Raw genomic sequence first — 56,042 nt, forward strand, 5'->3', positions numbered from 1 at the left:
TTGTGTGCCGCCGCGGGCGCGGCCGTGGCGAGCACGGCCGCACCAGCGAACAGGAACGCGATCAGAGCGCGCTTCATGCCTTGCGCCTCGAACGCAGGATGGCGCCGACACCGAAGCCCAGGCCGAGCGCGCCGATGGCGAGACCGGCGCCGCCGAGGTAGCGGGCGGTGTTGTCCGTGCCGGCCGACGCCTCGTGCGTGTCGGTCGAGTTGGCGGCCGGGGTCGTGCCGTGACCGCCGTGGCCGTCGTCGCCGGCCTTCTTCGGGGCGAGCTTCAGCGCGGGCGCCGGGTGCTCCGGCTCCTTGCCGTCGGCGCCGGGCGCCTGCGACCAGTCGACGACCTCGCCGTTCTCGTAGGTCTGCTTGGTCGGGAGCAGCAGGGTGTCCTTGCCCTCCGGCAGCGTGCCGAGCGCGACGTAGAACTCCTGGTACTCGTTGACGCCGATCTTCGTGGTGCCCTCGGCGGTCCAGGTGATCGAGGTGAACGCCTCGGTCACCTCCTTGCCGGCGACGGTCACGGGCTTGGCGAGCTTGCCCTTCACGACCTCGGCCTTCCAGCCGGGCAGCGGCTTGGTGCGCACCGAGGTGAGCGGCGTGTCCTGCGGCAGCGTCACCTCGATCTTGGTGGTGCCGGCGTTGTCGCGCTCGTTCGGGACGCGGAACGCGAACGTGGCGCGGCCGCCCTGCGTGAACTCCGCGGGCTGGGCGCTGACGTGGGCCGACGCGATGGTCGGCGTGCCGAGGACGGCGATTCCGGCAACGGCGAGAACGGCGAGCGTGCGCACGCCAAATCGATTTGTCGACATGAAGTTGTGGCTCCTGATGCCAAAAGGGGGCTTGTGAGGGGATACGGATGTCAGGAGTCACAGGGCGGGCCGCGCCGCCGATTCGCCCGCTGGAGGTCCAGGACGTGCGCGTTCCGGACGTACGGCGTGCTGGTGAACGTCCGCGCCGGCGTGGTGACCGGCAGCGGCGTGAGCCTGCGGGGGATCAGGCGGGTGACGGCGGCGAACAGCCTGAACAGGGCGTTCTCGGCGTGGAACAGCAGGATGCCGGTCAGCGTCGCGGCGACGAGGTGCGCCACGAACATCTGCCCGGTCAGCGTGCCGGTGTGCTCGTGGCTCACCCAGGTCAGCAGCAGGTGCTGCGCGAGCTGGGCGGTGCCGAGCCCGGCGATGATCGAGAGCTTCCCGGTCCGCCGGTCCGCCAGGGAGGCCGCCGCGAACGCGATCAGCACCACCAGCGGTAAGGCGTGGATGAACTCGGAGATCTCGCCGCCGCCCAGCCCGTGGGCGGTGATCGTGAGCGCGGACGACGTCAACGCGAGCGCGAAACCCCGCAGGGTGCGCAACTCACTCGGCCGTGTACTCACGAGGATTGAGGGTAATCGGAGGAGTTTGAACTGGTCTACCTGCGGGTAATCACGGCCGCATGACCGTTCAATGCGACAAGCCGGGCCGTACCGACCGGGTCGTGTTCGGCGTTGCCGCAGGTCTCACGCTTGCGTTCGTGACCTGGGGAATCGTCGGGACAGACTCGTTGGCCTCTGCTTCGAAGGCCGCGCTCGGCTGGATCATCCAGCATCTGGGCTGGGCTTTTGTGCTCTCCGCCACGGGCTTCGTGGTCTTCGCGCTGTGGCTCGCGTTCAGCCGCTACGGCAAGATCCCGCTCGGCCAGGACGACGAGAAACCCGAGTTCAAGACCGTGTCCTGGGTGGCGATGATGTTCAGCGCCGGCATGGGCATCGGGCTGATGTTCTACGGCGTCAACGAGCCGCTGACCCACTTCGTGAAGCCGCCGCCCGGCACCGACGGGGACCCGTTGGAGACGGCGATGGCCACCACGCTCTTCCACTGGACGCTGCACCCGTGGGCGATCTACGCCATCGTCGGCATCGCCATCGCGTACAGCAGCTTCCGCCGCGGCCGTTCGTCGCTGATCAGCTCCGCCTTCGCGCCGCTGCTCGGAAAGCGGGCGGCATCGGGCTGGGGTCGCGCCATCGACGTGATGGCGATCTTCGCGACCCTCTTCGGCTCGGCCGCCTCCCTCGGTCTCGGCGCCCTGCAGATCGGGAGCGGGCTGGAGGCGGCCGGCTGGGCCGGTGACATCGGCAAGGGAGCCCTGGTCGCGGTCATCGCGATCCTGACCGTCGCGTTCGTCGCGTCCGCGGTCTCGGGCGTCGCCAAGGGCATCCAGTGGCTGTCGAACATCAACATGGTGCTGGCCGTGGTGCTCGCGCTGTTCCTGTTCGTGGTCGGCCCGACGATCTTCATCCTGAACCTGCTGCCGACGGCGCTCGGCGACTACTTCCGCGAGCTGGCGACGATGGCGGGCCGCACCGCCGCGTCCGGTGGCGACGCGACCGAGACCTGGCTGTCCGGTTGGACGATCTTCTACTGGGCCTGGTGGATCTCGTGGACGCCGTTCGTCGGCATGTTCATCGCCCGGATCTCCCGCGGCCGCACGATCAAGCAGTTCGTCGCCGGCGTGATCCTGGTGCCGTCCGCGGTGTCGCTCGTGTGGTTCGCGATCCTCGGTGGCACGGCGATCTTCGAACAGCGGTCCGGCGTCGACCTCGCCGGCCAGTCGACGCCCGAGTCGCAGCTCTTCTCGCTGCTCGACCAGTTCCCGCTCGCCGCGGTCGCCAGCGTCGTGGTGATGATCCTGGTGGCGATCTTCTTCGTGTCCGGCGCGGACGCCGCGTCGATCGTGATGGGAACGCTCTCGCAGGAGGGCACCATCCGGCCGACCAAGCCCGTGGTGATCTTCTGGGGTGTGGTGACGGGTGCCGTCGCGGCGGTGATGCTGCTCGTCGGCGGTTCCGACGCGCTGACCGGCCTGCAGAACCTGACGATCATCGCGGCGCTGCCGTTCATGGTCGTGATGATCGGGCTCTGCGTCTCGCTCGCGAAGGACCTGCGCTCGGACCCGATGATCCGGCGCGAGGAACGCGTGGCCGAGGTGATGGAGGAGGTCACCGCCCACCTCGACCCCGGTCAGGTGGTCGAGGAGGCGGCGGTCAGGGCCGTGGCGGAGGTGACCGGCAAGACGCCGGACGTCACTCCGCGACCCGACGTCAGCGAACGTTCAAACGCCTGAGCAACTCCTGCTCGAGCACGTCCAAGTCCGTCCCGACGGCCCGGTGCGCTGCTTTGCGCCGGGCCGTCGGCATGCGTTCGGACGCGCGCACGGCGGCGAGCAACTGCGCCAGCCGTGTCTCGGTCTTCGAAACCCAATCGGAATCTGCGGCCCGCAATGTCTCGAGCGACTCCGAAAAGCCGACAATTCGAGCGTGCAACCGGGCGCCGTATCCGGAGTACCTGCCGATGTCGGCGACGTCGATGCCGAGCCTGCGCGCCCGGTACCGGTCGTACTGCTCGCTCAAAACCCCTGCTCCGCGAGCGATCACCGGGGCGAGCACCGGAATGAGGGCCGGGGCCACCACCTTCGCGACACCGACCAGGTTCTTCGCTCGGCTGGGCGTGAAGCCGGCCTTCGCTTTGCGCGCCATTCGGGTACTCCTCCTCCGTCCCCTGAAACTTACTGTGCAGGTTGCCGACACATCTCCTCGACGCGCGACATACGCTGCATCCTGTGACTTCCCAGGTGCAGCTAGACGCCGGCGTGGTCACTCGTTGTCGGCGGCGGGTGCACCTCGAAAACGATCCGGAAATGCGCGACGCCCCCAAGGCGGCGCCGGATCCGGCTTCGGAGCAACGGAAAGCGGACGCGACGAACCACCGTCGCGCGGTGGCGGACGCGCTCGGCAGGATCGTCGGCTCGAACCTCTTCGAGGTGCCGAGCGGACCGGACGTGCGCAGCGCGGACCGCGAACGCGTGACGCTCGCCGCGATGGAGATGGGGGCGCCCTACATCTGGGGCGCCGCGCTGCCGCGCGACCCCCGAGGTGGCCGGCGCGGCGGGATCGACCTGCTGGTCAAGGACTCCACGGGCTACGTGCCGGTGCTGGTCGTCCGGCACAAGATCACCGACCCCGGCCAGGGCGCGAAGACCAGTCCGCTGACGATGCCGCTGCCCGACGGCAGCCGCACGGACCCGCACCGCAAGGTCCGCCCGCAGCCCCGTGACCAGCTGCGACTGGCCCACGCGCAACGGCAGCTGCAGGCCGCGGGCTACGCGCGGTCTGGCCGCGCCACCGGTGGCGTGATCGGCATGGACGCCGACGTGGTGCTCTGGCACGACCTCGAAGCGCCGACGTGGCCCGGCGGCCGCACCGCGCTGTCCGAGTACGACGCGCGGTTCAGCGACCGGCTCGCCGTGGCGCTGGCGGCCGCGAACGAGAAGGAACCGCTCGCCCGCCCGTCCCGCATCGTCGACTGCAAGACCTGCCCGTGGTGGCCGACGTGCGACAGCGACCTGAAGCAGGGCAGGGACGTCAGCCTCGTCGTGCGCGGCGAGGACGCGGTGGCGCTGCGCAAGATCGGCCTGTCCACTGTGGACGCACTGGCGGAGCTCGACCCCGCTGCCGAGGGTCCGGTCCAGCTCGTCGGCATGCCGTTCGGCGACGCCGTGGTGCTAGCACGGGCGTGGCTGCGCGACCTGACCCTGGTGCGCCGCGTGCCCGAGATGAACGTGCCGCGCGCCGACGTCGAGGTCGACGTCGACATGGAGAGCTTCGGCGACCTGGGCGCGTACATGTGGGGCTGCCTGCTGTCCGGCAAGGACATCGACGAACCGCAGGGCTACCGCGCGTTCGTCACGTGGGACGCGCTGCCGTGCGACGACGAGGCCCGTTCGTTCGCCGAGTTCTGGACCTGGCTGACCGGCATCCGGTTGCGCGCCAAGGCACGCGGCCTGTCGTTCCGCGCCTACTGCTACAACGAGCTGGCGGAGAACCGCTGGCTGCTGGCGTCGGCGGAGCGGTTCGCGGGCAAGCCCGGCATCCCGACCGTGGCGCAGGTCAAGGAGTTCATCAACTCGGACGCCTGGGTCGACCTGTTCGGCATCGTCCGCGAGCAGTTCCTGTGCGCGCACGGCAAGGGCCTGAAGGTGATCGCGCCGGTCGCCGGGTTCTCGTGGCGCGACCCCGAGGCCGGCGGCGAGAACTCCATGCGCTGGTACCGGTCCGCGGTCGGGATGAACGGCGACGAGCTGGACGTGGCCCAGCGGCAGCGGTTGCTGGAGTACAACGAGGACGACGTCCTGGCCACCCACCGCCTGCGCGAGTGGATGACCTCGGACGCCATGTCCCGTCTGCCGTACGCCGGAGACCTCTAGCGAGGAGCCATCCGGAGGGCGCCGTCCATGCGGACGACCTCGCCGTTCAGGTAGTCGTGCTCGACCAGCGAGACCGCGAGCTGCGCGTACTCGGCCGGCTGCGCCAGACGCTTCGGGAACGGCACGCCGGCGGCGAGGCCCGCGCGGAACTCGTCCGAGACCGTGGCGAGCATCGGGGTGTCGACGATGCCGGGCGCGATGGTGAGCACGCGGATGCCGACGCTCGAGAGGTCGCGGGCGGCCGGGAGGGTCATGCCGACGATGCCGCCCTTGGACGAGGCGTACGCGACCTGGCCGATCTGGCCGTCGAACGCGGCGATGGACGCGGTGTTGATGATGACGCCGCGGGCGCCGTGCTCGAGCTCCTCGGTCTTGCCCATGGCGGCGGCGGCCAGGCGCAGGACGTTGAACGTGCCGATGAGGTTGACCTCGATGACCTTGCGGTAGAGGTCGAGGTCGTGCGGGCCGGACTTGCCGACCGTGCGGGTCGACGGGCCGATGCCCGCGCAGTTCACGGTGATGCGCAGCGGGGCGCCGGAGCCCGCGGCGGTGTCGACGGCGGCCTGGACCTCTTCACCCGAGGTCACGTCGGCGGCCAGGTAGGTGACGTTCTCGACCGCTTCGGCCTTCTCGATGGCACTGGGCAGGTCGAGCGCGAACACCTGCGCTCCTCGCGCCGCCAGCGCACGTGCGGTCGCACCGCCGAGACCGGACGCGCCACCGGTGACGATGGCCGCGGTACCCGAGATCTCCATGCCTTCACCCTCCTCGAAGCGAACTGCTCGCGAGGAGGTTAACGCTCGTTACCTCGAACTCAACGGTCGGTCCAGTGGAGCAGTGCCACCAGCGGCACCGCGGCCACGAGCGCGAGTCCGATGAAGATCGTCGCGACACCAAGAATTCCCATGTCTAGAACTGTGCCGCTCGGCGAGTTTCGAAACATCGCCCGCGCCGGTAGACCTCTGGTAGGACATCTGTCACCGTCCGCTACGACCAAAGTCGTACCGGTCTCAGGGGTTGCTCCGTTCGGGGCTGGGGCATGCGTCACTTGGAGTCATGAAAGATAGTTAGCCTCGCGTACCTTTATGAGCGTGTTCACCACGCGCCCCGAACTCGTCGGCACCTTCGGAATGGTGGGGTCGACCCACTGGCTGGCCTCCGCCTCGGCCATGGCGGTCCTGGAGGACGGCGGCAACGCCTTCGACGCCGCGGTTGCCGCCGGCTTCGTGCTCCAGGTGGTGGAACCGCACCTCAACGGCCCAGGTGGCGAGGTTCCGATCATCTTCTCGGCGGCCGGTGCGGCCCCGCAGGTGCTCTGCGGACAGGGTGTGGCGCCCGCCGGCGCGTCGATCGAGCACTACACCGATCTCGGCCTTTCGCTGATCCCCGGCAGCGGTCTGCTGGCCGCCACGGTGCCGGGTGCGTGGGACGGCTGGCTCACCCTTCTGCGTGACCACGGCACCAAGACTCTGCGTGACGTCCTCGACCGGGCGATCGGCTACGCCCGCGACGGCTTCCCGCTCGTCGAACGGGCCTCGTACACGATCGGGATGGTCGCCGACCTCTTCCGCGACCACTGGCCGACGTCCGCCGCGCAGTGGATGCCCGACGGCGTCCTGCCCGCTCCCGGCGGCCGCTTCCGGAACCCCAAGCTCGCCGACACCTGGGAGTGGCTGCTCGCCGCCGCCGAGGCCGCCGGCGCCGACCGCGAGGCGCAGATCGAGGCCGCGCGCCGGGCGTGGTCGCAGGGGTTCGTGGCCGCGCAGATCGACGAGTTCTGCCGCTCGGAGTTCCGCGACGACTCCGGACGTGACCACGCGGGCGTGCTGACCGGCGCCGACATGGCGTCGTGGGAGGCCTCCTACGAGGACGCGGTCGTCGCGGACTTCGGCGAGTGGTCGCTGGTGAAGGCCGGCGGCTGGACGCAGGGACCCGTTCTGGCGCAACAGCTCCGGCTGCTGGAGGGCTACGAACTGTCCTACGTGGACGGACGGCCGACCGCGGAGACCATCCACCTGGCCGTCGAGGCCGCGAAGCTCGCGTTCGCCGACCGCGAGGCCTGGTACGGCGACGTCCCGGACGTGCCGCTGGAGACGTTGTTGTCGCGCGAGTACGCCGCCGAACGCCGCGCGCTGATCTCCTCCACGGCCTCGCTGGAACTGCGGCCGGGCTCGCCCGACGGCCGGGAACCGTTGCTGCCGAAGCACATCACCAGCGGACCGTCGGCCCTCGTCTCCGACCCGACGGGCGCGATCGGCGAACCGACCGTGGAACGCTCCGGCGTGACGCGCGGCGACACCGTGCACGTGGACGTCGTGGACCGCTGGGGCAACATGGTCTCGGCGACCCCGTCCGGCGGCTGGCTGCAGTCGTCGCCGACGATCCCGTCGCTCGGCTTCTGCCTGGGCAGCCGCGCCCAGATGTTCTGGCTGGACAAGGGACTGCCGAACTCGCTGGCGCCGGGCAAGCGCCCGCGGATCACGCTGTCCCCGTCGATGGCCCTGCGCGACGGCCGCCCGGCGCTGGCGTTCGGCACGCCCGGCGGCGACCAGCAGGACCAGTGGCAGCTCGGCTTCTGGCTCGCGCACCAGGCGGGCCTGAACCTGCAGGAGGCGATCGACTCGCCGATGTGGCACTCGAACGCGTTCCCGAGCTCGTTCTACCCGCGCGCCTGGACCCCGGGCGAACTCGTCATCGAGTCGCGGGTCGGCGCGGACGTGCTGGAGGAGCTGCGCTCGCGGGGCCACCAGGTGGTGGACGCCGGCGAGTGGACGCTGGGCCGGATGTCCGCCGTGGCAAGGGATGCGGCAGACGGACTGCTGCGCGCCGGGGCGAACCCACGAGGCGCACAGGGCTACGCGGCCGGCCGTTAGGGCTGGCTGTCGACGACCTTGCTGCCGTCGTGGATCATCTCCACGTTGGCGCCGCCGAAGTTGTGCAGCGTGCTGACCCCGGCGCTGTCACCGAGATCGCTGACCTTGCCGATCGCGTCGGGCACCGACGGCGCGGCGCTCGCGGTACCGGCCAGCGCGGCGAGCGCACCGGCGGCGATGCCGGCGGAAGCGACGATCTTCTTGATGCCCAAGGCGTTCCGCTCCTCAAAAGTGGAACGGCGCCCGATTCGAGGGGGAGGGAATCGGGCGCCGCCCCGGCCAGGAAAGTCCTGTTGGATCAGATGTCGACGTGCGCGAAACCGCTCGGCGTGCCGTGCGGCTCGTTCAGGCCGAGCAGCGTGGCGGCCGGCAGACCGGTCGCACCCGCGTCGACGTTCTCGACGAGCGCGTCGACGTTGGCCTCTTCGGCGTTGATCGCCTGGATCTTGCCGGCGGCGTCGGAGGTGTCGACGGACGCGAGGTTGCCGACCTGGGCGACCTCACCCAGCTGACCACCGAGGTCGGGCTGCGTGTTGGCGGTGACGTCCGCGTGGTCGGCGGCGTGTGCGGTACCACCCAGGCCGAGCATGACGGCGGTGCTGCCGAGGGCGACAGCGGCCCCCGCGACGGTCTTCCTGAGGTTCATGAGCGCGAACGTGTCGCAGGCGAACCCTCTACATCAAGCTGCGTAACTCAGGCGAGGGAAGTTCTTCATCCTTTAGGGGCTGCCAGCGCACTGTGGTCGTGCAGACGCGGTTCTCGCCCCGCCACACGGAGATCGCGTACAGACCCGGTTTCGTTCCGGCGCGGTTCATGAAGTCGTACGCGCATTCCACCGTGTACCGGCGGCGCCAGTCGTCGCCTTTCCTTATGTACCAACCGTGGTCGACGACCTCTTCGGTGTGCGCGAGTTCCATCGCGCCGTCGGGGAGGCGGCGGTGGTACTCGATGCGGTGGAAGTGGTCCATGAACAGGACGGTCCTCACCGCACTCGGCGAGTGAGAATCTCAAATTCCGGATCTCGCCCTTACCGTTTGGACCGTGGCTGAACCCACGTTCCGGCAGAGACGCCTCGGCGAGGCGTTGAAAGTGCTGCGCGAACGATCGGGGCTGAGTCAGCGGGACGCGGCCGCACGAATCAACTACAACGTTCCGAAGCTGAGCCGGATCGAGAACGGTCAGGTGCCGGACATCCACGCGCTGCGGGCCATGCTCGACATGTACGGCGTCATAGCCGACGAGGAAGCTCCGTACGTCGAGATGTGGGAGCGAGCCAGGGAGAAGGGGTGGTGGAAGCAACACCGTCCCGAGGTGCAGGGCTACCTCAGCCTGGAGCACGACGCGACGAGGGTGAGGGAGTTCCAGCCGAACTACATCCCTGGCATGGTGCAGGCGAAGCAGTACATGCGTGCGGTCTTTGCCGGGTCCGCGTCTCAGCGGTCCAAGAGGTGGACTGAGGAGCAGGTGGCCGTGCGCATCAGGAGGCAGCAGCGACTGGTAGGTGACAACCCCCTCCACTACCACGCGATCCTCACCGAGGCGGCCCTCCGCTATGCAGACCGAGATCAGCTTCTCCACATCAAGAAGGTCGGGCTGCTACCGAACGTCACGATTCAGGTCGTATTGGACAGGACTGGGCTGCACGACGGTCACAACGGCGGCTTCAATCTGCTCGACTTTCCCTATGCGGGCGACCCGCAGGTCCTCTACGTCGAGCACGCCGGTGGATCGGTCCACATCGAGGACCCCGACCGGGTCAAGGCCACTATCCTTACCTTCAAGCACCTCTCGAAGCTGGCGTTGACCCCCGAAGAGTCCGCCGTGTGGATCGAGAGGTTGGCCGCCGAGAGGTAGGGGTCGGACAGTGTCTGTTGTGTGGCGTAAGAGCAGCCGCAGCAACAACGGCGGAGACGGTAGTTGCGTGGAGATTGCGCTGAACGGCTCAGCCGCGCGCGTGCGTGACACGAAAAATCGGGCAAATTCCGAGGTCGCCGCGCCCGAATGGGCAGCGTTCATCAACGCCGTCAAGCGCGGCGACTTCGAGAACTAAGCGATCGCGCCCGGAGGCAACTTCAGCTTGAACGGCAGCGTCGTCACCACGGCCAGATCCGATGCCGTGGCCTTCATCAGCGAAGGAGCGTTGCGCGCGCCGGGTTCAGGCAGGTCGAGCAGCCTGTCCACGGCCTCGATCAACGGGCCCTCGTAGATCCACACGGCCTGGGCCGGACGGGCCGAGTCGCGCACCGCGGGCAGTCGTCCCGCGCGCGCCTCGGTCTCGGACCAGAACAGGATCGAGTCGATGAAGCCTCTGCGCTGCTTGAACGCCATGATCCGGTCGAGCTGCCCGGCGTCGTCCCTCAGGTGGAGGAACTGGAAGCCGCTCTCGCGCAGCTCGATGACCTTGTTCAGTGCGTGGTCCATGGCGCACCTACCCCTGTGAGGTCCCCTTCGGGTGACTGATCAGTCATACGACCCGAAAGGATCGTACGGTAAGTCAACGTTCCGCCGTAAGACGTACTCCGAACGAGTATCTCAATTGGCGGACGCTTGTGGCGCAGGGTAATCGTTGGCCTTCTTGGAAGAGGAAACGGCCAGGAGGACCGCTACGGTTCGCCATAAGAACGCCAAACCGCCCAATGTGACTAATGTCACGGTGATCAACATTCTCGCCTCCGAGTGGCTCCTACACCCGTAGTAGACGTGTAGCACGGGTCGCGGGTTGCACCTTTGCCGACTCGCCGGTATCGCCGAGGTCAGGGCAGTAGAGTTGGGCCGGTGGTGGGCGAAACCGGGGGAGCACTCGGCCTGTTGTGCAGCACCGAGCTGGACGGGCTCGGTGACCAGTTGCCGGTGCGCGTCCTCGAACGGGAGCTCCGCGAGCGCCTCGGCGACTGGCGCATCACACCGCTCGCCCGCATCCCGCACTCGCACCGCGCCGACGGCGGGCTCGCGGCCACGCCGATCAGCACGGTCGGGCCGGACGACTTCCACCTGATCGTCGTCTCGCTGTCCGAGCCGCTCGACATCCCCGAACTGCCCGGCAAGGCCGTCGGGGTCGCGGTGAAGGCCGGGAAGACCGGCATCGAGGTGCTGTCCACGCGCGACGACGTGCCGAACCTCGGCGTGCTGGCCGACCGGCTCGTCGAGCCCGAGGTCCTGACGGCGCGGGTGCAGCACCTGCAGCAGCTCGGCCGGTTGCCCGAGCACCGGTACCTCGTCCTGCACGTCACGGAGTCCACGCCGCTCGCCCGGTTGCGGCCCGCCGTCGCCAAGGCCGCCGAACTGCTCGCCATCGACCACGTCGTGGTGCTGCCGACCGGCACGAAGCCCGACGACCTCGGCTGGCCCTCGCTGCCGCACGACGCGGTGCTGGAGGACCGGCTCGCCGTCCTCGCCAACGCGGCCGCGGTGGTGGCCGCCGACGAGCACGTGGCGGCGGCCGCGCAAGCGTTTGGCCGCACGTGGGTGCTGTTCGACCCGAAGAGCGCCGACAAGCAGGCCGTCGAGCAGTTCGGGAGCGCCGACCAGATCGTCACGGCGCCGAGCCGGCTGGTCACGGCCATGCGGCGGGCGCTCAAGGTCGAACGGTCCGCCAAGGCCGTGCGGTTGCTCGACGAGCACCTCAACGCCGTCGCGCGGCTCGCCGAGGAGACCTACGCCAGGACCGGGGCGGTGGAGTCGCGCATCGCGTTGCTCGCCGCCGAGAACGAGGCGCTGCGCACGGCCCACCGGCAGCTGCACGCGCGGCTGATCGCCGAGCGCGAGGCGATGGTCGAGCACATGCTCAGCCGCAGCGGCGACATCGGACCGGACCTCGCCACCGAACGGCGGCTGCACTCCGAGCTCGCCGACCGGCACCGCGACGTGCTCGCCGCGCTCGAAGCCGAACGGGCCGAGCTCGCGGCGATGCGGTCCACCAAGCTCTACCGGTGGACCCGGCTGCCGCGCGTGGTCTACGGAAAGCTGCGCGGCCGGTGAGCCCCCGCGTCACCTTCGTCCTGGTCACGTACGGCGGCGGCGAGATGGCCGCGCGTTGCCTGGAGGTCCTCGCCGAACACACGCCCGAGCCGTACGAGGTCGTGGTCGTCGACAGCGCCTCGCCCGACGGCACCGGTCAGTGGCTGGAGGAGAACCTCGAGAACGCCACGGTGGTCCGGCTCGACAGCAACCTCGGCTTCGGTGCCGGGTGCAACGTCGGCGTCGAGCACGCGGGCACCGAGTTCGTCTGCTTCCTCAACGCCGACGTCGAGGTGACCGAGGGCTGGCTGCCGCCGCTGCTCGCGTTCCTCGACGGCAAGCCCGAGGCCGCGGCCGTCGCGCCGCTGATGGTTTTCCCCGACGGCCGGGTGCAGGAGGCGGGCAGCCTGCTGGGCGGCGACGCCTACAGCCGGGGCTGGGGCGACGGGCAGTCCGACGTCGAGTCGTTCTACCCGCGCGTCGTCGACTACGCGTCCGCCGCGTGCCTCGTCATGCGGCGCAAGGCGTTCTACCAGGTCGGCGGGTTCTCGCCGGAGTACCACATCGCGTACTACGAGGACACGGACCTGCAGTTCATGCTGCGCCGGCACGGCTGGCAGGTGTGGGTGCAGCCCGCGTCGACGGTCGTGCACGTCCGCCACGGCACAAGCTCCACGGCCACGGCCGAGCGCCTCTCCGACATCAACCGCGAGGTGTTCCGCCGCCGCCACGCCGACGACCTGGCCACCCGGCCGCCGTCGCTCGGCATCCACGAGCACCCCCACCGGCTCTGGTGGCTGCGCGACCGTCCCACGACCGCGCGGGTGCTGGTGGTGGCGGACGAGGAGTTCGACGAGGACCTGCTCACCGAACTCCGGGACCGCGACCCCGAAGCCGCCGTCACCCTCTTCATCACCGAAGAGCCCGAACGGGACTGGCGCGCGGCCGGCGTCGAGGTCGTGGTCGACGAGGACCCGGCCAAGTGGAGCCGCGAACGCGTCGGCCTCTACGACGTCGTCCTCGCGCTCGGCCCCGGCACGGCCGCCGCGGAGATCACCGAGTGGCAGCCGCAGGCCGCTCGGGTGCTGCGCCTGGACGTCCTGCCGCACGTCGCGTGGGAGAAGAAGTACGCGCGCGACCGCAAGCGCGAGGACGCCATAAGAGCAGGTGTCGAACGCACGAAGCTCGCGAACGCCAAGAAGTGGGCGCAGACCGTCGTGCGCGCGGACGCCGTGCTGGACGACGTCCTCGTCGACTGCGGTCTGGCCCCTGCGAGGACTCGCTAACGCTGCGCGCGTCGCAACAACGCGGCCGCGAGCAGCCTCCGCTCGGCACCGGCGGTGTCCGGGCGGTCGCCTTCCAAAGCCATGCGCACCAACGGCCACAGCTTGCGCTCGGCCGTGGTCAGCCGCGAGATCCGCTGGACCGCGTCCGGTGCCATCCGGTCGTGGTTGCGCATCAGCAGCACCGTGGCGAACTGCGCGATCCGGCGCGTCTCGTGCTCGACGATGTGCGCGAGCTCGGGTTCCTTGTGCGTCAACGAGTTCTGGTCGAGCCCGAGCGCGTACCGGGCGAGGCCCTTGAGGCCCGGCAGTCCGTCGGCGAGGCGCGGCACCTGCCAGCCCGTGACGTTCGCGCCGTGCTGGCGGTAGGAGTGCAGCGGCCGGTCGACGAACGCGATCCGGCCGAGCGCCAGCGCAGACGCCGCGAGCCACTGGTCGTGGTACGACGCCGGGGTGCTCGGCGGCAACGGCAGCATCCGCTGCGCCAGCACGTCCGCGCGCACCATGCTCGCCGCGCCGGTGACCGTGTTCAGCAGCAGCAACTGCTCCAGGTCCGCGTTGGTCGGCTTCGCCCGGCCCAGCCACGCGCTGTCGGCGATCACCGTGCCGTGGTCGTCGACCAGGCGCATGTCGGCGTACGCCAACAACACCGCCGGGTCGGCGAACTCGGCCACCAGCGTCTCGACCTTGTCGGCGTCCCACAGGTCGTCCTGGTCGGACAGCGCGACGAACTCCGCGTCCGCCGGCACGAGCTGCAACGCGCGCTCGAAGTTGCCGTAGAAGCCCGCGTTCTCGTCGTGCTCGGCGACGACGAACCTCGGGTCGTCGCCCACCACCTCGCGCAGGGTGGCCCGGCCGGCCTCGTCCGAGTTGTCGTCGCTGATGACGCAGACCCAGTTGTCGTGCGTCTGCTTGCGGATCGTCTCGATCTGCTCGGCGAAGTGGTGCTTCGGCGGGTTGTAGGTGGCGAGGCAGATCGCGACCTTCGGGCCGGTGCCGGGCCAGACCACCTGCGCGCGTTCGGCCGTCGCTTGTGGACGGACGCGCAACGGCGGCAGGTCGCAGCGGAAGACCGTGCCGTCGGCCAGCGTCAGCAGGAGCTCGAGCTCGACCGAACCCGGTGAGGTGCGCGCACGGACCGGCACGCGCAGCCGGATCCCGTTGCCGGGGTGGCCGGTCGTGCCGGGGTAGGTCGTGCCGTCGACGCGGACCGCGACGCCGTGCACCGGCAGGTCCTCGTGCGAGGCGGTGCCTTCGAGCTCGACGACCTGGCCGCGGCCGATCACGACCTCGTCCTCCGGCACCTTGACCTCGTAGCGCATCCGCTCGGCGCGCTGGTGCTTGCTGACCTCGCGGATCCGTCCACCGACCAGTGGTGCGATCGGGCCGAGCCGGCGCAGCACCGCGTCGGTCTCCTCGCCGCCCCGGCCGAGCAGGAGGTCGCGCGTGCCGCGCACCGCGCGGGCGGCGGGCCACACGTAGTCGCGTCCGATGTGGACGACGGACGAGGAGTCGAGCTGGTCGAGGCGCGCCCGCAGCTCCGCGTTCTCCTGGGCGAGCCGCTGGGCCAGCTCGGTCTGCTCGGTGAGGCGCGCGTCGGTGTCGGCGAGCTCCATCAGCGAGTTGCCGACCAGGTCGTCGAGCCGGCCGATCTCGTCGCGCAGTTCCGCGGCGGCCGCGTTGGACTGCTTGTGCAGCAGCTCCAGCTCTTCGGAGCGTTCGTGCAGCTGCTCGGACAGCCGCACGGTCTGCGCGTGCAGTTCCGTCGCCTGCGCCTGCAGCTGGGGCATCGAGGCCGCCAGGTCGTGCAGCTCGGTGAGCGGGGGGCCTTCCCACAGCCGCGGTCTGCCCGGCACGTCGAGCTCACTGCGCAGCGCGGTGAGCACCTCGTCCGCCGGCGTGCCGCTGACCAGCTCCTGCAACGTGGCCTCGGCCGGCAGCAGGTCGTCCCACCTCGGCGCGGGCAGCCCGGCGAGCGCGGTCAGCTCCTCGGTGAGGCGGCGGATCGAGGACTGCGCGGGCCACGGGTGCGCGGCGCCGCTGCGGTGGACCTCGCGGGCGAACTCCAGCAGGGCCCGCACGAGCACGAGCTCGGCGTCCACACCGGACTCGGCCTGCCACTCGAGGTCGATCCGGTGGTAGGTGCCGTGGTCGGCGACGATGAAGTTGCCGGGGTGCACGTCGAGGCAGTCCGGCGGCAGCACCGCGACGCCTTCGCGGCCGGGCAGGAACGGGTGCCGCACGTCCTCGTCGGTCACCGGTCGCGCATCGGCCGTGCAGTAGGTGCGCCACAGCTCCAGCTGCTCGCGCAGCCGGGGGAGGTCGTCGTCCGCCAACGCGTCCAGCAGCAGGCTGTCGAGGGCGACGCCGGGTAAGACCGGGTCGCGTTCGACCAGCACCTGGCGCAGCCAGCCCGCGGCGCTCTCGCGGCCGTCGTCCATCACCAGGTCGAGGTCGGCGGTGAGCGTGCGGGAGCGGCGCCACTGCGGGAGCCGGCCGTTGTTGACCATCCAGGCGAGGCCGGGACGCAGCGTCCGTTCGACGGCCTCCGGCGTGCGGGCCGCGACGACGAGGAACGACGGCGAGACCGCCACGCCGAACCCGTCCGCGACGGCCAGGCGGTGCGGCAACCGGCCGGCGACCGCGCCGACGGTGCCGCCGAACGCGCCCTGCAGCGGGTCGCGCACGAGCTTGTCGATCAGCTCGGGGGCGTCGGGGCGGTCGTGCAGCGACGCGTCCACGACGATCCGGGGGATCTTGTAGTCCGGGTAGGGAGCGAGCCAGCGCTGGGCGGTGAAGCCGGCGGCGGAGAGCAGTTCGCCGAGCTTGCGGCGGTTCCACGTCCGGGCACCGGGGCCGGGGTAGCCGGCGGGACCGACCCACGACTTGCCGCGGTGGTCCTCCGCCCGGCCGAGCAGGTAGCCGAGGCCGAGCTGGTTCTCGATCGCGAGCACCAGCGCGCCGTTCTCGTCCAGCGCGGCGGCGACGTCACCCAGCAGCTGCTCGGGGTCGCAGTACTCCAGCACGCCGCAGACCAGCGCGGTGTCGAAGGTGCCGTGCCGGGCGAGGTCGACGGCGGGGCTGTCGACGATCCGCACGCCCGGCAGGTCGCGGCAGCGTTCGCGGGCGGCAGCGGCGCGGGACGGGACGCCCTCGACGCCGACGACCTCCGCGCCCGCCTCGCCCAGGGCCCGGGACAGCACACCGCTGCCGCAGCCGATGTCGATCACGCGCTGGCCCGGCCGCACGTCCAGAGGGGCGAGCAGGCCGAGCCGTTGCGGGGAGAAGTGGTAGCTGAGCTCCCACGAACCGTTGAGGTCCGTGGCGAGCTCAGCCGAACCGGCGCTGACGTCAGTCGCCGCGCGGAGCCGTTCGAGAACGGCGTCCTCGGCGCCGTCCGCGTAGTCGACGACGTCGTTGCTCATCGTCAGGCGGCCGGGAACTTCTTCGAGACCGCGACGCTGTACTCCTGGAACTTCTGGATCAGCTCGGCGTCCGAGTCGCCGATCGGCTCCGCGACCGTCGCCGCGCGGATGACCTGCTTGCCCGTCGAGTAGATGACCAGGTACGAGCCGCTCTGCTTCGGCTTGATCAGCTGGAGCACCTTGGCCTTCGGGGGCAGCGCGCCGCGGGCGCCGTCGACCATGCCCTGCCGGCCCGCCGCGTCGGCGAGGTCGGCCGCGAGCTTCGTGGCCTTCTCCGGGGTGTCGGTCTCGAACACCTCGGCGTGGTAGGTGAACGCGCCGTCCTTGCCGCCCTTGAACGCGATCTTCTGCACGCCCGCCGTGGTCAGCGCCTCGGCGTCGTCCGCGGTGAGGAAACCGGCCGTGACCAGCTTGTCCGCCGTCGCGTCACCGTTGTTCGGGTCGGCGGTGCCGGGCGCGGCCGGCAGCAGTTCGAGCGCGGTCTTCGGCTTCGTGGTCGTCGTCGTGGTGGACGCCGCCGTGTTCGTGTTCTCGGTGCCGCCACCGGAGGTGTTGCGCAGCCCGAACCACCAGACGGCGCCGCCGATCAGCGCGATCACCAGGATCACGCCGATGATCGCGAACACCTTCTTGCCCTTGCCGCCGCCGGTCTCGTCGAAGACCTCGGGGCCCGAGCGCGACCAGTTGTCGTTCGACTGGGTCAGCCACGGCGGAGCCTGGTCGCCGCCGCCCATCTGCCACGGCGGCGGGGGCGGGCCGGGCTGCTGGAAGCCGTGCGCGGGGGAGGGCGGGCCGTAGTTCGGCTGGCCCATGCCCGCGGCCGGCACCGCCTGCGTGCGGTCGGCGTCGGGCGGCCGCGGCGTTACGACCTGCGTCGCGTCGGGGTTCGGCTTCGGCTGCTCGCCGCCACCGACCGGGGCGATGTACTGCGTCGCCTGCGAACCGGTCTGCGGGCCCGCCGACGGCGGCTGGGCCTGCCAGCGGTTCTGCCCGGACGCCTGTTGGCCGCTCGCGTTGCTGGAGGACAGCACCTGGTCGCGGCGAACCCGGTAGTCGTCAGCCGAGATCCGGCCGCTCGCAAGCTCGTCGTCCAGCTTGCGCAGTTCGTCCTGCCAGTTCACGCTGACAGCCCCTTTCTCCAAGTACGAACCCGGCCACATTGTGCATGCACTGCCTGAGGGGTGACCGGCCAACCGCCAAGTCGTGATGCGGTTACCTGACCTTTGGTCCGGATGCCCTATAGCGCTCGACCTGACTGACCACCCGCAGTATTGCCTTGCGCAGCACCGGCGTGACGCCCTGCCCCACCGCCGGTTCGGCTTGCGGAGCGGCGGGCGCGGCCGGGTGAGAGCGCTTCCGCCAGGTCCGCCACGCGTCCCCGACCTGGTCCTCTATCCATTTCGCTGCCGTTTCGGTGCTGCGCGTGCGGCGCAGGTGCTCCCGCGCGGCCAGCCCCCGTTCGGCTGCTCGTGCGGGATCGTCCGCCACCTCGCGCATCGCCTTCGCGGCCGCGTCGAGATCCGGTTCGGCCCAGCGCGCGTCCTCCGGGTACGGCGCGGCGTCCGGTCCGACCTCAACGATCTCGTACGGCACCGGCCAGCAGTTCACCGGGTCCAGGAACTCGGCGGTGCCGGAGTAGTCGGTGCTGATGACCGGGATGCCCATGGACATCGCCTCGGCCACGGTGAAGCCGAAGCCCTCCGAGCGGTGCAGCGAGACGTAGCAGTCGCTGTTCTCGTACAGCTCGTGCAGCTCCTGCTCGGTGAGGTACTTCTCGATCAACGTGATCCGCTCGTCGCGCGCGACGGCGGCTCGCAGCTGCTCGGCGGCCGGGACGTGCAGCTTCCCGTTGATGACCTTGAGGACCAGCTCGACGTCGTCGCGGTCGGGGAAGGCGCGCTGGAACGCCTCGATGGCGCCGAGGGGGTTCTTGCGCTTGAAGACGCTGTTGAAGTCCATCGCGAACAGGAACCGGGTGCGGCCGGTCAGCTTGCGGTCGACGGCGGCCCGTTCCTTGACCGGGATGGGGAAGACCTTCACGGGCTTGCCGGTGTGCGCGGCGATCGCCTCGCGGCAGAACTCGCTGATCGTCCAGATCTCGTCGAGGTGGTCGTAGGCGTGCATCGACTCGGGGAACTCGTCGAGCTCCCACGACCACACGCCGATCTTGTGCCGGCCCTCGCCCACCTCGGGGTGCGCCTGCAGCACCGCGGGCGTGAGGTCGGCGTTCACGCAGAGGACGCTGACCGGGAACCGCGGCGTGCTGACGTCCTCGGGTGCGTCGATGCCCAGCTCGTTGACCACGAACTCGTCCTCGATGACGGACGCCGTGGGGATCTTCGCGGCGGCGAGCGCGTCGTGCAGCGACCGTCCCAGCTCACCGACGCCGAGCACGGCCGTGAGGTGGCCGAGCAGGTTGACGCCGAGCTCGTCGGCCGCGGGAGCGATCGGCTTCGGCGGCCCGGGAATCGCCCAGGTGGCGATGTCGCCGGCGGGTACCCCGAACGCGCGCAGCCAGTCGAGGTAACCGGGGTTGGCCGCGTCGTTGTAGTACCCGCGCAGGTCGGCCCGGTCGCGCCAGATCGCGGCGGCCCACCGGTTGAGCGTGCCCAGCTCGGGCTCGGTGAGCCAGTCGCGGAACGCCTGCCCGCTGAACGCGTGCGGCGCCGGTTCGTCGTCGATCGAGGCCTGCCGGTACATCCCGCGCAGCAGCGGCGTGATCTTCGTGCCGTCGGCGAGCTCGCTCAGCCACGACGGCACCACGTCCTCGGGCGCGATGAACCCGGCCTCGGTCAGCCTGTCCGCGTACTCGGCGACCACCGGCGCGAGGTCGGCCCGCGCCGACAGCAACGTCTTCGGCTTGCCGGTCAGATGGGAGCTGAGCAGCCACGGCCGCGTCGCGTCGAACCCGAGCAGGTCGACGACCTGCGTCGTGCCGGTGACCTGCCGCTCGAAGGCGTTCCACACCCCGACGGTGCTCCGCGCGACGTGGTGCTCCCGCTGGCTGACGGCCTGGTCGAACCACGCCTGGTCGGCCCACACACCGCGCCCGAGGTCGATGGCGTGGAACGTCCGCACCGCCTCGGCCCAGCTGTCGAGGAACTCGGCCCCGTCCTGCGAGACCACCACGAACCCGGGGTCGAACACCCCGGTCCCGACCAGCCGGCCCTCGTCGGACTTCACGTCGTCGAACGGCCGCTGGAAGTGCGGCGAGACCACCAACGCGTGCGTACCGGTCAGCAGGTCGTCCATCGGCGCCAGCACGTAGCTCGACGACGTGAGGTGCACCGCCACGTCGGCGTCGAGCAGCAGCTCCTTCAGCAACAGCGGCTTGAGCGCCTCCGCCAGCTGCTCCGGCGGGTAGGCCGTGGCCAGGCCGAGGTAGTCGTCCTCGGACACCCCGATCGCACCGGGTCCGAGCAGCGTGATCCCGTCCTCGGAGCGCGCGCCGGGCTCGGCGTCCAGCACCGCGACGACGAACCGGCTACCGGGGTGGTGCGCCAGGTAGGACCGGGCGAGCACCGTCGCCAGTGGCAGCCCGCTCTCCCTGGTGATCGTGCATGCGACCGCGTTCATGTCCCCTGGTTCCCTCACGAATGGCGGGCTTGCTGCGTGCCTTCGTCCTCTTGCGGTACCACTCCGTCACCGGAGTCTCCACGAAGCGGTACATCAGCTCTGTCGCGACCAGCACCACGACGATCGCGATGCACATGGCCGGCCAGTACCCGGTGATCGGCTCGAGCAGGCGGCGCAACGGGATGCCGATCGGGATGTGCAACAGGTAGATGCCGTACGTGCGCTTGGACGCGGAGGCGACCCATCGCGACCCCACCAGCTTGCCATCGGCGCGGCTGGCCAGCAGCACGACGATCACCAGGATGGCGAGGGTACGCGCGTGGGCGTCACCGCCTCCAGGCCAGGTCTCGCTGGTCAGGTCGGCCCGGATGAACAGCAGGTACTGCAGCACGCCGAGCGCGACACCGGCCCCGACCGGCAGTTTCCGGGACTTCACGAGCGCGATCAGCTGACCGATGAACAGCACCGGCAGGAACGTCGCCACCTGCCGCAGGAAGCTGAACGGCGGCCCGCCGTCCGGGGGCACCACGGAGATCAGCACCGACACGACCGTCACCGCGACGGCCTGCGGCACCCAAGGCCAGCGCTTGAGCAACGGCATCGTCGCGACGACGTAGAAGTAGAAGACGAACTGGACCGCGAGGGTCCAGGTGAGGCCGAGCACCTCGGACGTGTTCGGGACCAGGTAGTTGACCAGGAGTCCGTTGAGGAACAGGTCGCCGAGGTCGGCGGGGATGACGGCGGGCAGCAGGTTCAGGCTGACCATCGTCCAGGCGAGGAGCACGGCGACCCACAGCGCGGGCAGCAGCCGCACCGCCCGTCGCGCGAGGAACTCCGGACCTCGTTCGCGGAACGCCGCGCCGCTGATCACCATGCCGCTGATCAGCAGGAACACCGCTACGCCCACGAACTCGAGCCGTTCGTTCAGGTGCAGCGGGGAGGTCAGGAGCCACTCGATCTCGTTCGCGGTGGCGTACTGCTCGCGGTCGAGTTGGGTCCAGTCGGCCCAGTGCACGTAGACCACGGCCACCGACGCGATGAGGCGGACGAAGTCGAGTCCGGGCATGTAACCGGGCTTGGAGCTCATGCCGGCACCCTCCTGGCGAGCCGTCCGCCGGCCTCCGCGGCGGCAGCCGTCAGCACCACCGCCACCACCAGTGCCAGCGGGATCGGCCGGTCCAGCACGTCCAGCAGCGCGTACCCCACGACGCCCTGCAACAAGGCGAGCCACACGGCGTGGTCGGCGAGCCAGCGCACCGCGCGCACGGCCGTGAGTCGTTCCGCCAGGTCGCCGGTGAACACGGCTCCCGCGGCGACCAGGAGCACCGCGAGCAGCGCCGGGATCGGGTACCACCACCGGGCGAACTCCGGGTTCAGCGTCTGGAGCATCACCATCACGAACCCGCCCAGGAAACCGAACGCGACCACGAACCACGTCTTGAGCCGCTCCCGCTGAGCGAGTGCGATCAGTTGTCCGGTGGCCACCAGCGGGAGGAAGACGACCACGCCGGCCAGGCGGCTGTCGGGCGCGACCACGACGACGGCCGCGGACAGCACGATCTCGCCGAGCGGCACGACGAGCATCGCGAGGCCGCCGTACCGGTTGATCACCGCCGAGGCCGCGACTCCGACGAGCAGGAGCAGCACGAGCCAGGCCAGTGGCACGAGCAGCTGGACCCCGTCGATCACGTGGCCGAGGAGGGTGACACTGCCCGCGCCCGCGAGCACGGAGGTCGGGGGCACCAGCGGCACGGTCCAGATCTGTGCGCCCAGCCCCGCGACCACCGTGGCGAGAACCGCGGTGACGCCCGCCGGGAGGTAGGTGCGCAGGAGTTGCCACGGCAGCGGCGCGCGGTCGAGCTGCGCGGCATAGCCACCCACCGCGAGCAGCAGGAACACCGCGAACATGCCGAAGTCCTCGCCGATGCCGAGCGGGCGGTTGAGCACGTGGCGCACGGCGTCGAGGTACCCGAGCTGAACGCCGTGCTGGGTCGTCCACAGCCCGATCAGGAAGCCGTGCAGGACGAGGACCGCGGCGGCAGCGCGGAGCAGCACGACTCCGGCCCTCGGCGCACTCGTCGACTCGGCCTCGGGTGCGGCGGTGGGTGCGGTGGAGATCATTCCGGCGGCGCTTCCGCCGGGGCGTGCGCGAGCTGTCGATCGAGCAGCTCTGCGACCGCCTTCGTGGCGTTGGGACCGTAGCCGTCCACCCGCAACACGTCCCGCTTGCGGACGTAGTGGGCGTGGTAGACCGCGCTCTGGTCCTCGTTGAGGAAGCGACGCAGCAGCACGTCGGGCGAACTGGGGATCAGCTGGTGGTTGCCGCGCTTGTAGAGACCGTCGAACTCGTCCAACGCGATGAAGGGGTCGGCGCCGTCGCGCAGCGTGAACCGCCAGACACCCAGCACGGTGCCGTCCGGCTGCCTGGTCACGCGCGCGTCGATCTTGGCGACGCCCACCGCCCCGGCGATCGCGAACTCCTCGGACGACAGCAGCGTGCGGTGCTCGAAGGCGTCCCTGCGTCCGGTCTTGGCGAACGCGATGTCGCCGGGCGGGTCGACCAGCGGGTCCTCGGTCTCCAGGTACGGCAACCGCGGTGTCGGGTCCGGTGTCGACACGACCTCGGAGGCGTAGTCGATCCGCGAACCGTCGCCCCAGATCGCCCACGCGCCCGCCGCGATGCCCACGAGCAGCGCGAGCACGGCCACGACGGGCACGGCGCTGCGAGCGGTCTGCACGGAACTCCCCCTGGAAACGACGGTTCGGGAAATTCTCGCTGATCGCCAGTTGCTTTGGTGTCTGATTCGGATGCATTCATGCGCCAAGTCACACCGCGGTCGCCCGATCCATACAATGCAGGTCATGGCCCTGTTCGGTCGAGACAAAGCCCGCAAGCCGACCGCCTCCGACGCACTGCCGGGCCGCCAGGACCCGATCACCGTGCCCGGCTCTCACGCGGTGTTCCCGGACCGTCGCATTGCGCCACCGTTCCCGCCCGGCCACCGCACCGCGGTGTTCGGCCTGGGCTGCTTCTGGGGCGCCGAACGGCTCTTCTGGCAGACCCCCGGCGTCTGGTCGACCGCGGTCGGGTACGCCGGCGGCATCACGCCCAACCCGACGTACGAAGAGGTCTGCTCGGGCCGCACGGGCCACGCCGAGGTCGTGCTCGTCGTGTTCGACCCGGCCCAGCTGCCGTACCAGGAGCTGCTGCGGGTGTTCTGGGAAGGCCACGACCCCACGCAGGGCATGCGGCAGGGGGCCGACATCGGCACGCAGTACCGGTCGGTGATCCTCTACGCCGACGAGGGGCAGCGGGTTACGGCGGAGGCTTCGCGGGCCGTGTACCAGCGGGCGTTGGACGAGGCCGGGCGTGGGGGGATCACGACTGAGCTGGAGCCGGTGGGGGAGTTCTACTACGCGGAGGACTACCACCAGCAGTACCTGTCTGATGCCAAGAACCCTTACGGCTACTGCGGGCTCGGGGGTACCGGGGTGAGCTGCCCTGTCGGGTTGAAGATCGCGGAGTGAGCCGCGAGTTCTTCGCCGACGTCGTGCAGACCGGCACCGTGCTCGGCCTCGACGCCAACCTCGGCCCGGACGTCGCCACCGAGGTGATGGGCGGGCTCGGCGGCGAGAACCGCAGCGGGCGCATGTGCTGGCGGTCGTACGGGTTGGTCGAGGTCGGGTGGTACCTCCGGCAACGCGGCCTCGGGTGGCAGGGCGTGCATCTGGCCGTGCAGGCGCATCGGCTCGTGCACGGTCCTGAGATGGTGGACGACGCTGTGGCCGCGGCGTACGGGCGGTTCGACGGGCTGATGATGTTCGACGAACTGGAGGGCGAGCTCTCGCGCCGTGGTGTGGAGTTGGTGAAGGTCGGCGGACCGGAGTTCGGCAACCAGCTCTACTGGCAGCCCGATGCCCAGGTGACGGTTTACGTCGGGGTCGATCCCGAGTTCCGGCCCGGCAGCGTGCAGAAGATCTTCACGGCGTTCGGGCAGGCCCCGACGCTCGTCGGTGACCACAAGGTCGTGTGGCAGCAGATGAAAGCGGTTGCCGCGCTGCCGGAGGACCAGAGGATTCGTTGGGCGGCAAGGAATGCGCCGGAGGACTTCCGGTCGTGGTGGCGGTACTGCGCGAGGTTGACGGCGGCGCGGACGTCGTCGCACGACGCGATGCGCGACCGTGCGCGGTTCGTGGAGTTCGTGTTCTGGCTGTGGGACTACGGATTCGCCAGAAACGTCTACACGGCTAGAGAAGTCGCTTATCTGCGTGCGGAGTTCGTTGCGCGGTTGGACGAGCTGTATCCGGAACTGGTGTTGCCGAGCCACGACGCGTTGGTCGGTGCGTGTCTTGACCACGTGCGGGAGCCGATGGCGCGGGAGGACAAGAACCTCGTTGATGCCGCGCGGTTGTTGAGGAACGGGCTCAGTGACACGAGCCGGTTCGACGCTGTGTGGGAGCGGCGGCTCAGCAGAAGATGAGGCCGCACGGCCTGGTGGTCGTGGTTGTGGTCGTGGTGGTCGGTCTCGGTCTTGTGGTCGTTGTTGTCGTCACGGCCGGAGGGGCCTGCGTTGTTGTTGTCGTCGTGGCGGTCGTGGTCTTCGTTGTGGTGGTGGTCGTCGACTTCACGCTTGAGGACGCTGCGGACGATGAGCTGACGGACACCGTCTGTGACGGGAGCTCGGATTCCGTCGGGAGCAGCGACGGGGTGTTGATGAGCGAGACGCGGGCCGGTTTGTCGGTCGACGGCTCGGTCGGATCGCTCGCCACGAGCGATCCGACATACGTCGCGAGCACGCAAAACGCGGCTACGACAACGCCAACGACGGCACCGATCGCCAACCGGGTTGGCCCACTCATCGCGGCGAACACCCGGATTGACTATCTCGTTCACTCGATTGGGTCAAGCAAACCGGTCTTTTTCTACTCGTTCACACCTTTGTCACGGTGACGCCCACTACGCCCTGTGACAGGGGTGCGATCGTCTTGAAGGCCTTGGGGGTCAGGTCTACGCAGCGGCCGGTGATGAACGGGCCGCGGTCGTTGATCCGCACGGTCACCGTCTTGCCGTTGGCGCGGTTCTTCACCTTCACGCGGGTGCCGAACGGCAGGGTCTTGTGCGCGGCTGTCAGCTTGTTGGGGTCGAAGCGTTCGCCGCTGGCCGTCGTGCCGCCGCCCGAGTAGTAGGAAGCCTTGCAGGTCTCGGCGGAAGCGACGGGGGAGAAGAACGCAGCGGTGGCGGCGAGAGAGGCCAGCGTGAGGCCGGCCGCCGCGAGGGTCTTTGCCATGGTGCAAGCAACTCACCCCCTGGCAAAGGGACGCCTAAAGCGCGCTTAACCGGGAAATTGTTCGGCCGCGGAGACCAGCAGGTGCCAATCTCCCTCCGGCAACGTGCGCAGGCGGTCCAGCAGAGCGGACATCCTGGCCAGCAACGCTGGGTGATCGGCCCAGAACGACGGATCTACTCTCAGTAGAGCGGCGAGCAGGTCGCCGGGGTACAGCGCGACCGCCCGCAGCGGGTCGTGCTCGACGTGCTCCAGCGCCAGCAGCGCGGTCACGTCCAGGCCCACCTGGTGCGTCACGAGCAGGTGCAGCGACGTCGGTGTCAGCTGGCCCACCGGCAGGTCGCGCAGCGCGCACAGGTCCCGGTAGAGCTGGGTCGACGACGAGTCGGGTCTGCCCCAGTCGTCCTCGCTGAGGCATGCCAGCGTGCTGTCCCGGTCCACGCACCCATGGTCCCCGCAAAAGGGGTCGCTAGCGGGCCGACGGAGGCAACGGTTCGGCATTGGGCGACTGCCAGCCCACGCGGACGAGCACCTCGCCCTCGTGCAGCAGTGGTTGGGACGCAAGGCCCCACACGGTCGATGCGAGCAGCACGGCGCTCACGGCCTCGCCGACGCTCAGCCAGTCGTGCCCGAGCAGCCGCAGCAGCACTCCGCTGCGCCGCGCCACGAGCTCCAGCTCGCAGTTCTCCGCGCGGGCCGCGTGCAGCAGCCACGTCAGTGCCGAGTCCGGTACCTCGTCCGGCAGGTACGGGCGCGGATCGGCCCTGCGCAACGAGATCGCCGCCGCGGAGGCCACCTCACACGAGAACGGGTCGAGCTCCCAGCGCGGGTGCACCGACGCGACCTGGCCGTCGGGCCGGGGCGTCCGCAGCACGTGGCAGTCCCAGCCCATCGCCGACAGCGCGACCCGCACGTGGTGCAGGACCGCGCCGCACGCGAGCATCGCCGGCTGGTCCGCCCGTTCGGTCACGAGCTCGAGGCACTCGTTGCCGTTGCGCCAGCGCCACGGCGGGACGATGTCGAACGACGGTGCCCTGGCGGCGAGTTTCAGCACTTCCTCGACGGTTCCCGCGTCGGGGGTGCGAACGCTGGTCCTCATCCGGCCAGCGTGCTCCACAACCGGTTGCGTGGAACCTGCGTCACGACTGCGCGGCTGCGACGACCGAGGTCACGGTCATGGCGGCACCCCGCGCGAAGTGCTCGTCGTAGCCCTCGGGACCCAACGCCTGCCGGCACAGCGCCACGCACTGGTCGTGCGACGCCGCGAAGTTCGCCGACCCGAAGAGCGGCAACCCCACGGACTGCCACACCCGGTCCGCACCGCCGAGCAGCATCGCCGCGTGCGAGGCGGACCCGGTGATCACCGAGATCAACGCCAGCAGCTCCACAGACACCGCGATGCCCAGCAGGTCGTTGAACTTCTCCTTGATGCGCAACGACGTGAGGGCGAGTTCGCGGGCCTCGACGACGTCACCGCGTCCCATCGCCACGAACGCGAGGACGTACAACGCGAACGCGCGCGCCCACAGCTCACCGTGCTCCTCGCACACAGCGCGCGCCTTCGTGCAGATGTCCGCCGCACGGTCGAGTTCGCCGCCGAACGCCACGGTGATCGCCAACGCCACACGCGCCATCACCACGTTGCTGTCCATGTGCCCCAACTCGGCGTGCCGACGGTCGGCCTCGGCCAGCAGCGTCGCGCCCAGCGGCAGGTCGTCGTCGAACACCGCCGCCGCGCCCTGCACGTAGGTCGCGAAGACGTCGGCGTCCTCGTCCCCCAGCACCAGGGCCTCGGCCCGGCAGGCCTCCAGCAGCGCGGGGACGGCGGAGGTGTTGCCCTGCAACGTGGCCAGGTAGCCGTTGACCCACAACGTCTTGCAGCGCGCCCGTGAAGGCTCGGTCTCGAGCGACAACGCCCAGTTCAGCCAATGACGTCCCTCGGCGAACCGCCCGCAGCCGACCCAGTAGAACCACAGCGCCGCCGCCAGCCGCAGGCCCGCCTCGGCCTCGCCCGGTGTGGTCAGCGAGTACTCCAGCGCTGCCCGCAGGTTGCCGCGTTCGGTGCTCATCGCCGCAACGGTCGCCACCTGCCGTGGCGTGAACCAGGCCCGTTCCCCTTGCACGGCAACACCGGCGTACCAGTCGCGATGGCGCCTCTTCAGCCGTGGCTCGTCATCACCCGCACGCAGCCGTGTCTGACCGAACTGGCGCATGGTCTCCAACAACCGATAGCGCGCCACGCCCGCATGTTCTTCGCGCTGCAGCACGGACTTGTCGACCAGGCCGTCGACCGCGTCGAACATGAAGTCCGCCGTCAGGGCGTCGTCCGAGCACACCGACTCGGCCGCGGCCAGGTCGAAGCTGCCGGCGAAGACCGACGCCCGCGCCCACAGCAGCTGCTCGCGCGGTGAGCAGAGGTCGTAGCTCCACTCCATCGTCGCGAGCAGGGTCTGGTGCTGCGGCAACGCGGTCCGCCCGCCGTCGGTCAGCACCCGGAACCGGTCGTCCAGCCGCTCCAGCAGCTGGGCGGGTGTCAACGCGCGCACCCGCAGCGCGGCCATCTCGATCGCCAGCGGGATGCCGTCCAGCCGCCGGCACAGGTCCGTGACGGCCTGCTCGTTCGCCGCCGTGATGACGAACGAACCGGGAATCGCCGCATCAGCGCGTTGGGCGAACAACGTCGCCGCTGGGTACGGCACGGACAACGGCGCGATGGACATGACCTGCTCGCCATAGACCCGTAGCGCGCGACGGGACGTGGCGATCACACGGAGGTTCGGCGCCACACGCAGCAACGTGTCCACAAGGACCGCACAGTGGTCCACCACGTGTTCGCAGTTGTCCAGCACCAGCAACGCGTCCTTGGCCGCCAGGAACTCCGTGAGCACGCTCAGCTGCCCGCGCCCGGTCTGGTCCACCACGCCCATCGCCTCGGCCACCGCGTGCGGCACGAGAGCCCTGTCCCGCAACGCGGCGAGCTCCACCAGCCACACGCCGTCCGGCGGCTGCTCGCCGCGCGCCACGTGCAGCGCGAGCCGCGTCTTGCCCACCCCGCCGACCCCGATCAGCGTGACCAGCCGGTGCCGCCGGATCAGGTCCGCGACGTGGTCGGTCTCCGGGCGGTCCACGAAGCTCGACCGGTCGGCCGGCAGGTTGCCGCGCACCGGGACCGGTGTGCGTTCGGGCAGGTCGAGGCGGGGATCGGCGGTCAGCACCGCCTGCTCGAGGTCGCGCAGCCGGGGACCGGGCTCGATGCCGAGTTCGTCGACCAGGACGCCGCGCGCCCGGTGGAACGCGCCCAGCGACTCCGCCTGCCGCCCGCACCGGTACAGCGCGATCATCAGCTGCTCCCACAGCCGTTCGCGGAACGGGTGCTGCTCGACCAGCGCGTTGACCAGCGGCGCCACCGCGGCGTGCTCGCCCAGCGCGAGCGAGCACTCCATCAGCTCCTCGGTCGCGTCCATCCGCAGGTCGGTGAGCCGCGCGGACTCCTGCCGCGTCCACTCGCCGGGCCGGCAGTCCGCGAGCGGATCGCCCGTCCACAACGAGAGGGCCTCACGCAGCATCTTCGCGGACTTCAACGGCTCGTCGCTGTGCCGTGCTGCTGCGACGAGCGCCTCGAACCGTGCGGCGTCCACGGTGTCCGCAGGCGCGTTCAGCACGTAACCCGGCTCGCGAGTGGTGATCAACTCGCCCAGCCCGGCGTCGCGGATCTGCCCCCGCAGCCGCGCCAGCAGGCTGTGCAGGGTCTTCGTGGCGGTCGCCGGTGCCTCGTCCGACCAGAGCGCGTCCACGAGCGCACTCCTCGGCACCGTTTCTCCCGGGTTCAGCGCCAGCCGTGCGACGAGAGTCCTCTGTCCTGCACTGCTGAGCTGAACTGCTCCGTTCGGACCGGTGAGTTCGAGCGGTCCGAGCAGCCGGATGATCACGTTATTGGTCCTGTCGTCAGCCCCCGACAAAGGCCGGAACCGCGCCACGATATAGCAATGGAATTCGACCCGAGAATCAACGCCCAGCGCGTCACCGCATACGCCGACCTGCGTGCCGTGCTGGCTGATCCGGTGACGTTCTCCTCCCGGAACATGACAGGTCCGCAGGTCGCGGCGGTGGCGGCGCTGATGCCGCCGGAGCAGCGGCGATTGCTGGAATTGATGTCCTCGCTGAACGCGGCGGACGGAACGAGGCACGCCCGAATTCGTGCGGCGGCGAATCAGAAATTCACCCCAACGGCCGTGCGCCGAATGGCTGACTCAATTAGGGAACGCGCGAGGACTCTTCTCGACGACCTGCCGGAAGAAGCCGACTTCGTCAGCGAGTTCGCCGCGCCGTTCGCCCTGGGGGTCGTCGCGGACGTGCTCGGCGTGCCGGCGGCGGACTTCCCGCTGTTCCGCGAGTTCGTGGCGCCGGTGCTGGACCTGACCAGCGGTGAGGAGGTCAGCGAACGCGTGCTCGGGTCGTACTTCGCCGGGATGAACGAGTTCTGCGCCTACTTCGCGCGCTCGGACGCGTTCCGCGGCGGCCAGCTGTCCGAGCAGGAGCGGCTCTCGCTCTGCCTCGCGGTCGTCGTGGCGGGCACCGACTCCACGACGAACATGCTGGCGAGCACGTTGCTGCGGCTGAACCCGAGGGAACGCCGACTGGGCGGCGTCGTCGAGGAGGTCGTGCGCCTCGACGCACCGTTCACCGGCTTCTTCCGCACGGCCACGTGCCCGGTGACGATGGGCCGGGTGAAGATCGAGGAGGGCGAGCACCTGTTCCTCGACTACGCGGCCGGCAACCGCGACCCGAAGGTGTTCACCGAGGACTTCGACCCCGGCAGGCCGTCCGTGCCTGGCCACCTGGGCTTCGGGCACGGACCGCACTACTGCCTGGGCGCCCAGCTCGCACGGCTGGAGGGCCGGATCGTCGCCGAAGAGCTGCTCGACCGCTCGGCCGAGCCTGCCGAGCAGCCCGGCGACGTGCGCTACCGCAGGCACCTGATCAGTCACGGGCCCGCGGAGCTGCGCTTCAGACCAGGGCGGCGTCGAGGGTGATGTTCTCGACGGCGGCGAGGGCCTTGGACACCGGGCAGTTCGCCTTGGCACCCTCGGCGGCCGCGACGAAGTCCTCCTGGGACAGGCCGGGCACGTTCGCGCGGACGGTCAGGTGGATGCCGGTGATGCCGACGCCCGCCTGGAAGCTCACCTCGGCCTTGGTGTCGATCGAGGTGGGCGGCGTGCCCGCGCCGGTCAGGCCGTGCGAGAGCGCCATCGAGTAGCAGGACGAGTGCGCAGCGGCGATGAGCTCCTCGGGGCTGGTCTTGCCGCCCGCCTCCTCGGCGCGCGCCTTCCAGTCGATGTCGAAGCTGCCGCTGTTGGACGTGGCGAGGCTGACGTTGCCCTTGCCCTCGACGAGGGAGCCTTCCCAGTGAGCGTTTGCCGTCTGCTTGATGGCCATGATCGCGATGTCCTTAGGTCGGAGCGAGCTGTCTGGGACCACCCTTTCACGGGTGGCCCCGGAGATCACCCCGAGAACCGCTCGACTCCGCCTGCGAGAGTCGGTCGTGTGAACGTCCTGCTGCCACCGCGTGTCGTCACCGGAGACCGGGTCCGCCTCGTCTCGCCCGCCAGCTACCCGGACGAGGAAGGGCTGGCCCGGGCGGTGGCGGTGCTGGAGAGCTGGGGTTTGGTCGTCGAGGTCGGCGAACACGCCATGGACCGCCACGGCTACATGGCGGGCCACGACGAGGACAGGCTCGCCGATCTCGACGACGCCTACCGCGATCCCGGCGTGCGAGCGATCTTCGCCACGCGCGGTGGTGCGGGGGCGTACCGCATCGCGCACGACGTCGACTTCGCCGCCGTGCGGGCCGACCCCAAGCCGTTGGTCGGGTTCAGCGACATCACGAGCCTGCACCTCGCGCTGTGGCGGCACTGCCGCGTGACCGGCGTCCACGGGTTCCTCGACGGCGCGCGGTCGGCCGCCTCGACGCGGTCGTTGCTGATGGAGACCGACCCCGCCGTGCTGCACCGGGACCCCGCCGCGCTCACCGCCGCCGTTCGGGTGGGAGGCGTGGCCACGGGCAACGTCGTCGGCGGCCACCTCGGCACCCTCGCCTGGTCCGTGGGCACCGGATCGCTCGACCTGGACGGCGCGATCCTGTTCCTGGAGGCCCCGCGCGCCGTCGGACTCGGTCACGTCGACCGGCAGCTGACGCAACTCGTGCGCTCGGGCTCGCTGAACGGGCTGCGTGGCGTCGCGCTCGGCCGGTTCCCCGGCTTCGAGGACTACACCGACCGCGACTGGACCGTCCTCGACGTGCTGCGCGACCGGCTGGAGACCCTGGACGTACCGGTGCTCGGCGGCCTCGACGTGGGCCACGGCGACGAACCGCTGTCGCTGGCGCTTGGACCAATCGCCGAGTTGGACGCCGACGCCGGCACTCTGACGGTCGGGCAGGCCGTGCGCTGAAACGACAGAAGTCCGGCACCCGAGGGGTACCGGACTTCTGTCGAGAGCGGATGACGAGACTCGAACTCGCGACCCTCACCTTGGCAAGGTGATGCGCTACCAACTGCGCTACATCCGCACTGCCTTACGGGGAGAACTATACAACAGGGGTTAGACGGCATCTTGCGAGGGGGGTGCCAAACCGGCCAGCAGTTGATCTACCTCGGACAACTGCTCCTTCGGCCAGCGCCACTCCCACAGCGCCCGCACCTTGGGTAGCACGTCGACCGGCAGCCACGCCGCCACCTCCTCGCGGAGGTCCCAGTCGTCGAACACGTGCTCGTAGAAACTGATCAGCGCCGCGTTCTCCAGGAACTGCTCCGGCTGGTGGAAGCACCAGTGCGCGAAGCCGTACGCGCGCCGCAGCACGTCGTCGGCCTGCTCGCGGTGCGCCTCCTGGGTCAGCTGGGAGAGCTCGGAGAAGAAGACGTGGCAGGACCACTCCTCGTTCTCGGCGACAGCCCGAAGTTCCGGCACGAGGGCCGAAGCGCGTTCTCGCCAGTCCACCACGAGCGTGACGATAGTCGCTCGATCTTGTCGCGCCGACCGTCCGACGCCCACCTGTGACCGTCCTGTCACCGATCGCGTTGCGCTGATCAGCCCACTACTAACGGATGGTCTTGTGTATCGACCTGTTCTCATCGAGGAGCAGTTCTGGCCCCTTGTGGCATGTTGAAGCGCGTGATGGTCGACGAGAACGAGGTCGACCGGGACCTGCTCGCCAGAGTGCGCGAGGGAGACGACTCGGCCTACGGCGAACTGTTCTCCCGGCATGCGGACGCGATCCGCCGTTTTTCTCTCAGGCACGTCCGGGAGGCGGCCGAGGCCGACGACCTCACCGCTGAAGCGTTCTTCCGCATGCTGCAGGCGATCCGCCGCGGCAGCGGACCCACGGACCACGTCCGCACCTACCTGCTCACGGTCGCGCGCCGCGTCGCGTGGGAGTGGAGCGGGCGGCGCCGGGACGTGCCGGTGGAGGACGAGGAGCTGGGCCGGCGCGTCGAGCCGGTGAGCGACAACGCGAACAGCAGGGTCGAGCACAACCTCATCACCAGGGCCTTCTCCAGCCTGCCGGAACGCTGGCGGGTCGTGCTGTGGCGCGTCGAGGTCGAGGGCGAGCGCCCCGCCACCGTGGCACCGCACTTCGGGCTCTCGCCGAACGCCATGTCGGCGTTGGCCCGCCGTGCGCGCGAGGGGCTGCGCGCGGCCTACCTGCAGGCACACCTCGCGGCCGACGACGGGCGTTCGTCGTGCGCGGCGATCCGGTCGAAGCTCGGCACCTACACCGCGGGCGGGGTCCAGGGCGTCGAGGAACGCCGGATCCGCGCCCACCTCGACACGTGTTCGTCCTGCTCACAGCTCCACCACGAGCTGAACGAGGTCTGCGCGACGCTGCGGTCCAACGCGGCGTTCCTGATCGTGCCGTCGACGCTGGGGCTCGCGTTCGCCGGCAAGGTGTTCTTCACCAAGGCCAAGCTCGCGTTCGCGGCGGCGAGCGTGGCGACCGTCGGCCTGTTCGGCACGATGGCCGCCGTGTTCAACGGTGCCGCGGGTGTCGCCGTGCTGCAGCCGGACCAGAACCCGGTGATCGCGATGAACACGTCCGGGTCGGCGAGCTCGCAGCACAGCCAGGAGCTCGTGGTGGCCGATCCGCCCGCGCCCGAGCAGCAGCAGACGAAGCAGCCGGGCAACGTGGTCAACCCCGGTGCGCCGCGCCAGCAGACGACCGTGCGCAAGACGTCGTCGTCCGTGCCGGTGCCGACCAGCGAGCTGCACCGGGAGCCGCCGGTCGAGCGGGCCGAGACCGTCGTGACCTCGTCGGAAGAGGGCGGGGAGATCAGCACGGCGGAGACGACGTCGCGTGGCATCAACTCGCTCAACACGCCGTCGTCACCGTCCGACCCGCCGACTCCGACGTCCGAGCCCTGCTCGTCGCCGCGGACCACCGTCACGACAGCCACGCTCTACCCGACCGAGCCGCGCCAGAACTGACGGTGACGATCAAGACAGGGCGAGTTCACCCACAAGGCTCGGCCCGCTCCGGGTACGGTTTGTCCAAGACCGACCGAGCGTGGGAGACGGGTACATGACGCGGCTGGTGCGCGGTGCGGACGGGCGGATGTGGACGGTCCACAGCCGCATCGAGTGGCGCAACCCGGTGGAGTCCGACGACTTCGAGCACGACGTCAGCGGCGGTGTGCTGCCCGGGATCATGATGGCGGGCATGCTCGCCGTGATGGTGGTCGTGCTGATCGCCTGGACGCCCGAGCAGGTCGTCGTGCCGGCGTGGCTGATCCTCGCGCTGATCTTCCTGTTCGCGTTCTTCCCGGTCCGCTGGGCGCTGCGCCGCCCGCACACGCTGGTCGCGGAGAGCAAGGCCACGGCCGACGAGCTGCCGCCCGAGCGGTGGATCGGCTCCGTGCGCGGCCCGCTCGCGGTGCGCCAGGAGGCGTCCCGCGTCGCCCGCACGATCGAGATGCACTCGCTGCCGGACGTCGAAGGCCCGTTGCAACCCGTCGACTGATGCGACACTGGACGAGTGCCGGAGCTACCCGAGGTAGAAGCACTGGTCCACCACCTGCGTGAGAACGCGGTGGGCCGTGTCGTGCACCGCGTCGACGTCGCCTCGCTGCAGGTGCTCAAGACGTTCGACCCGCCGTGGACAGCGCTCCACGGCCAGGAGGTCGTGGCCGCGCACCGGCACGGCAAGCACCTGGACCTGGAGGTCGCGGACGGCCTGCACTTGGTCGTCCACCTCGCCCGCGCCGGCTGGCTGCGCTGGGCCGACACCATGTCCGCCCCGCCGCCCAAGCAGGGTCGCGGGCCGCTCGCGTTGCGCGTGCACCTCGGCCCACCCGGTCAGGGGCCGGGGTTCGACCTGACGGAGGCGGGCACGAAGAAGGGCCTCGCGGCGTGGATCGTGCGCGATCCCCAGTCGATCGCGAGCGTCGCCCGGCTCGGACCCGACGCGCTGGGCATCACCCGCACGCAGCTGGAGGACCTGTTCCACGGGCGCACCGAGCGGCTCAAGACGTCGCTCACGGACCAGGGCCTGATCGCGGGCATCGGCAACGCGTACTCCGACGAGATCATGCACATGGCGCGCCTCTCGCCGTACGCGACCACGGGCAAGTTGAACGACGAGCAGCTCGATCACCTGCACGAGGCGATGCTCACGACACTGACCGATGCCGTCGCACGGTCCGTTGGCCAGGACGCGGCTCGTCTGAAGGGCGAGAAGCGCTCGGGGTTGCGGGTCCACGCGCGCACGGGCCTGCCTTGTCCCGTGTGCGGTGACACGGTGCGTGAGGTGTCGTTCGCGGACAAGGCGTTCCAGTACTGCCCGACGTGCCAGACCGGTGGCAAGCCGCTGGCCGACCGCCGGTTGTCGCGCCTGCTCAAGTGACGATCAGGACCTCCAGGGTGCGGGGGCCGTGGACGCCCTCCACCCGGTTGAGCTCGATGTCGCTCGTCGCCGACGGTCCGCTGATGAACGTCAACGGTCTCGTGGGCTCCAGCCGCCGCAACGCCTCCGGCACCGAGCCGGCGATCTGCTCCTGGCGCACCACACAGAGGTGGTAGTCCGGCAGCAGGGTGAGAGCGCGGCGTCCCTGGGCCACACCGCCGTCCAGCACGATCGTGCCGGTGTCCGCGATCGCGACCGCGCAGCCGGTGAGCACGCCGTCCGCCTGGTCGAGTTCGTCGATGGTCAACGGGTCGTGCAGCCACGTGACGCCGTCGATCAACCACTCGGCCGGCACGTCACCCGGCGCCACGATCCGCTTGCCGCGCAGGCGCTCCAGCGCCTCGGGCACGTCGGTGACCGTGTGCACGATCGCGCGGTAGTCGGCGACCCGCTCGGCGAACAGCTCGACGCCGCCGGGGCCTTCGACGTTGTAGCCGCGCACGACGGGTTCCGGCGCGGAGACGCGGGCGTCGCGAATCCTCTGGAGGATCACTTCTCGGGCGCTAGCCACGGTTCTTCCTCCACCAAGTGCGGAACGACTCGGACGGCGGGGCGGGCACGTCGCGGGAGGACGTCCACTTCGACCCCGGCCACGGCAGCGACGTGATCTTGCCGTCGCGCGCCAGGAACCGGGCCAGGGCACCGGCTTTCTGCGCCTTCTCGTAGCGCGAGGCCGAGGCGAACATCCACGCCGCGGCCGCCATCGCGACGGACTCCGCCGTGCGCCCCTTGGCTTCCACCGCCTCGGCGCGCAGGTGCGTGAGGACGGACGGGATGTCGATCCGCACCGGACAGACCTCGAAGCACGCGCCGCACAGCGAAGAGGCGTAAGGGAGTGAGGCCGCTTGCGGGTCGTGCATGTCGCCGACCAGCTGTGGTGTCAGGATCGCGCCGATCGGACCGGGGTAGACCGAGCCGTACGACTGGCCGCCGGTGCGTTCGTAGACCGGGCAGACGTTGAGGCAAGCACTGCACCGGATGCACCGGAGTGCTTGGCGCCCAACGGAATCCGCCAGCGTCGCGGTGCGGCCGTTGTCGATCAGCACGAGGTGGAAGCGCTGCGGGCCGTCTCCGGGCGTGACGCCGGTCCAGACGGACGTGTACGGGTTCATCCGCTCCGCCGTGGACGAGCGCGGCAGCAGCTGCAGGAACACCTCCAGGTCCTGCCACGACGGCACGAGCTTCTCGATGCCCATCACGGTGATCAGGGTGTCCGGCAGCGTCAGGCACATCCGGCCGTTGCCCTCGGACTCCAGCACCACGATCGACCCGGTGTCGGCGACGGCGAAGTTCGCGCCGGAGACGGCGACCTTGGTGGTCAGGAACTTCTCGCGCAGGTAGACCCGGGCGGCCTCGGCGAGGTCGGCCGGTTCGTCGCTCACCTCGACGCCCATGCGGCGCTGGAAGATCTCGCGGATCTCCGCGCGGTTGCGGTGGATCGCGGGCACCAGGATGTGCGACGGGCGGTCGTCGCCGAGCTGCACGATCAGCTCGGCGAGGTCGGTCTCGATCGCGTGCACGCCACCGGCTTCGAGGGCCTCGTTGAGCCCGATCTCGGCCGTGGCCATGGACTTGACCTTGACGACCTCGCGCGCGTCCTCGGCCCGGCACAGGTCGAGGACGATCCGGTTGGCCTCCTCGGCGTCGCGCGCCCAGTGCACCGTCCCGCCGCGGGCCGTCACCGACTCCTCGAGCTGGACGAGGAGGGTGTCGAGGCGCGCGAGGACGTCGTTCTTGATCTGCTCGCCCGCGACCCTGAGCATCTCCCAGTCGGTCATCTCGGCGACCGCGGCCTCCCGGCGACCGCGGATGGTGCCGGTGGCCCTGCGCAGGTTCTGCCGCAGCTGGGTGTCGTTCAGCGCTTCCTTGGCGGCCTTGGGGAACGTCGGGCTGCCGAGCCACGTCACCGGGTTGCGAGCCACGGTTCCTCCTCCGTCGAAGCCAGGATCTCCGCCAGGTGCACCGGCCGGACGCCCGCACGCAGCCGCGAGAGACCGCCGCCGATGTGCATGAGGCAGGAGTTGTCGCCGGCGGACAGCACCTCGGCGCCGGTCGAGAGCACGCACGTCATCTTGTCCGCGAGCATCGCCGTGGACGTCTCGGCGTTCTTCACCGCGAACGTGCCGCCGAAGCCGCAGCAGTGCGTCGAGTCCGGCAGCTCCACCAGATCGAGTGCCTTCACGGCCCTGAGCAGCGCCAACGGCTTGTCCCCGACCCCCAGCATGCGCAGCGAGTGACACGTGGGGTGGTAGGTGACACGGTGGGGGAACCAGGCGCCGACGTCCGTCACGCCGAGCACGTCGACCAGGAACTCCGAGAGCTCGAAGGTGCGCGGAGGAGACTCACCCAAAGTGGGATGGACCTCCCGGACCATGCCCGCGCATGACCCGGATGGCGCAACGACGTAGTCGTAGCTCCGGAAAACGTCGGTGTACTTGCGCGCCAACGGCACGGCGTGGTCCCGGTAGCCGGTGTTGAAGTGCATCTGGCCGCAGCACGTCTGGTCGAGGGGGAAGTCGACCTCGCAGCCGAGCCTCTCCAGCAAACGCACGACGGCACGTGCCGTGTCCGGGAAGAACGTGTCGGTCAGGCAGGTCGCGAACAGAGCCACTCTCACGCGCACACCCTCTCCCCAAATTCATCGGATGTCTACCCGAACCGGTGGACCGTACGGGGGTACACCGGGCGCGCCTCTTGCTATAGGGCTGCCCCACAGCAGAGCATGTGCGCTGTGGGCGACCTGTTGACCGAGCGCGCCGTGCTCGGTGTCATCGCGACCCTGGCCGTTCTGGGCCTCTTCGTGATGCTGTGCCGCGCTCGACGAGTCAGCACCTCCGTCGAGGATGCTGTGATGGACATGCTCGACCGCATGTCCAGGGCGTCGAGCGACCTCCGCGCGGGCCTGACCGAGGAGGCGGCGAACAAGGCCACACCGCACCTGCGCGAGATGCTGAGGTGCGTCGCGGTCGCCATCACCGACGAGGAGGGCACCGTCCTGTCGTGGGACGGCGGCGCGAACGACCACTACGAGTACCTCCGCGACACGGTGGCCCGGGCCATCAACAACTGCCACAAGGAGCACGTCGACCACCGCAAGCTCGGCTGCGAGCTGCAAGGTCCGTGCTCCCTGCACAGCGTCGTCGTGGTCCCGCTGGTTGTCGAGGGAGACGTGGCCGGCACGTTGATCGTGGTCTCCGGCGTCGCCTCGAAGCGCCAGATCCGCATGGCCGAGGAGACGGCCCGATTCGTCTCGACCCAGCTCGAGCTCGAGGTCGTCCAGAAGCAACGCCAGGCCCTCGCCCAGGCCGAGGTGAAGGCCCTGCGGGCCCAGATCTCGCCGCACTTCGTCTACAACGCGCTCAACACGATCTCGTCGCTCATCCGCACCGACCCCTCGCACGCCCGCGAGCTGCTGCAGGAGTTCGCGGAGTTCACGCGCTACTCGTTCCGCACCGACGGCCTCTTCACGACCCTCGCCGACGAGCTCACGAACATCCACCGCTACCTGACCATCGAACAGGCCCGCTACGGCTCGCGCCTGAACGTCCGCCTGCGCATCGCACCCGAGGTGCTGCAGGTCGTGCTGCCGTTCCTCGTGCTCCAGCCGCTGGTCGAGAACGCGGTCCGGCACGGCCTCGCGAAGAAGCCGGGCGGCGGCATGCTGACCATCACCGCCGAGGACAACGGCAACGAGGCGCTGATCAGCGTCGAGGACGACGGCGTGGGCATGGACCCCGACCGCCTCGACGACATCAAGGACGCGCACCAGACCGGCGCGCACGTCGGCATCGGCAACATCAACGACCGGATGCGGACCGTGTTCGGCGCGGAGTACGCGCTGGTGGTGGAGACGGCGCCGAACGCGGGCACGAAGGTGATCCTCAAGGTGCCGAAGTTCGCGCGGAACGTGCTGCCGAACCTGAACATCGGGTCGCAGATGACGGACGAGCCGATGACGAACGAGCAGCCGGCGATCCGCGCCTGACCAGCGGCATCCGGCTGTCCCGAGCGACGTCGGCGAGAGGTGCAGCAGGCAGGTGCACGCGGCACTTACTGTCGCTGACGAGCAGTCGTCGACCCGCGCCTGAACTTTCCGAAAGTTGCAGGGTCAATCATGCTCAACCCCGGCGCGCATCCTGCCGATTGTGGTGGTGACCAATGATCCGCCGGTCGTTGAAAAACGCAGGGGCCGGCCGCGAGTAAAGGCCATCAACCAGTGCACGAACCGAAGGCACCCGAACGCGTCCGCGTCTGCATCAAGTGCACCGCCAAGGGATTCAACAGCTGTAAGTGCTGATCAGCGTGCTGCCACCGCCAGAGTCGTGATCAGCACGACGGCGCACACGCTCCAGCTCACCCACATCCAGTAGATGTGCATCGGCGTCGGCCCGGCGGCGTTCTGCCTGCCCCGGTCGTCCCACCACTCGACATACCGTTCGAGCCAGCGGATCGGGTTGAACGTCACAGCCCGAACCTAGCACCTTTGTGTTCCAGGTCACGCGGGAGCAACCAACCGCTATCGTGGCTCCCGCGTGTCCGCGAAACGCACGTACTGTCGAGTACATGAGCGTCACGGACAAGATCGCTGCCCGGCTCCCCAGGGTCATGGACCGGGGTGAGCGGCCTCCGGTGGTCGCGGCGGTGCGGCTGCACGGGGTCATCACCCCGCAGTCCTCGCCTGTCGCGCGCAACACGATCAGCCTCCAGAACGTCGAGTCGGCGATCAACCGCGCGTTCGACAACGAGCGGCTGATCGCCGTGGCTCTGCTCATCAACTCTCCCGGCGGCGCGCCGACCCAGAGCGCGCTCATCGCGGAACGGATTCGCGAGCTCGCCACCAAGAAGCACGTGCCGGTGCTCGCGTTCTGCGAGGACGTGGCGGCGTCCGGTGGGTACTGGCTGGCGTGTGCCGGTGACGAGATCTACGCGCACGGCACGAGCCTCGTCGGGTCCATCGGCGTCGTGAGCGCCGGGTTCGGGCTCAACGGGCTGCTGGACAAGGCCGGGGTCGAGCGCCGGGTCTACACCGCGGGCGAGAACAAGGTGCGGCTCGACCCGTTCCAGGCCGAGAAGCCCGAGGACGTCGAGTGGCTCAAGGGCCTGCACGCCGACCTGCACGAGCAGTTCAAGGCGTGGGTGACCGAACGGCGCGGCGCGAAGCTCAGTGCCGAGGCCGACCTCTTCAGCGGTGAGGTGTGGACGGGCAGCAAGGCGCAGCAGCTCGGGCTCGTCGACGGGATCGGGACGATCCGCAGCGTCATCGCGAAGCGGTTCCCGGACGCCGAGCTCACCATCGCGGAGCCGCGCAAACCGTTGCTGGCCAAGCTGGGGTTCACCGGGGCCTCCACCCGATCGGGCGATCTCGTGACGCAGGTGCTGGCCAGCGTCGAGGAACGTGCTCGCTGGTCCCGATTCGGGCTGTGAGCATCAGTTCGGTTTCACCGGGCGTGTCGAGGCCTACCCCGGCGTAGACATGACCGCACATTGATGGGCAAGATGCCCGACACAGTGAGCACCCAAGACAACACCGGTCTCCTCGTCCTCGCAGTCGATGACGAGGCTCCCGGCCTGAGCGAGATCAAGTTCCTGCTCGAGAGCAGTCCTCACATCCGGCGCGTCCTCACGGCCTTCGACGCCGCCGAGGCTCTGCGCATCCTGAGGGGTGACTACGAGCAGGAGGTCATGGCGCGGACCAAGGCCGGCCTGCCGCCGGTCGACGCGGTGTTCGCGGACATCAACATGCCCGGCCTGTCCGGCATGGATCTGGCGAGGGTGCTCAGCGCGTTCCGGTACCCGCCGGCGCTCGTCTTCGTGACCGGTGTCGAGGAACGGGACGCGCTCGTCACGGCGTTCGACGTCGGCGCGCTCGACTTCATCAACAAGCCGATCAACGAGGAACGCGTCCTCAAGGCGATCTCGCGGGTCGCGGACCGGGTGGGGCGCACGGCGGCTCCCGCGGCGCCGACCGGTCAGGCCGCGCAGAACCCCGCCGAGCCGACCGACGACGAGGTCATCCCCGTCGAGCTCGGCGGCACCATCAAGCTCGTGCCGCGCGCGTCCGTGCGGTACGTCGAGGCGCAGGGCGACTACGCCCGCCTGCACACGCAGGACGGCAGCCACCTCGTCCGCATCCCGCTCGCGCAGCTCGAGGAGCGCTGGGCGAACGCGGGCTTCGTGCGCATCCACCGCTCGTACCTGGTGGCGTTGCCGCTGGTCAGCGAGTTGCGCATGACGGCGAACGGGTACGCGGTCGTCATCGGCACCGGCGAGGGTGCCAAGGAGCTCCCGGTCAGCCGCCGGCACACCAAGGAGCTCAAGGAACGGATCGTGCGACCGCCGAAGAGCGGCTGGTGAGCAGGCACGACGCGGGCAAGCCCGAGCCTCCGGCGCGGGAGGCCTGGCTCGGCGAGCAGGGCAGCAGGCCGCGCCGACGTCGCGTCGTGCTCGCCGACTCCACGAAGAAGAGCGGCAAGGCGTTGCGCACGATCATCGAGCTGGAGGAGCAGACCAGCGTCGGTGAGAAGCTGGTCCGCGACCTCATCCGGCAGCAGCTCAAGTCCGCGTTCGGGCTCGCGTTCGCGGTCCTGATCGGCATGTGCCTGCTGCCGATCACCTTCTACCTGGTGCCGTCGATCGCGGACCTGCAGGTCCTCGGCATCCCCGTCCCGTGGCTCGTGCTCGGTCTCGCGCCCTTCCCGGTCCTCTACGGCGTCGGGTGGGTCTTCCGCAGGCAGGCCGAACGGCACGAGCGCGACTTCGTGAACATGGTCGACCGCTGACATGGACACCACCTACTGGAGCCTCGGCGCGATAGTCCTCGTCGCGGGCGTGACGTTCCTGCTCGGCTACGTCGGCTCGCGCAAGGCCAACACCACCCCGGACTTCCTGGTGGCGCGCCGCGCGATCCCCGCCACCCGCAACGCCGCCGCCATCTCCGGCGAGTACCTGTCCGCGGCGTCGTTCCTCGGCGTCGCCGGGCTCGTGCTCAAGGACGGCGTCGACGCCCTCTGGTACCCGATCGGCTTCACCGCGGGCTACCTCGCGCTGCTGCTGTTCGTGGCCGCGCCGCTGCGGCGGTCCGGTGCCTACACGCTGCCGGACTTCGCCGAGGCGCGGCTGGGGTCGGTGAACGTGCGGCACTTCAGCACGTTCTTCGTGGTCTGCATCGGCGTGCTGTACCTGGTGCCGCAGCTGCAGTCCGCGGGCCTCACGCTGACCACGATCACCGGTCTGCCCGCGTGGTTCGGCGGCCTGATCGTCACGGCGATCGTGGTGGTCAACGTGCTCGGCGGCGGCATGCGCGCGATCACGCTCGTGCAGGCGTTCCAGTACTGGGGCAAGCTCTTCGCGATCGCCGCGCCCACGTTCGTGCTGTTCGTGGTGTTCCTCGCCTCGCCGGACCGGGGCACGCAGCCGATCAGCGACGACGGCGTGGTCCGCTTCCCCCAGGCCGAGACGGTCACCGTGGCGGAGCAGGTCGTGAAGGTCCGCGTCGACCAGCCGCTGACGTTGAAGGTGCGCGGCCAGATCGACGGCAGGGACGCGGACGGGGCCGTGTTCTGGGGCCGCGGCGTCTACGAGCTGAGCCCCGGCACGACGATGGAGTTCACCGCGGGCAGCCCGGTGCCGGTGGTCGAGGGCTCGCCGACGTCGAACTTCGACTGGACGCGGCCGCAGACCGGCGGGATCTCCGAGCTGATCCGGACGTACTCGCTGATCTTCGCGACCTTCCTCGGCACGATGGGCCTGCCGCACGTCCTGGTCCGCTTCTACACCAACCCGGACGGCAAGGCGGCCCGCCGCACGGCGTTGCACGTGCTCTACCTGCTGGGCCTCTTCTACATCTTCCCGACGGTGCTCGGCGTGCTCTCGCGGCTGTACCTGCCGCAGCTGCTGGTGAACGGCAAGACCGACGCGGCGGTGCTGATGCTGCCCGAGACGATGCTGCCGAACCTGGGTGGTCAGATCGTCGGCGCGATCGTCGCGGCGGGCGCGTTCGCGGCGTTCCTGTCGACCTCGTCCGGGCTCGTGGTGTCGGTCGCCGGCGTGGTCTCGACGGACATCATGCCGGGCAAGGTTCGTGACTTCCGGTGGGCAACTGTGTTCACCGGACTCGTCGCCATAGGTCTCGCACTGCTGCTGCCGCGCTCGGACGCGTCACTGACGGTGGCCATGTCGTTCGCGCTGGCGGCGTCGACGTTCTGCCCGCTTCTCGTCCTCGGCATCTGGTGGCGGGGATTGACCTGGGTGGGCGCCGTCTGCGGTCTGGTGGTCGGCGGCGGCATGGTCATCAGCGCGCAGGTCGTCAGCGTGGTGAGCTCCTACACCGGCCGGTGGGCGCCCGCGTTCATCACCCAACCTGCGCTGATCACCGTCCCGGTCGCGTTCATCACCATGATCGTCGTCAGCAAGGCGACCCGCAGACGCGTGCCGGCGGACGTCAGCCAGATCCTGCTGCGGCTGCACGCGCCGGACCCGCTGGGCTTCATCCGCGACCGCGACATCGCCCGGTTCGGGACCGCCGAGGAGAAGGCCAGGATGGCCGACGACAAGCGCAGGGGAGCCGGTCGCACACGGTAAGTAGTCACCGTTTCAAATGGGTGAAAATTGGTCACTCGAATCGGTGAACGGTGAACTACGTCACGCAGAGTGCAGTTCGTCTACGCATACTGACCGTTCGTCGCATCACCCGACTGCTGGGCGCAACGGCACGAACGGGGCCTTACCTGAGTGACTCAAGTCTCCATACGGTTCTCGACCAAGAACGGACCGCACCTGGAGGCATTACGTGCACGTCACGTTGCTGACACCTACGACGAGTACCGCGAGGAGGGGCCTGTGAGCACCGTCGATCACACCCCGTCTGAGTCGGCCCCAGACGCGCAGAAGTGGGCCGACGTCCAAGCCAGTGATGACTTCGCCGAGCTGAAGCACCGACTCCGCAAGTTCGTCTTCCCCGTCTCCGGACTGTTCCTCGCGTGGTACCTGCTGTACGTGCTGCTCGCGGACTACGCGCACGACTTCATGTCCACCAAGGTGCTGGGCAACATCAACGTCGGGCTCATCTTCGGCCTGCTGCAGTTCGTGTCCACGTTCGTGATCACGACGCTCTACGTGCGGCACGCCAACAAGAACCTCGACCCGCTCGCGGAGAAGCTCCGCAACGAGATCGAGGGAGACGGCAAGTGAACGAGTCCAGCCCGATCCTCAACATCAGCATCTTCGGCGTCTTCGTCATCGCCACGTTGATCGTGGTCATCCGGGCGAGCCGCAACACGAAGACCGCCGCCGACTACCTGGCGGCGGGCCGCGCGTTCACCGGTCCGCAGAACGGCATCGCGATCGCCGGTGACTACCTGTCGGCCGCGTCGTTCCTCGGCATCGCGGGCGCCATCGCCCTCAACGGCTACGACGGCTTCCTGTACTCGATCGGCTTCCTGGTGGCGTGGCTCGTCGCGCTGCTGCTCGTCGCCGAACTGCTGCGCAACACCGGCAAGTACACGATGGGCGACGTCCTGAGCTTCCGGATGCGCCAGCGCCCGGTCCGCGCGGCGGCGGCCACGTCGACGATGGCGGTCTCGTTCTTCTACCTGCTGGCCCAGATGGCCGGTGCCGGTGGTCTCGTCGCCCTGCTGCTCGGCATCACGGGCACCGGTGGCCAGGCCCTCGTCATCGCCGTCGTCGGCGCCCTGATGATCGCCTACGTCCTCATCGGCGGCATGAAGGGCACCACCTGGGTGCAGATCATCAAGGCGGTCCTGCTGATCGCCGGTGCGGGCATCATGACCGTCTGGGTGCTCGCCAAGTACGGCTTCAACCTCTCGTCCCTGCTCGGTGCCGCGGTCGACGCCGCCCCGAAGGCGGGCGAGAAGCTCCTCGGCCCCGGCCTGCAGTACGGCGCGACCGGCACCAGCAAGCTGGACTTCCTGTCGCTGGCCCTCGCGCTGGTCCTCGGCACCGCGGGTCTGCCGCACATCCTGATGCGCTTCTACACCGTGCCGACGGCGAAGGAAGCCCGTCGCTCGGTCGTCTGGGCGATCTGGCTGATCGGCATCTTCTACCTGTTCACCCTGGTCCTGGGCTACGGCGCCGGCGCGCTCGTCGGCCCGGACAAGATCAACGCGGCGCCCGGCAAGGCCAACTCGGCCGCCCCGCTGCTCGCGCTGGAACTGGGTGGCCCGATCCTGCTCGGCCTGATCGCGGCGGTCGCCTTCGCGACGATCCTCGCGGTCGTGGCGGGCCTGACGATCACGGCGTCGGCGTCGTTCGCCCACGACATCTACGCCAACATCATCAAGAAGGGCCAGGAGGAGGACAAGGACTCCGAGGTCAAGGTCGCCCGCCTCACCGCGATCGTCATCGGCCTCGTGTCCATCGGTGGCGGCATCATCGCCAACGGCCAGAACATCGCGTTCCTCGTGGCACTGGCCTTCGCGGTCGCCGCCTCGGCGAACCTGCCGACGATCCTCTACTCGCTGTTCTGGAAGAGGTTCAACACCTCGGGCGCGCTGTGGAGCATCTACGGCGGTCTGATCGTGACGATCACGCTGATCATCCTGTCGCCCGCCGTCTCCGGCAAGCCGACCTCGATGTTCAAGAACGCCGACTTCGACCTGTTCCCGCTGTCGAACCCCGGCATCGTCTCGATCCCCGTCGCGTTCCTGCTCGGCTACATCGGCACGATCCTCTCGAAGGACAAGGCCGACCCCGCCAAGCAGGCCGAGATGGAGGTCCGCTCCCTCACCGGTGCGGGCGCCGAGAAGGCCATCGCGCACTAGTTCCACCACAGGAGAACGGGCCGTCCCTCACGGGGGCGGCCCGTTTTTCGTGCGTGCAACCCTGAAGGGGCCGACCGCGTATTGAGTGCGGAACGCGGCAGAGGCATGGGGGACCGGAGTGCGACGAGACGAGGAGTTCTCGGAGTTCTTCACCGGCAGGTTCGACTGGGCGAGGCGCACGGCGTACGCGTTGTGCGGCGACTGGTCGGAGGCGGAAGAACTCGCGCAAAACGCTTTCGTGAAGGCGTACGCGAAGTGGCCGACCATCAGGCGGGAAACGGCGGAGGGGTACGTCCGCACGACCCTGACGCGCGCGTTCCTCGACACCAGGCGGCGAGCCCGCGGTCGTGAACACCCGGTCGCCGACCTGCCCGAACGGGGTGTGGGCGGTGGTTTCACCGACCCGGACGCGAAGCTGAACGCGGCCCTGCAACAGGTCGCGCCCAAACAGCGAGCGGCGCTCGTGCTGCGTTTCGTGCACGACCTGTCCATCGAACAGACGGCGGCCGAACTCGGGTGTTCGGTCGGCAACGTCAAGAGTCAGACAGCCAGGGGTTTGGCGGCGCTCCGCGAGGCGTACGGCGAACCGGTGAACTCGGAGTGTGCCTGATGAACATCGAAGACGAGCTGCGCGGAGCTCTCGACGTCTCCGCGCCGCCTCCCACGACGACGCTGGACCTGGTCGTGAAGCGCGGCCGCCGCCGGGTGTTCGCGCAGCGCGCGGGTGCCGTGCTGGGCGCGTTCGCGGTGGTCGCCGGCATCGGGATCGGTGCCGCGACGCTGAACCTCGCCGCGCCGGGGCCGCAGCAGGCCGACCGGCCGGACGCGGGTCCCACGAGTGTGGAGAACTCAGTGGGCTGGCCGCGGGTCAACACGCCGCCGCAGATCCCGTACGGGACGTGGTCGCCGGCGTCCACCGCACCACCTCCCGTCGGCCGTGCGGTCCTCTCGATGCCGCGGTGCGACATCGCCCAGCGGAAGTGGGCGATGAAGGTGCCCGTCGGTTCGCTGCAGCTGAACGACGAGTACGTCCAGAAGTGGATCGGCACGGTGCGCGAGCGACTGCCCGAGCTGCAGGTCAGCGACCTGGCGCCGAAGCTCGACGGGGAGCGGTACCTGGAGAACGCGGTCGACCTGAGCGACTCCGGCGGCGTCGGCAGCGTCCGGCTCGCCGCAGGCAGGTTCGAGGGGACGCCGCTCCAGTACGCCGACGACAACATCTGGACCAGCGGCGACTGCCAGCCGCCCTACCGGACCACGCTGCCGGACGGCACGATCGTCCAACTCCACGGCGTGCGCGCGGCCGAGCCGTTCCAGACGCTCCTGCAGATCATGGAGGTGTTCCGGCCGGACGGCCTGATGCTGCAGCTGGAACTGACCAACTACAGCAGCAAGGACCTGCTCCCCTCGAAGGAGGGCTCGTTCTGGGAGCGGGTCGGCGCCGGTCGCGCGACCCTGCCGTTGACCGAGGAGCAGTTCTCCAGGCTCGGGCCCGCCATCGCGGGGGTGGCCTGAGGTGGTCCCGTGCCGGAGGTTCACGTCCGTGCAACCTCCGGCATGGGAACATCTACGGCGTGACTGTTCCAAGCGTGGAGATCGCCGACGTCCCAGCGCAGCTGCCCGAGGGCGCCGTCCTGCTGGACGTGCGTGAGCAGGACGAGTGGGACGCGGGCCACGCGCCCGGCGCGCTGCACGTCCCCATGAGCGAGATCGGCGGCCGTCTCGAAGAGGTGCCGAACGACGTGCAGCTCTACGTCGTGTGCCGCGCCGGTGGCCGGTCCGCCCGCGTCACCCAGTACCTCAACCAGAACGGCTGGGAGGCCGTGAACGTCGAGGGCGGCATGCAGCACTGGGAGGCCGCCGGGCGTCCGCTCGAGGGCGGCGTCGACGGCTCGGACCCGCAGGTCATCTGACCGTGCAGCCGCTGCAGCCGATGCGCGTGGACTGGGTGGCGACCCCGCCGCCCGGTGCGTACCCGCAGGCCCCGCCCCGGTCGCAGCGGCCGTCCTACGGCGGTCCGCCGAACTACCCGGTCCCGCCGCGCTGGGGCTTCCCGCTGCTCGCGTGGCGCTGGCCCACGGCCGTGCCCGGCACGGTCGAGCAGGCCGACTCGGTCGACGGCGTGCGCCGCCTCGCGCGCACCGTGCAGAACTCGCTGTGGCTGCTCGCCGTCGTCGCGGTGTGGGGCGCGGGGTCCGAGATCTGGCGCTACGTGCTCGTCGCGCTGAGCCGGTTCGGCGCGTTGTCGGCGGGAGTGGTGAGCACGTCGGACGCCCTGGTGGTGTCCTCGTCGGCGATCATGATCACCGGCTGCTTCCTGTCCCTGCTCCTCGGCCTGCTGTGGTTGCGGCGGGCGCGCAACGTCGCGGCGTCGCTCGTGGGCTACGGACCGTCGCGGTCGGACACGGACGTGCTGGTCGGCCTGGTCGTGCCCGGCATGAACCTCGTGGTGCCCGGCTCGGTGCTCGCGGAGCTCGAACACGCCGTGGCCCGCAGGCCCGTCGACGAACGGCCGCACCCCTCGAAGCTGCTGCGCTGGTGGTGGGGCCTCTGGGTGGCCTCGGGGCTGACGGTCGTGCTCGTGGTGGCCTGGTCGTTCCGCTCCAGCACGCAGGCCCTCGCGGACGGGGTGCTGCTGCACGCGTTCGCCGACCTGCTGCTCGCCGCCGTCGCGGTGACGTCGGCGCTGGTCGTCCGCCAGATCACCACGCTGCTGCTGCCGGTGGACGCCGCGTCCGTCCGGCTGATGCGCGTGGTGGAGGTCAAGGACGCTCCCGAACCGCCCTTGCGCGCCGTCCGGGCCTCCGGTTCGCCCCGCTGATCTGTTCAGCCGACGTTCGCCCTGGCGGACCTGCCGGCGTCCCGCGGTGAGTGCCAGGTTGGAGGCATGCGGACACTCATCGGGGCTCTGGTGATCGCGATGGCGGCACCCGGCGTCGCCCAGGCGCACCACCGGGACTTCGACCTCCAGGCACACCGCGGCGGCATCGGTCTCACCGTCGAGAGCACGCTGAAGGCGTTCGGCAAGGCGCTCGACCTCGGCGTCACGACCCTGGAGCTCGACCTCCAGATCACGCGGGACGGCCGCGAGGTCATCACCCACGACCGGAAGACGAACCCGGCGAAGTGCCTCGACACCGCGCCCGCGTTCCCCGGCGACCCGGAGTTCCCGTACGCCGGCAAGTACGTCAAGGACCTGACGTTCGCCCAGGTCAGGACGCTGGACTGCGGCAGCACGAGGTGGTCGCAGTACCCGGACCAGGAGCTGTCGCCGGGCGCCCGCATGCCCACCCTGGAAGAGCTCTTCGACCTCGTCCGCCGGCACCGCGCGTGGGGGATCCGCTTCAACATCGAGACCAAGGTCGAGGCCGCCGCGCCGCACGAGACCGCGCCGCGCGAGCAGTTCGTGCAGCGCGCCGTCCGCGAGATCCGGCGCTCGGGCTTCCTGCCGAACGTGACGGTCCAGTCGTTCGACTGGGGCACCCTGATGCGCCTGCGCGAGGTCGAGCCGCGCATCCCGCTGGTGGCGCTGACCCAGCCGGAGATGCTGCGGCCGGGGTCGCCGTGGACCGGTGGCCTCGAGCTCGCGGACTTCGGCGGCAGCGTCGCGAAGATGGCGCGCAGCTTCGGTGCCGCCGCCCTGTCGCCGGTGCACGGCAACCCGCAGGGCGGCAAGGTCGGCGACCCGGACTACGTGCCGTTCACGACCCGCGAACTGGTGCGGGACGCTCACCGCCACGGGTTGAAGGTGGTCCCGTGGACGGTGAACGACCCGGCGACGATGCACAAGCTGATCGACGACGGGGTGGACGGCATCATCACCGACTACCCGGACCGCCTGCGCGTCGTCATGAAGGAACGGGGTTTCAAGCTCCCCCGGCGGTACTAACCGATCGAGATCGGGCTGGCGGAGTGGTCACCGGTCTGCAGACCACCGCGCTGACCTGTGGAGATGCCGCACAGCGCGGCCTGGCTCAGCCCGGCGGCCGACGCCTGCGCCGAGGACAGCGTGCTGCCCGCGGCCTGGCCGTCGATCGTGACGGGACTCGGGTACAGCGTGCTGTCGGCCTCGCGGCAGACGAGCACGATCACCTTGAACGTCCTCGGGTTCGTGAAGGAGAGGTTCTTGGTCTCGCCGCGGGCGACGCTGAAAGTCAGCGGCAGGGACGCGTCCTTCGCGTAGCCGGTCGGGGTCGTCGTCTCGTCGATCGTGTACGTGCCGGCGGGCAGGTTCGTGAACGGCGGCTGGCAGATCCCGGCGGCGTCGGTGGTGCAGGTGCCGATCACCGTCGCGCCCTGGCTGAGCGTGAAGACCGCGCCGGGCACCGCGGCGCCCGCGTCGTCCTTCTTCTGCACGTTCACGGTCGCCGGGCGGGCCGGGTTCGTGAACGTCAGCGACTTGTTCTCCCCGGCCGCGACGCTGAACGTGGACGGCAGGGCCGGGTCCTTGTCGTAGCCGGCGGGGACCGTCGTCTCGTCGAGCGTGTAGGTGCCGACGGGCAGGTCGGTGAACGACGGGGTGCACGAGCCGTTCGCCTGCACGGTGCAGGTGCCGACGACCGTGCCGCCGGTGCCGGTGCCGGAGTACAGCGTGAAGACGGCGCCGGCCTGGCTGCCGCCGTCGCTGCCGAGCTTGGTGACGGCGACGGAACCGCAGTTGCGGATGTTGACGTTGCCCGGCCCGACCAGGTCCTTCATCTGGGCGGTGGACGACTGGCCGGAGCTGCGGCTGACCGCGTAGGCCTTGCCGAAGCCCTCGCAGACACCGGGGGCGAAGACGCCGGCGGCGGTCAGGTTGATGCCGGCCTCGCCGAACTCGTGCAGGCCGAGCGTCTCGGTCGTCGGCGCGACGGTGTCCTGGGCGGTGGAGCCGGTGTTCACGGCCGCCTCGGCGACGCCTGCGGAGAGCGTGGTCGCGACGCTCCAGCAGGGCGCGGAGTTGCTGCCGACCTCACACGCGCCGGAGGTGATCCAGCGGGAGAGCTTCAGCACCGGGGTGCCGCCGCCCTCGAAGTCGTAGACGATCAGCATGTCGCCCGCGGTCCGCTGCACGAGGCCGGACGGGCCGCAGGAGGTGGTGCCCTTGTTGAACTCGAACGCGACGTGCGCGCTCGGCGAGGTCGTGTTCTGCGGGATGCGCACCCAGGCGAGCGTCAGGAACACGCTGGTCCCGACGGTCTTGCTCGCGACGTAGACGCGCTTGAGGTCGTCCTTGTTGGACGCCTTCGCGGTGCCGACGGTCGGACAGACGTTGTCCTGCTTGGTCCCGCCGGCGAAGCCGGAGTCGGAGGTCGTCGCCTGCCGGTCCTCGAGGCCGGTGAAGGCCCAGCCGGAGGTGACCTTGGCCGCGGTCCTGGAGCCCGCGGTGCCGGTCCAGGTGGCCGGCGAGAAGCTGTTCCAGTCGAAGTTGATCGGTGCCTGCGGGGCGAGGTTCGCGTCGTCGTCCTCGAAACCGGCGGCGGTGCCGACCGGACCCGCGACGGCGACACCGGCCGGCCCGAGAAGGCCCAGCACGAACGCGGACACTGCGGCGCTCGCGATCATCAAACGTCTGCGCATGGCTTTCTCCCGATGCGCGGGGACGCCCGCCGCGGCCCCCGCACCGTGCGCCGACGTCCAGTGGATGGATGGGCGGCCGGGCGGGAGGGTTGCGGCAGGATCAACGGTCGAGCGGGGCCGGATCAAGGGTAGGCACGCCGATCGGAAACGGCGTGCCCGCTGACTCATTCAAGGCCGATGTACTGGCCGAAGTGCTCAGGTCGGCCGGTCACGCTCCGCTGCCGAGCGGCAGCGAGTGCAGGCCGCGGATCACGAACTCCGCCCGCCGGTTCGGCTGCTCGGCCAGCACCGCGCCGGGCAGCTTGCGGTGCAGCGACGACAGCGCCGCCTCCACCTCGATGCGGGCGAGCGGCGCGCCCAGGCAGTAGTGGATGCCCATGCCGAAGCCGAGGTGCTGGTTCTTCTCCCGCCCCACGTCAAGCGTGTCGGGGTTCTCGAACACCAGCGGGTCGCGGGCGGCGGCACCGAGCAGGGCGGCGATCTTCTCACCGGGCTCGATGACGTGGCCGGCGATCTCGACGCGTTCGGTGGCCGTGCGTTCGAAGAGCTGCAACGGCGAGTCGTAGCGGATGAGCTCCTCCACGGCCGTGGGCATGATCTCCGGCGAGAGGCGCTCCCACTGCGAGCGGTTCTCCATCAGCGCGTAGACGCCGTTGCCGATGACGTTGACCGTGGCCTCGTGACCCGCCATCAGCAGAAGGACGGCGGTGGCGACGAGTTCGTCCTCGGTGAGCCGGGCGCCGTCGGTGTCCGTGACGGCCACGAGGTCCGAGACGAGGTCGGTGCCGGGGTTCTTGCGGCGCAGCGCGACCAGTTCGCGCAGGTAGGCGACGAACTCGGTGGCGGCGCGTTCGGCGGCGGCCTGCTGCTCGGCGGGCAGGCCGTACTCGTACATCTTCACGATGGCGTTCGACCACGGCTGGAGCAGGTGGCGGTCCTCGCCGGGCACGCCGAGCAGCTCCGCGATCACCTCGACCGGCAGCGGGGCGGCGACGTGCGCGAGCAGGTCGGCCTGGCCCTCGTCCTTGATCTTCGCGACGAGCTCGTCGACCAGCTTGTCCGCGAGGTCCGCGACCCACGGGCGCAGCCGTTCGACGTGCCCGCGGCCGAACGCGGCGGCGACCAGGCGGCGCAGGCGGGTGTGCGTCGGCGGCTCGTTCTCCAGCAGCGAGTTGCGGTGCAGGAGGTTGAAGGACATGAACTGCTCGACCGGCTTCACGTCCGACCAGATCCGCCCGAGCGAGCGGTGCCGCAGGACGGCGGAGCAGGCGGCGTGCGAGACGGCGACGGCAACGCCCATCTGCTCGTGGTGATGCACCTCACCGGCCGCGCGCAGGGCGGCGAAGGCCGGGTACGGGTCGGCGATGAACGCGGGATCGCGCTGGTCGAACGTCACAAGGCGGGACGGTAAGTCGCGATTCGCGTTTCGTCCACGTCCATTTGATTGATGACTCAAATTGTTGCGCAGACACTATCGTTCGGTCTGTGCAGCAGCCCTCCGTAGTCGCGCACCGTGGCGCGTCCACCGACCGTCCCGAGCACACCATCGGCGCGTACGAACTCGCCCTGAAAGAGGGAGCCGACGGGCTGGAGTGCGACATCCGCCTATCGAAGGACGGCGAGATCGTGTGTGTGCACGACCGCACGCTCACACGCACGTCCAACGGCCGTGGCACCGTGAGCGCACTCACGCTCGCTGAGCTGCAGAAGCACGACTACGGCAGCTGGCACCGCCACGGTCAGCCGGCCGAGTTGCTGCTGCTCGACCAGTTGCTGGAACTGGTCAAGGGCACGAACGTCACGCTGTTCGTCGAGACCAAGCACCCGGTCCGGTACCGCAACGAGGTCGAGCGCAAGCTCGCCGAGGCGTTGAAGAGGCACGGGCTCTCCAGTCAGATCGTCATGATGTCGTTCTCGCCGACCGCGGTGAGGACCTTCCGCGAGCTGGCCCCGGACATCCGCACGGTGCTGCTCCTCGACCGCCTCGGCCGGTACCGCGGCGGTGCCCTGCCGCAGTTCGCGGACTACACCGGGCCGGGCGTGCACCTGCTGCGGGGCGACCCCGGCTACGTCGACCGGGCGCGGCGCGCGGGCCACGAGACCTACGTGTGGACGGTGGACAGCCCCGAGGACGTCGCGTTGTGCCGTGACCTGGGGGTCCGCTACCTCGCGACGAACGCCCCGGCGAACACCCGCCGCCTGCTGACGGCTAACTTTGGCGACCTAGAAAAAGCCTGAGCACGAGGAGGGCCAAGGTGGCCAAGCGGACCGCGGTCAAGGACGCACCGAAGGACGGGATCAACCCGAAGCAGCCCTGCCCGTGCGGGTCCGGCAAGCGCTACAAGGCCTGCCACGGCGCGCCCGGCGGCGCGACCGACGTGATCGTGTCCCGGCCGTTCGAGGGCCTCGCCGCCGAGTGCGAGCTGATCGCGCTGCGCGAGTTCGTGCCGTCCGCCGTGGTGAAGCTGCCGGTCAAGGACGGTCGCGAGGTCACGCTCGCCACCGTGCTGCCGATGGCCGCCGCCGGGCTGATCCGCGGCGACGACGTGCCGTTCGTGGGCCTGCAGGTGCAGACGCGTTCCGGTGACATCAGCCGTGACCTCGCCCGCGCCGTGCAGTGGGCGCAGCAGGCGAAGACCGGTGACGTGCTGCCGGTCGTGGGCCCGGACTCGGGCGAGAACCCCGGCCGCCTGCAGGACCTGCTCGACGCCGACGCCGAGATCACGCCCGTGCTGCACACCGACTTCATCTGGTGGATGCCGGAGGGCACCGAGCCGACCGGGGACGTGGCGCTGTCGCTGGAGCGCGCGAACGCCGCCATCCTGCCGACCGAGCGCCTCGACGCCCCCGGCGTGAAGGCCGCCTACTGGGTCGACGCGGGCGACAAGGCGCACCTGCGCTGGGTCCGCCCGGAGCCCGAGGAGAAGCTGCTGGACGCGATGGCCCGCCTGGCCGCCCGCGGTGAGCTCGACCTCGGCGAGGGCTCGCGCTACGCCGGTTCGTTCCGCGCGCACGGCCTGCTCGTGCCGGTGTGGGACCTCGACCGCGAGATGCACGCCCGCGAGTGGGCGGAGCCCGCCGAGGCGCTGGGCAAGCGCTTGGCGGAGGCCCTCGCCTCCGACGAGCAGCTGTCCGACGCCGAGCGCCGTGCGCGCGAGGGCCTGCGCGGGCGCCAGATCACGCTTCGATGACCCTGTCCACAGGGTTGTCCACAGGGAGTTGTGGATAAGTGCTGCTGCACATCATCACGAAGGCCGGCTGGGCCGCTGCCCAGTCGGCCGGTTCCATCGCCCCCGCCGAGGGCGAGGAGTTCGTGCACTGCTCCGACCGGGGCGTCGTGCACGTGACCGCGGGCAAGTTCTTCTTCGGACAGCGCGACCTGCTGTTGCTGGTCGTCGACCCGAAGCTGCTCGACGTGCCCCACCGGTGGGAGGCCGTGCCGGACTCGCCGCTGTGGTTCCCGCACGTCTACGGGCCGATCCCGGTCGCCGCGGTGACCGAGGTGCACGAGTTCCCCTCCCGGCCGGACGGGTCGTTCGTCCTGCCGCCGGCCGTCGCCGCGCCCTGACCGCGCGCTCGGTTCCGGAACGTGAGCAAACCCCTGCCTCCGTTGTCTTTCCGTGACTAAAGTGGTGGCAACCGCTGGTCACGCTCGCACGTGAACACCCCGGGCGAATCGCTACGGGGAAGGGGGCGTGCGGTGACGGCGGTGTTGCAGCTGGAGTCAGCCGTCGTGCTCGGCGGGGGAAGAGCGGAAGCCGTGGGGGACTTCGCTGAGTTCGTGCGCGTGTCCATGCCCGGACTGCTGCGCTACGGCCACGCGCTGACCGGGAATCCGCACGACTCCGCCGATCTCGTGCAGTCGGTGCTGGAGAAGGTCGGGTCGCGCTGGACAGCTGTGCAGCGCAAGGGCGACGACCCGCTCGCGTACGTGCGGCGGGCGATGGCCAACACCCACATCAGCATCTGGCGCCGGCGTCGCCGCGAGAGCCTCGTGGCGGACTTCCCGGACAGCGGGGCCGTGGCTCCCGAACTGAGCCGACTCGAAAACGAACCCCTCTGGCAAGCACTGCGCTCCCTGCCGCCCCGGCAGCGCGCGGTGATCGTGCTGCGC

The 56,042-nt window shown here is 69.9% G+C and carries 58 protein-coding genes and 1 tRNA gene (2 of these 59 cut by a window edge); 31 read left to right on the forward strand and 28 right to left on the reverse strand.

What is annotated here, in order from left to right:
• From ABZX02_RS13990 to ABZX02_RS14000, 3 genes are all read right to left on the reverse strand, one after another.
• On the reverse strand, nt 1-77 hold the 5' end (the start) of the coding sequence (locus ABZX02_RS13990; protein WP_355298065.1) for a copper resistance CopC family protein. It extends 451 nt beyond the left edge of the window; only the first 77 of its 528 coding nucleotides appear in the window; its start codon is at nt 75-77; the stop codon falls past the left edge of the window.
• The gene (locus ABZX02_RS13995) at nt 74-784 is read right to left on the reverse strand and encodes a YcnI family protein (protein WP_355298067.1); all 711 of its coding nucleotides are present in this window, start codon (nt 782-784) and stop codon (nt 74-76) included. Before ABZX02_RS13995 ends, ABZX02_RS13990 begins: the two co-directional genes overlap by 4 nt.
• A 71-nt stretch (nt 785-855) precedes the next feature.
• Nucleotides 856-1,371, reverse strand: a complete 516-nt coding sequence (locus tag ABZX02_RS14000) for a hypothetical protein (RefSeq protein ID WP_355298069.1) — start codon at nt 1,369-1,371, stop codon at nt 856-858.
• A 59-nt stretch (nt 1,372-1,430) separates the two neighbouring features.
• Here ABZX02_RS14000 and ABZX02_RS14005 point away from each other — a divergent pair, with 59 nt between their 5' ends.
• Complete coding sequence (locus ABZX02_RS14005; RefSeq protein ID WP_355298071.1) at nt 1,431-3,098, forward strand: BCCT family transporter; 1,668 nt, start codon at nt 1,431-1,433, stop codon at nt 3,096-3,098.
• Here ABZX02_RS14005 and ABZX02_RS14010 read toward each other — a convergent pair.
• On the reverse strand, nt 3,076-3,510 hold the full coding sequence (locus tag ABZX02_RS14010; RefSeq protein WP_355298073.1) for a DUF6474 family protein: 435 nt from the start codon (nt 3,508-3,510) through the stop codon (nt 3,076-3,078). The genes ABZX02_RS14005 and ABZX02_RS14010 overlap by 23 nt on opposite strands.
• 83 nt (nt 3,511-3,593) lie before the next feature.
• Here ABZX02_RS14010 and ABZX02_RS14015 point away from each other — a divergent pair, with 83 nt between their 5' ends.
• The gene (locus ABZX02_RS14015; protein ID WP_355298075.1) at nt 3,594-5,237 is read left to right on the forward strand and encodes a TM0106 family RecB-like putative nuclease; all 1,644 of its coding nucleotides are present in this window, start codon (nt 3,594-3,596) and stop codon (nt 5,235-5,237) included.
• Here ABZX02_RS14015 and ABZX02_RS14020 read toward each other — a convergent pair.
• A complete protein-coding gene (locus tag ABZX02_RS14020; protein WP_355298076.1) occupies nt 5,234-5,992 on the reverse strand; it encodes an SDR family NAD(P)-dependent oxidoreductase in 759 nt (252 codons plus the stop codon). The two genes, ABZX02_RS14015 and ABZX02_RS14020, sit on opposite strands and share 4 nt — an antisense overlap.
• 330 nt (nt 5,993-6,322) lie before the next feature.
• Here ABZX02_RS14020 and ABZX02_RS14025 point away from each other — a divergent pair, with 330 nt between their 5' ends.
• On the forward strand, nt 6,323-8,110 hold the full coding sequence (locus ABZX02_RS14025; protein ID WP_355298078.1) for a gamma-glutamyltransferase family protein: 1,788 nt from the start codon (nt 6,323-6,325) through the stop codon (nt 8,108-8,110).
• Here the strand turns inward: ABZX02_RS14025 and ABZX02_RS14030 are convergent.
• The 3 genes from ABZX02_RS14030 to ABZX02_RS14040 all read right to left on the reverse strand — a co-directional run bounded on the left by ABZX02_RS14030 (nt 8,107) and on the right by ABZX02_RS14040 (nt 9,078).
• Complete coding sequence (locus ABZX02_RS14030) at nt 8,107-8,322, reverse strand: hypothetical protein (protein WP_355298080.1); 216 nt, start codon at nt 8,320-8,322, stop codon at nt 8,107-8,109. The two genes, ABZX02_RS14025 and ABZX02_RS14030, sit on opposite strands and share 4 nt — an antisense overlap.
• 86 nt (nt 8,323-8,408) lie before the next feature.
• The gene (locus ABZX02_RS14035; protein WP_355298082.1) at nt 8,409-8,756 is read right to left on the reverse strand and encodes a hypothetical protein; all 348 of its coding nucleotides are present in this window, start codon (nt 8,754-8,756) and stop codon (nt 8,409-8,411) included.
• A 28-nt stretch (nt 8,757-8,784) separates the two neighbouring features.
• Complete coding sequence (locus ABZX02_RS14040; RefSeq protein ID WP_355298084.1) at nt 8,785-9,078, reverse strand: hypothetical protein; 294 nt, start codon at nt 9,076-9,078, stop codon at nt 8,785-8,787.
• Nucleotides 9,079-9,151: 73 nt separating this feature from the next.
• Here ABZX02_RS14040 and ABZX02_RS14045 point away from each other — a divergent pair, with 73 nt between their 5' ends.
• Both ABZX02_RS14045 and ABZX02_RS14050 read left to right on the forward strand, forming a co-directional pair.
• Complete coding sequence (locus ABZX02_RS14045; RefSeq protein ID WP_355298086.1) at nt 9,152-9,964, forward strand: helix-turn-helix transcriptional regulator; 813 nt, start codon at nt 9,152-9,154, stop codon at nt 9,962-9,964.
• Nucleotides 9,965-9,983: 19 nt separating this feature from the next.
• On the forward strand, nt 9,984-10,160 hold the full coding sequence (locus ABZX02_RS14050; protein WP_355298088.1) for a DUF397 domain-containing protein: 177 nt from the start codon (nt 9,984-9,986) through the stop codon (nt 10,158-10,160).
• On the opposite strand, the gene ABZX02_RS14055 is transcribed toward ABZX02_RS14050, so the two are convergent.
• Complete coding sequence (locus ABZX02_RS14055; protein WP_355298089.1) at nt 10,157-10,531, reverse strand: hypothetical protein; 375 nt, start codon at nt 10,529-10,531, stop codon at nt 10,157-10,159. The genes ABZX02_RS14050 and ABZX02_RS14055 overlap by 4 nt on opposite strands.
• Before the next feature lie 354 nt (nt 10,532-10,885).
• On the opposite strand from ABZX02_RS14055, the gene ABZX02_RS14060 reads away from it, so the two are divergent.
• Nucleotides 10,886-12,088, forward strand: a complete 1,203-nt coding sequence (locus ABZX02_RS14060; protein WP_355298091.1) for a hypothetical protein — start codon at nt 10,886-10,888, stop codon at nt 12,086-12,088.
• Nucleotides 12,085-13,353 (forward strand): glycosyltransferase family 2 protein, encoded by a 1,269-nt coding sequence (locus ABZX02_RS14065; RefSeq protein WP_355298093.1) that lies wholly within the window; start codon nt 12,085-12,087, stop codon nt 13,351-13,353. The genes ABZX02_RS14060 and ABZX02_RS14065 overlap by 4 nt, the downstream gene beginning before the upstream one ends.
• On the opposite strand, the gene ABZX02_RS14070 is transcribed toward ABZX02_RS14065, so the two are convergent.
• The 6 genes from ABZX02_RS14070 to ABZX02_RS14095 form a co-directional block, all read right to left on the reverse strand.
• Entirely contained in the window at nt 13,350-16,775 is a 3,426-nt protein-coding gene (locus ABZX02_RS14070) for a glycosyltransferase (RefSeq protein ID WP_355298095.1), read from the reverse strand. The genes ABZX02_RS14065 and ABZX02_RS14070 overlap by 4 nt on opposite strands.
• A 2-nt stretch (nt 16,776-16,777) precedes the next feature.
• Nucleotides 16,778-17,896 carry a hypothetical protein gene (locus ABZX02_RS14075; protein ID WP_355298097.1) on the reverse strand — a complete coding sequence of 373 codons (1,119 nt, stop codon included), beginning with the start codon at nt 17,894-17,896 and terminating at the stop codon, nt 16,778-16,780.
• A gap of 91 nt (nt 17,897-17,987) precedes the next feature.
• Nucleotides 17,988-20,351 (reverse strand): glycosyltransferase, encoded by a 2,364-nt coding sequence (locus ABZX02_RS14080; protein ID WP_355298099.1) that lies wholly within the window; start codon nt 20,349-20,351, stop codon nt 17,988-17,990.
• Complete coding sequence (locus ABZX02_RS14085; protein WP_355298101.1) at nt 20,260-21,438, reverse strand: acyltransferase; 1,179 nt, start codon at nt 21,436-21,438, stop codon at nt 20,260-20,262. Before ABZX02_RS14085 ends, ABZX02_RS14080 begins: the two co-directional genes overlap by 92 nt.
• Nucleotides 21,435-22,472, reverse strand: coding sequence for a hypothetical protein (locus tag ABZX02_RS14090; RefSeq protein ID WP_355298102.1), 1,038 nt, complete (start codon nt 22,470-22,472; stop codon nt 21,435-21,437). Before ABZX02_RS14090 ends, ABZX02_RS14085 begins: the two co-directional genes overlap by 4 nt.
• Nucleotides 22,469-23,089 carry a hypothetical protein gene (locus tag ABZX02_RS14095; RefSeq protein ID WP_355298104.1) on the reverse strand — a complete coding sequence of 207 codons (621 nt, stop codon included), beginning with the start codon at nt 23,087-23,089 and terminating at the stop codon, nt 22,469-22,471. The genes ABZX02_RS14090 and ABZX02_RS14095 overlap by 4 nt, the downstream gene beginning before the upstream one ends.
• Before the next feature lie 124 nt (nt 23,090-23,213).
• On the opposite strand from ABZX02_RS14095, the gene msrA reads away from it, so the two are divergent.
• Genes msrA through ABZX02_RS14110 form a run of 3 tightly spaced genes read left to right on the forward strand, consistent with a single transcriptional unit; the run spans nt 23,214 to nt 25,302 of the window.
• Nucleotides 23,214-23,879, forward strand: a complete 666-nt coding sequence (msrA, locus tag ABZX02_RS14100) for a peptide-methionine (S)-S-oxide reductase MsrA (RefSeq protein WP_355298106.1) — start codon at nt 23,214-23,216, stop codon at nt 23,877-23,879.
• Complete coding sequence (locus ABZX02_RS14105; protein WP_355298108.1) at nt 23,876-24,832, forward strand: hypothetical protein; 957 nt, start codon at nt 23,876-23,878, stop codon at nt 24,830-24,832. Before msrA ends, ABZX02_RS14105 begins: the two co-directional genes overlap by 4 nt.
• Before the next feature lie 20 nt (nt 24,833-24,852).
• Nucleotides 24,853-25,302 (forward strand): hypothetical protein, encoded by a 450-nt coding sequence (locus tag ABZX02_RS14110; protein WP_355298109.1) that lies wholly within the window; start codon nt 24,853-24,855, stop codon nt 25,300-25,302.
• On the opposite strand, the gene ABZX02_RS14115 is transcribed toward ABZX02_RS14110, so the two are convergent.
• From ABZX02_RS14115 to ABZX02_RS14130, 4 genes are read right to left on the reverse strand one after another with little or no spacing between them, the layout of a single operon-like run.
• Nucleotides 25,283-25,639, reverse strand: a complete 357-nt coding sequence (locus ABZX02_RS14115) for a septal ring lytic transglycosylase RlpA family protein (protein WP_355298111.1) — start codon at nt 25,637-25,639, stop codon at nt 25,283-25,285. The genes ABZX02_RS14110 and ABZX02_RS14115 overlap by 20 nt on opposite strands.
• Nucleotides 25,640-25,684: 45 nt before the next feature.
• Nucleotides 25,685-26,077 (reverse strand): contact-dependent growth inhibition system immunity protein, encoded by a 393-nt coding sequence (locus ABZX02_RS14120; RefSeq protein ID WP_355298113.1) that lies wholly within the window; start codon nt 26,075-26,077, stop codon nt 25,685-25,687.
• Nucleotides 26,078-26,105: 28 nt separating this feature from the next.
• Nucleotides 26,106-26,735 (reverse strand): hypothetical protein, encoded by a 630-nt coding sequence (locus ABZX02_RS14125; RefSeq protein WP_355298114.1) that lies wholly within the window; start codon nt 26,733-26,735, stop codon nt 26,106-26,108.
• Nucleotides 26,736-26,775: 40 nt separating this feature from the next.
• Nucleotides 26,776-29,565, reverse strand: coding sequence for a BTAD domain-containing putative transcriptional regulator (locus tag ABZX02_RS14130; protein WP_355298115.1), 2,790 nt, complete (start codon nt 29,563-29,565; stop codon nt 26,776-26,778).
• Between the two features lie 57 nt (nt 29,566-29,622).
• Here ABZX02_RS14130 and ABZX02_RS14135 point away from each other — a divergent pair, with 57 nt between their 5' ends.
• Entirely contained in the window at nt 29,623-30,669 is a 1,047-nt protein-coding gene (locus ABZX02_RS14135; protein ID WP_355298117.1) for a cytochrome P450, read from the forward strand.
• Here ABZX02_RS14135 and ABZX02_RS14140 read toward each other — a convergent pair.
• Nucleotides 30,644-31,072 (reverse strand): OsmC family protein, encoded by a 429-nt coding sequence (locus ABZX02_RS14140; protein WP_285636284.1) that lies wholly within the window; start codon nt 31,070-31,072, stop codon nt 30,644-30,646. The genes ABZX02_RS14135 and ABZX02_RS14140 overlap by 26 nt on opposite strands.
• Nucleotides 31,073-31,180: 108 nt before the next feature.
• On the opposite strand from ABZX02_RS14140, the gene ABZX02_RS14145 reads away from it, so the two are divergent.
• The gene (locus ABZX02_RS14145) at nt 31,181-32,086 is read left to right on the forward strand and encodes an LD-carboxypeptidase (RefSeq protein ID WP_355298119.1); all 906 of its coding nucleotides are present in this window, start codon (nt 31,181-31,183) and stop codon (nt 32,084-32,086) included.
• A 45-nt stretch (nt 32,087-32,131) separates the two neighbouring features.
• On the opposite strand, the gene ABZX02_RS14150 is transcribed toward ABZX02_RS14145, so the two are convergent.
• Together ABZX02_RS14150 and ABZX02_RS14155 are read right to left on the reverse strand one after the other, a co-directional pair.
• Nucleotides 32,132-32,204 (reverse strand) — tRNA-Gly (locus ABZX02_RS14150).
• Nucleotides 32,205-32,236: 32 nt separating this feature from the next.
• The gene (locus ABZX02_RS14155; protein ID WP_355298120.1) at nt 32,237-32,635 is read right to left on the reverse strand and encodes a hypothetical protein; all 399 of its coding nucleotides are present in this window, start codon (nt 32,633-32,635) and stop codon (nt 32,237-32,239) included.
• A gap of 159 nt (nt 32,636-32,794) precedes the next feature.
• Here ABZX02_RS14155 and ABZX02_RS14160 point away from each other — a divergent pair, with 159 nt between their 5' ends.
• From ABZX02_RS14160 to ABZX02_RS14170, 3 genes are all read left to right on the forward strand, one after another.
• Nucleotides 32,795-34,117 (forward strand): sigma-70 family RNA polymerase sigma factor, encoded by a 1,323-nt coding sequence (locus ABZX02_RS14160; protein ID WP_355298122.1) that lies wholly within the window; start codon nt 32,795-32,797, stop codon nt 34,115-34,117.
• 94 nt (nt 34,118-34,211) lie between these two features.
• A complete protein-coding gene (locus tag ABZX02_RS14165; protein ID WP_355298123.1) occupies nt 34,212-34,649 on the forward strand; it encodes a DUF983 domain-containing protein in 438 nt (145 codons plus the stop codon).
• A gap of 15 nt (nt 34,650-34,664) precedes the next feature.
• On the forward strand, nt 34,665-35,531 hold the full coding sequence (locus ABZX02_RS14170; protein WP_355298124.1) for a DNA-formamidopyrimidine glycosylase family protein: 867 nt from the start codon (nt 34,665-34,667) through the stop codon (nt 35,529-35,531).
• On the opposite strand, the gene ABZX02_RS14175 is transcribed toward ABZX02_RS14170, so the two are convergent.
• From ABZX02_RS14175 to ABZX02_RS14185, 3 genes are read right to left on the reverse strand one after another with little or no spacing between them, the layout of a single operon-like run.
• Complete coding sequence (locus ABZX02_RS14175; protein ID WP_355298126.1) at nt 35,524-36,102, reverse strand: LUD domain-containing protein; 579 nt, start codon at nt 36,100-36,102, stop codon at nt 35,524-35,526. The two genes, ABZX02_RS14170 and ABZX02_RS14175, sit on opposite strands and share 8 nt — an antisense overlap.
• A complete protein-coding gene (locus ABZX02_RS14180; protein ID WP_355298128.1) occupies nt 36,095-37,513 on the reverse strand; it encodes a LutB/LldF family L-lactate oxidation iron-sulfur protein in 1,419 nt (472 codons plus the stop codon). The genes ABZX02_RS14175 and ABZX02_RS14180 overlap by 8 nt, the downstream gene beginning before the upstream one ends.
• Nucleotides 37,495-38,202, reverse strand: a complete 708-nt coding sequence (locus ABZX02_RS14185; RefSeq protein ID WP_355298413.1) for a (Fe-S)-binding protein — start codon at nt 38,200-38,202, stop codon at nt 37,495-37,497. The genes ABZX02_RS14180 and ABZX02_RS14185 overlap by 19 nt, the downstream gene beginning before the upstream one ends.
• 111 nt (nt 38,203-38,313) lie before the next feature.
• On the opposite strand from ABZX02_RS14185, the gene ABZX02_RS14190 reads away from it, so the two are divergent.
• Complete coding sequence (locus ABZX02_RS14190; RefSeq protein ID WP_355298130.1) at nt 38,314-39,576, forward strand: histidine kinase; 1,263 nt, start codon at nt 38,314-38,316, stop codon at nt 39,574-39,576.
• A 312-nt stretch (nt 39,577-39,888) separates the two neighbouring features.
• On the opposite strand, the gene ABZX02_RS14195 is transcribed toward ABZX02_RS14190, so the two are convergent.
• The gene (locus ABZX02_RS14195) at nt 39,889-40,056 is read right to left on the reverse strand and encodes a hypothetical protein (protein WP_166048541.1); all 168 of its coding nucleotides are present in this window, start codon (nt 40,054-40,056) and stop codon (nt 39,889-39,891) included.
• Nucleotides 40,057-40,154: 98 nt separating this feature from the next.
• On the opposite strand from ABZX02_RS14195, the gene ABZX02_RS14200 reads away from it, so the two are divergent.
• The 11 genes from ABZX02_RS14200 to ABZX02_RS14250 all read left to right on the forward strand — a co-directional run bounded on the left by ABZX02_RS14200 (nt 40,155) and on the right by ABZX02_RS14250 (nt 50,258).
• Nucleotides 40,155-41,015: a S49 family peptidase gene (locus ABZX02_RS14200; protein ID WP_355298132.1), complete on the forward strand. Its 861-nt coding sequence runs from the start codon at nt 40,155-40,157 to the stop codon at nt 41,013-41,015.
• A 63-nt stretch (nt 41,016-41,078) separates the two neighbouring features.
• Nucleotides 41,079-41,945, forward strand: coding sequence for a LytTR family DNA-binding domain-containing protein (locus tag ABZX02_RS14205; RefSeq protein WP_355298134.1), 867 nt, complete (start codon nt 41,079-41,081; stop codon nt 41,943-41,945).
• Entirely contained in the window at nt 41,942-42,370 is a 429-nt protein-coding gene (locus ABZX02_RS14210; RefSeq protein WP_355298136.1) for a hypothetical protein, read from the forward strand. The genes ABZX02_RS14205 and ABZX02_RS14210 overlap by 4 nt, the downstream gene beginning before the upstream one ends.
• Before the next feature lies 1 nt (nt 42,371).
• Nucleotides 42,372-44,171, forward strand: a complete 1,800-nt coding sequence (locus tag ABZX02_RS14215; protein ID WP_355298138.1) for a cation acetate symporter — start codon at nt 42,372-42,374, stop codon at nt 44,169-44,171.
• A gap of 258 nt (nt 44,172-44,429) precedes the next feature.
• Nucleotides 44,430-44,780: a DUF485 domain-containing protein gene (locus ABZX02_RS14220; RefSeq protein WP_355298140.1), complete on the forward strand. Its 351-nt coding sequence runs from the start codon at nt 44,430-44,432 to the stop codon at nt 44,778-44,780.
• Nucleotides 44,777-46,369 carry a cation acetate symporter gene (locus ABZX02_RS14225; protein ID WP_355298142.1) on the forward strand — a complete coding sequence of 531 codons (1,593 nt, stop codon included), beginning with the start codon at nt 44,777-44,779 and terminating at the stop codon, nt 46,367-46,369. Before ABZX02_RS14220 ends, ABZX02_RS14225 begins: the two co-directional genes overlap by 4 nt.
• 118 nt (nt 46,370-46,487) lie before the next feature.
• Nucleotides 46,488-46,979 (forward strand): SigE family RNA polymerase sigma factor, encoded by a 492-nt coding sequence (locus ABZX02_RS14230; RefSeq protein WP_355298144.1) that lies wholly within the window; start codon nt 46,488-46,490, stop codon nt 46,977-46,979.
• Nucleotides 46,979-47,884, forward strand: a complete 906-nt coding sequence (locus tag ABZX02_RS14235; protein WP_355298146.1) for a hypothetical protein — start codon at nt 46,979-46,981, stop codon at nt 47,882-47,884. Before ABZX02_RS14230 ends, ABZX02_RS14235 begins: the two co-directional genes overlap by 1 nt.
• A 59-nt stretch (nt 47,885-47,943) precedes the next feature.
• A complete protein-coding gene (locus ABZX02_RS14240) occupies nt 47,944-48,282 on the forward strand; it encodes a rhodanese-like domain-containing protein (protein WP_355298147.1) in 339 nt (112 codons plus the stop codon).
• Nucleotides 48,283-48,284: 2 nt separating this feature from the next.
• On the forward strand, nt 48,285-49,190 hold the full coding sequence (locus tag ABZX02_RS14245) for a DUF4328 domain-containing protein (protein WP_355298149.1): 906 nt from the start codon (nt 48,285-48,287) through the stop codon (nt 49,188-49,190).
• A gap of 66 nt (nt 49,191-49,256) precedes the next feature.
• Complete coding sequence (locus tag ABZX02_RS14250) at nt 49,257-50,258, forward strand: glycerophosphodiester phosphodiesterase (protein WP_355298151.1); 1,002 nt, start codon at nt 49,257-49,259, stop codon at nt 50,256-50,258.
• Here ABZX02_RS14250 and ABZX02_RS14255 read toward each other — a convergent pair.
• Entirely contained in the window at nt 50,255-51,928 is a 1,674-nt protein-coding gene (locus tag ABZX02_RS14255; RefSeq protein ID WP_355298153.1) for a SpaA isopeptide-forming pilin-related protein, read from the reverse strand. The two genes, ABZX02_RS14250 and ABZX02_RS14255, sit on opposite strands and share 4 nt — an antisense overlap.
• Before the next feature lie 208 nt (nt 51,929-52,136).
• Nucleotides 52,137-53,324 (reverse strand): cytochrome P450, encoded by a 1,188-nt coding sequence (locus ABZX02_RS14260; RefSeq protein ID WP_355298155.1) that lies wholly within the window; start codon nt 53,322-53,324, stop codon nt 52,137-52,139.
• Between the two features lie 89 nt (nt 53,325-53,413).
• Here ABZX02_RS14260 and ABZX02_RS14265 point away from each other — a divergent pair, with 89 nt between their 5' ends.
• The 4 genes from ABZX02_RS14265 to ABZX02_RS14280 all read left to right on the forward strand — a co-directional run.
• Nucleotides 53,414-54,166, forward strand: a complete 753-nt coding sequence (locus tag ABZX02_RS14265) for a glycerophosphodiester phosphodiesterase family protein (RefSeq protein WP_355298156.1) — start codon at nt 53,414-53,416, stop codon at nt 54,164-54,166.
• Between the two features lie 17 nt (nt 54,167-54,183).
• Nucleotides 54,184-55,119 (forward strand): DUF5926 family protein, encoded by a 936-nt coding sequence (locus ABZX02_RS14270; RefSeq protein ID WP_355298158.1) that lies wholly within the window; start codon nt 54,184-54,186, stop codon nt 55,117-55,119.
• Between the two features lie 38 nt (nt 55,120-55,157).
• Nucleotides 55,158-55,496, forward strand: a complete 339-nt coding sequence (locus ABZX02_RS14275) for a DUF952 domain-containing protein (RefSeq protein ID WP_355298160.1) — start codon at nt 55,158-55,160, stop codon at nt 55,494-55,496.
• Nucleotides 55,497-55,637: 141 nt separating this feature from the next.
• Nucleotides 55,638-56,042, forward strand: partial view of a SigE family RNA polymerase sigma factor gene (locus tag ABZX02_RS14280; RefSeq protein ID WP_355298415.1) — the 5' portion only. Its footprint extends 120 nt past the window's final position; 405 of the gene's 525 nt are visible here — the first part of the coding sequence; it begins with the start codon at nt 55,638-55,640; its stop codon lies off the right edge, out of view.

Origin of the sequence: Lentzea sp. NPDC003310 (genome assembly GCF_040610935.1) — a bacterium.
Lineage (GTDB): Bacteria > Actinomycetota > Actinomycetes > Mycobacteriales > Pseudonocardiaceae > Lentzea.

What these genes read in the sequence shown, in the direction of transcription:
- ABZX02_RS14005 (WP_355298071.1), top strand. Translation starts at nt 1,431, where the DNA reads ATGACCGTTCAATGCGACAAGCCGGGCCGTACCGACCGGGTCGTGTTC.
- ABZX02_RS14010 (WP_355298073.1), bottom strand. Translation starts at nt 3,510, where the DNA reads ATGGCGCGCAAAGCGAAGGCCGGCTTCACGCCCAGCCGAGCGAAGAAC.
- ABZX02_RS14020 (WP_355298076.1), bottom strand. Translation starts at nt 5,992, where the DNA reads ATGGAGATCTCGGGTACCGCGGCCATCGTCACCGGTGGCGCGTCCGGT.
- ABZX02_RS14025 (WP_355298078.1), top strand. Translation starts at nt 6,323, where the DNA reads ATGAGCGTGTTCACCACGCGCCCCGAACTCGTCGGCACCTTCGGAATG.
- ABZX02_RS14035 (WP_355298082.1), bottom strand. Translation starts at nt 8,756, where the DNA reads ATGAACCTCAGGAAGACCGTCGCGGGGGCCGCTGTCGCCCTCGGCAGC.
- ABZX02_RS14040 (WP_355298084.1), bottom strand. Translation starts at nt 9,078, where the DNA reads ATGGACCACTTCCACCGCATCGAGTACCACCGCCGCCTCCCCGACGGC.
- ABZX02_RS14055 (WP_355298089.1), bottom strand. Translation starts at nt 10,531, where the DNA reads ATGGACCACGCACTGAACAAGGTCATCGAGCTGCGCGAGAGCGGCTTC.
- ABZX02_RS14070 (WP_355298095.1), bottom strand. Translation starts at nt 16,775, where the DNA reads ATGAGCAACGACGTCGTCGACTACGCGGACGGCGCCGAGGACGCCGTT.
- ABZX02_RS14080 (WP_355298099.1), bottom strand. Translation starts at nt 20,351, where the DNA reads ATGAACGCGGTCGCATGCACGATCACCAGGGAGAGCGGGCTGCCACTG.
- ABZX02_RS14085 (WP_355298101.1), bottom strand. Translation starts at nt 21,438, where the DNA reads ATGAGCTCCAAGCCCGGTTACATGCCCGGACTCGACTTCGTCCGCCTC.
- ABZX02_RS14090 (WP_355298102.1), bottom strand. Translation starts at nt 22,472, where the DNA reads ATGATCTCCACCGCACCCACCGCCGCACCCGAGGCCGAGTCGACGAGT.
- msrA (WP_355298106.1), top strand. Translation starts at nt 23,214, where the DNA reads ATGGCCCTGTTCGGTCGAGACAAAGCCCGCAAGCCGACCGCCTCCGAC.
- ABZX02_RS14115 (WP_355298111.1), bottom strand. Translation starts at nt 25,639, where the DNA reads ATGGCAAAGACCCTCGCGGCGGCCGGCCTCACGCTGGCCTCTCTCGCC.
- ABZX02_RS14125 (WP_355298114.1), bottom strand. Translation starts at nt 26,735, where the DNA reads ATGAGGACCAGCGTTCGCACCCCCGACGCGGGAACCGTCGAGGAAGTG.
- ABZX02_RS14135 (WP_355298117.1), top strand. Translation starts at nt 29,623, where the DNA reads ATGGAATTCGACCCGAGAATCAACGCCCAGCGCGTCACCGCATACGCC.
- ABZX02_RS14140 (WP_285636284.1), bottom strand. Translation starts at nt 31,072, where the DNA reads ATGGCCATCAAGCAGACGGCAAACGCTCACTGGGAAGGCTCCCTCGTC.
- ABZX02_RS14160 (WP_355298122.1), top strand. Translation starts at nt 32,795, where the DNA reads ATGTTGAAGCGCGTGATGGTCGACGAGAACGAGGTCGACCGGGACCTG.
- ABZX02_RS14165 (WP_355298123.1), top strand. Translation starts at nt 34,212, where the DNA reads ATGACGCGGCTGGTGCGCGGTGCGGACGGGCGGATGTGGACGGTCCAC.
- ABZX02_RS14190 (WP_355298130.1), top strand. Translation starts at nt 38,314, where the DNA reads ATGTGCGCTGTGGGCGACCTGTTGACCGAGCGCGCCGTGCTCGGTGTC.
- ABZX02_RS14200 (WP_355298132.1), top strand. Translation starts at nt 40,155, where the DNA reads ATGAGCGTCACGGACAAGATCGCTGCCCGGCTCCCCAGGGTCATGGAC.
- ABZX02_RS14205 (WP_355298134.1), top strand. Translation starts at nt 41,079, where the DNA reads ATGGGCAAGATGCCCGACACAGTGAGCACCCAAGACAACACCGGTCTC.
- ABZX02_RS14215 (WP_355298138.1), top strand. Translation starts at nt 42,372, where the DNA reads ATGGACACCACCTACTGGAGCCTCGGCGCGATAGTCCTCGTCGCGGGC.
- ABZX02_RS14235 (WP_355298146.1), top strand. Translation starts at nt 46,979, where the DNA reads ATGAACATCGAAGACGAGCTGCGCGGAGCTCTCGACGTCTCCGCGCCG.
- ABZX02_RS14250 (WP_355298151.1), top strand. Translation starts at nt 49,257, where the DNA reads ATGCGGACACTCATCGGGGCTCTGGTGATCGCGATGGCGGCACCCGGC.
- ABZX02_RS14255 (WP_355298153.1), bottom strand. Translation starts at nt 51,928, where the DNA reads ATGCGCAGACGTTTGATGATCGCGAGCGCCGCAGTGTCCGCGTTCGTG.